The sequence below is a fragment of the Halomonas marinisediminis genome, from assembly GCF_004347715.1.
Classification (GTDB): domain Bacteria; phylum Pseudomonadota; class Gammaproteobacteria; order Pseudomonadales; family Halomonadaceae; genus Halomonas; species Halomonas icarae.
Map to the genome: position 1 here is coordinate 113,320 of NZ_SLTR01000001.1, position 55,668 is coordinate 168,987.

A 55,668-nucleotide genomic window follows, 5' to 3' on the forward strand; every position below is an offset into this window, starting at 1 on the left:
TCACACCTCGATGAGGAGCGCGACGGCAAGGCCTCGATTCGCAGTCGCATGCTGGATGCCGCCCGGGCCTCGGGTATCCGTGTGCTGGGCCCCGAATGCATGGGCCTGATCGTTCCCGGCCGCCGGCTCAATGCCTCCTACGCCAGCCAGACCATCAAGCGGGGCAAGGTCGCTTACCTGGGGCAGTCGGGTATGCTGGGCACGGCGATGATCGACTGGGCGGCGGGGCGGGGGGTAGGCTTTTCTCACCTGATCACCCTGGGGGACAGCGTCGATGTGCTGCTTCCCGACCTGCTCGATTACATCAACCAGTATTCGCCCAGCCAGGCCATCCTGCTGCATCTCGAGAAGGTGATGGATGCCCAGCACTTCATGACGGCGCTGCGCGATGCGTCGCGCAATCGCCTGGTGCTGGCCATCAAGAGTGGGCGCACCCGCCAGTCCGACCTTACGGAGCTGCCGCCGACCCCGGGAATCGCCAACCGCGACCAGATCTTCGATGCCGCCTTCTCGCGTGCCGGTGTGGTAAGGGTCCATGACTCCGACGAGCTGTTCGACGCCCTGATGACCCTGTCACGGATGAAGCCTCTGCGCGGAGATCGCCTGGCGATCGTCTCGAACGGTCTGGGGCCGGCGATGCTGGCCATCGACAAGCTGATCACTGCCGGTGGCAAGCTGGCAGACTTCACCGAGGAGACGCGTCGAACCCTGCGCAGCGGTGACATGGATATCAGCAAGCCCGGAGAGAACCCCGTCGACCTGGGGGGCAACGCCACCCCGGAGATGATGGTGGATGCCCTGGAAGTGGTGGCGGGAGACCCCAACGTCGATGCGGTGCTGGTGGTACATGCCCCCACTCGACTGGCGCCTTCCAAGATCACCGCCCAGGCGCTGGTGGCCAATCGCAAACGCTTTCGACGTAACCTCTTGACCAGCTTCATGGGGCTGGAGGAGGCCTTTTCCGCCCGGCACGAGTGTAATCTGGCGGGCATTCCGACCTATGTCTCTCCCGAGCAGGCGATCAAGGCCTTCATGCATATGGTGAACTACCAGCGTGTGCAGTCGCTGCTGCAGGAGACGCCACCCAGCCTGCCATTCTCCACGAATCGTGAGATTCGGGTGCGGTGCCGCAAGCTGATCGACTCGGTCAAGGTCGAAGGGCGCGAGACCCTGACCCATTCCGAGGCCGCTCGGGTGCTCGAGGCCTACGGCATTCCGGTGGCGCCAAGCCGTTATGTCACGACGGCCGAAGAGGGCGCCCTGGCAGCACAAGCCTTCGGTGGCAGCTTGGCGTTGAAGGTGGTTCACGAGGGCAACTGTCGGCCATTCCGGTACCGCAAGCACCCACACCGCCTCTCGGCGGGGCTGCTTCAGGACCTGAAGACGCCGCAGCAGGTCGCAGAGGGCATCGAGCTGCTGCGAGAAAAGGTCGCCGAGAACTATCCCGCCTTCGAGGTCCGCGAGTACTGCCTGCAGCCGATGCAACGGGGCAAGCACTCCATGCAGGTGTGTGCGGGAATTACCCGCGACCCGGTATTTGGTCCCGTGGTGGTATTCGGGATCGGCGGTTACAAGGTCAACATCCTGGCCGACCGCCAGGTCGCCCTGCCGCCGCTCAATATGCGGCTGGCCGAGGATCTGGTGGAGCACACCCATGTCGCACGTCTGATCCACGAGCACTCGAGCGACCCCGAGCGTGATATCGATCAGCTATGCCAGCTACTGGTCAAGTTGTCGCAGATGGCCACCGACCTTCTCGAGCTGCGGGGGCTGGAGATCAATCCGCTGCTGCTCAATCGAGATGGCGTGGTCGCGGTAGACTTCGCCATGGACCTGGGGCGTCCGGCACGCTTCGCGATCATGCCCTATCCCGAGGAGCTGAGAGAGTGGACCACGCTGAACAATGGTTGGGAAGTTGAGGTCCGCCCGATCCGGGCAGAGGATGCCCCGCTGATTACCAGCTTCCATGACAAGCTCTCGGAAGAGAGCATTCGATTCCGTTACTTCCATAACAAGGCCGATCTGACCCAGCGCGACCTGTCGATGCTCTCGCATATCAACTACGACCGACAGATGGCCTTTATTGCCGAGCACCTGCTGGAAGATGGTCGCAAGGAGATGCTGGGCGTGGTCAGGGTATGGAACGACCCCGACAACATTCGTACCGAGTTTTCCGTCATCATCCGCGATGATCTACAGGGCTTGGGGATCGGCAGCCTGCTGATGAACAAGATGATCAACTACTGCAGGAGTGTTGGCACGTTGGAGATGATCGGCAAGATCATGGTCGACAACCACCCCATGCGGGCGCTGATGAAGCACCTGGGCTTCAAGCAGCGCTACAACATGGAGGAGCAGGTAGTGGATGCCGTGCTGCGCCTCAACGAGCCCGAAAGCGAATGGCAACGCCACCGCCTGGAGAGCCCGCTGGACTGACCACCAGGGAATGCACCCAGGCAATCCGGGACACTCCCCGGTGTTGGGGGCTGTCCCGGTAGGTGCTGACTCGAGAGGGGCTGTCTCGAAAGGTCTGTCTTGAAAGGTCTGTCTTGAAAGGTCTATCTTGAAAGGGGCTAGGGCGCCAGCCGGAAGTGGTGCCAGCCATCCTCACGCTGCTCATAACGGATGCGATCATGCAGACGGCTGGGCTGACCCTGCCAGAACTCGATCATTTCGGGAATGACGCGGTAGCCGCCCCAGTGGACCGGGCGATGAATCTCCTGCCCCTCGTAGGCCTGCTCGAACCGGCTCTTGCGCTCCTCGATCCAGCCACGGTCGGGAATCACCACGCTCTGGGTCGCGATCCAGGCACCCAGCTGGCTGGCCCGCGGGCGGCTGGCGAAGTACTCATCGGACTCCTGTTCGCTGACCTGCTCGACGCTCCCTTCGATACGCACCTGGCGAGACAGCGATGGCCACCAGAAGGTCAGGGCGGCCCGCGGCACATTGGTCAGCTCGCTGCCCTTGTGGCTGTGGTAGTTGGTGTAGAACACGAAGCCGTTGTCATCGAGCCCCTTGAGCAGCACTACGCGTGCATGGGGGCGTCCCTGGCTGTCCACCGTGGCCAGCGTCATGGCATTGCCATCGAGGCCTTCACTCTCCAGCGCCAGGGTCAACCACTCCTCGAAGAGTGGCATGGGGTCATCGGTCGCCTGTGACTCGTCGAGCTGCCCCCCTTCATAGTCGCGGCGGATGTCGGAAATGTTGCGTGTCATCGTGGTTATCTCTCCTGGAAACTGATGTGCATGGTCGCCGCTTCGCTGGCGTAGCTCAACCGTTGATTTTGATCGTAGTCAGGATTCCTGGCACTTGGTATGGGCAAAGAGAGTGGCGCTCCTATACCACCCAGCCAAGCTGCACCATCGCCATATAGCCCCCGGTGCCACCGATGATCGACAGCAGCGCGTTGCGCCGCCACAGATGCAGCAGGGCGACGATCAGCGAGGCGATGATCATCGGCCAACCGTTGGCGCCGGCATTGAGGTGGCCGTCGAGCAGGGGACGGAAGTCCCGCAAGGCATAGATCACCAGGATCATCATCACCGTGGGTGGCAGGTAGCGTCCAAGGTGCAGGATAAGGGGATGGTCAGCATGTCGCGCGAGAGCCACGAATGGGGTGACCCGGGTGGCGAAGGTCGCCAACGCACAGACGATGATAAATATCAGCAAGGCTGAGGTGCTCATGTGCGAGTCTCCCGGTGGCGGTCGAGTGAGTAGTGAAACAGCAGGATCAGGCTGGCCGCACCGATAGCGCTCAACAGCAGATGGCGATCAGGCACCAGCCATATCCCGACGAGCCCGGTCAGCAGGGCGATGGCAAAGGGTAGCCAGCGACGCAGCCGGCGTGCCTGCTCGAGGGTGAGCACGATAAACAGCGCCGTCAGGGCAAACTCGATCCCCTGACTGTTGAAGGTCAACGTGGTGCCTGCCAGGACCCCGAGAATGGAGCCGAGCACCCACCAGATCTGATTGAGCAGACTGATGCGAAAGGCCAGGAGATGGTCATTGCCGTGTACGTTAGGCAGGGTGGTGATCAACGAATAGGTCTCGTCGGTCAGGGCAAAGATCATGTAGGGCTTGCGCCAGCCCGCACCCTGAAAGCGCTTGAGCAGCGATAGCCCATAGAAGAGGTGGCGGGAGTTGAGCATCAACGTGGCCACTGCCAGCTCCACCAGCCCGGCACCGGCGGCGAGGAGTGCCACGGCGAGAAACTGACCTGCGCCGGCATAGATGATCAGTGACATCAGTACCGCCGCCCACCAGGGTACGCCGACCTCCACGGCCAGGATGCCATAGGCGGCGCCCAGTGGCAGGTAGCCGAACATGACCGGCAGTGTGAGCTTCCCGGCTTCCTTCCAGGCGTGGGCTGGCGACACGGTGATAAACTCCCTTGCTGCTGATGGATGAGGGTAAGTGATGCCAGCTATATTAAGGTAGATCCACCGGCTTGGCAGCTTTTGACAAGAAATTCGACTTATATTGGCAAGGAGGCGAGATGACGCGACTGATGGTCTGGGATATTCCCGTACGGCTCTTCCATTGGTCTCTGGTGGCCCTGGTGGGACTATCCTTCTACACCATGAAGACGGAAGGGGCGCCCTTCGTCTTTCCCATCGAGATTCATGCTCGGGCGGGCTATCTGCTGGTGGGGCTTCTGCTGTTTCGTTGGCTCTGGGGCCTGTTGGGCAGTCCCCATGCGCGATTTACAAGTTTTCTATACCCGCCGGGCCGCATGATCGACTATGGTCGTCGGCTGCTGCGTGGCACGGCACCTCGCTATGCCGGTCACAACCCGCTGGGGGGCGCCATGGTGCTGTTCATGCTGGTATCGCTGACATTTCAGGCGGCAAGTGGTCTATTTCTGACCGACGACATCTTCTTCGATGCCCCCCTCCACGGCTGGGCAAGCAACGAGATCGTCAAGATCCTCGCCTCGCTTCACTCCCTGAATGCCGACCTGCTGGTGGTGTTGATCGCCGCGCATCTAATAGCGCTGCTGTTCCATTGTCTCAAGGGTGAGCGGCTGGTGAGCGCCATGATCACCGGCCGCAAGGCGCTCGATGATTGCCCGGAGGATGAGCCGGTGGGGGGACCAAAGCCCAGGGTCGCGTCTCTCTCCCTGGTGCTGGTGGTGCTCGCGCTCTCTTCCTTGCCCGTTATCTGGCTCTGGAACGCGTGATCGGCGGTGTTCTGTAAAAGCCACGGGGCGGTCATCGGGCCGCCCCGTGGTTTACGATCTACATTCGTTATCTCAAACGGCAGGGGGCTCACTCGGCGCGGTAGTCGTCGTGGCAGCCCTTGCAGCTCTTGCCGACGGCACCGACCTGGGCGCGCAGGGCGCTGAACGCCTCACCATCCTTCACCATCTGGGCCAGGGTGGCAGCTTCCTGCTCGAAGGTCTTCTGACGCTCCTCAAAGCCTGCCCAGTCGTCGCCAATCTTGGCCAGAGCGCCGGTCTCGACACCGTGGCCGTCACCCCTCAGGGTGCCTTCCATGAAGCCTTCCCAGGGCAGGTGAGCAACGGCGGCCAGGTTGTTCGCACGCGTGGCAAACGCCTCCTCGTCGTACTCCATATCGCCCTTGGCCATGGCGCCCATGGGCCCCATCTGCCAGCCCATCACGCTGAGGGCGGATTGGCGATAGTGGATGGCGTCTTCGGGCTCGGCGGCCTGAGCGACGATTGGCAGCGCCAGGGTAGCCGATAGGCCAAGGGCGATCAGCGGGCGAAACGTTACGGTCATCACGAGCTCCTTTCGATCTTTTCGATTCGTTTTCTAATGCTGGCTGTGTGTCAGTCGACTGGCTCGACAGGCACCACCCTCACAAGGCTAGCATGGAAGAGAGTCAGCTGCCGGGGCTGGTGGCACGCAGCTGACGGCTGCGAAAGCGCGCATAGCCGGTGCACCCGGTGAACAGCGCCAGGGAGACGAGCGCCTCCAGTGAGCCGCGTAGCCCCTGGCCTGGAAGCGTGGCGACCATGACTCCCTGGGCAAAGTAGAGCAGGCTGACGAAGGCCAGCCAGGCATGACCACGGGGGCGCCTGCCGATCAAGGATGGCAGGAAGAGTATCAGGGGGAGCACGAAGGCAACGATAGGCACCAGCGGACCGCTGTCGCCATCGATCTGCAGGCCGCGGTAGACCATCAGTGCCACCAGCAGGGTGTAGCTGCCCAGCACCAGTCGACGCATCCTGGCGGTCAACAGATCGAGGCCCTTGGCATTTTCCAGGCGTTCCAATGCGGCCCTCATGAGCGCTTCTCCTGCAGAGGGGCCAATGCCAGGGCGAGGCGTGCCAGCCGGCGCCCCTGGGCCTGGGCCAGGGCGCGCTCATGATCATCGAGGGGCTGGTCACTGCGTTTGCCGGCGAGGTGGCTGGCTCCATAGGGTGTTCCGCCGCGGGTCGTCTCCATCAGTTCGGTCTCGCTATAGGGCAGTCCAGCATAGACCATGCCGTGGTGAAGCAGGGGCACCAGCATCGTCAGCAAGGTCGTTTCCTGGCCCCCGTGCAGGCTCGAGGTCGAGGTGAAGGCGGTCGCCGGCTTGTCGATCAGGGCGCCGCCTAGCCATAGCTCGCTGGTGCCATCGAGGAAGTGCTTGAGGGGGGCCGCCATATTGCCGAAGCGTGTGGGGCTGCCGATGGCCAGGCCAGCACAGTGGCGCAGGTCGTCCAGAGAGGCGTAGACCGCCCCTTCGGCGGGAATCTCGGGATCCACCGCCTCACAGGTGGGGGATACCGGTGGCACGGTGCGCAGTCGCGCCTCGATGCCGCGCAGGGACTCCACGCCGGCGGCGAGGCGCTCGGCCATGGCCCGGGTGGCACCATGGCGGGAGTAGTAGAGAATCAGCACATAGGGCAGGGAGGCGCTCATCGGGACTCCTGAGGCTCGGGGAAAGGGGGGAAGTATCAATCGAGCAGGGCGAGAATGTCCTCGGGTGGGCGCCCGATGATGGCACGCTTACCATCGTCGGCAATCGGTCGTTCCATAAGCCGCGGATGCGCCATGATTGCCTGAACCACCTGCTCCGGGTCACGGGCGTCGGCGGCCAGCTTCTGCCACTCGCTCTCCTTGGTGCGCACCAGGCGCTCGACACCGCCCTCCAGGCGCTCGATCAGCGCGCGCAGCTCGGCGTCACTCAGCGGCTCGTCAAGATAGCGGCGAATCGCTACCGGGGCACCCTTTTCTTCAAGCAGGGCGAGAGCCTGACGTGATTTCGAGCAGCGAGGATTATGCATCAGGGTAATCTTGGTCATGGACTCTCCGCGGACGTGGTGGCCAATTGCCGGCGACTCGCGGCATTGTAGCAAGTGCCGCGCTGTGTCTCACGGGGAGGACGTCCGTGCCTCATCCGGCAGGCGTCGATAGACCCAGGCCTCGCTGCCGTCGGCGAGCGTGTGGCGCACCCGCTCGTAGCGAATGCCCAGGCGCTCATAGCGGTCGAGCCGGGCAAGTTCTTCGGCATCGACGATCAACACCTCCCCCGGCACGCGCTCACCGGGGGCCGGCTCCAGATCGAGTCCGGTCCGGCGCCAGCCCTCGAGGCTGGCTGGACGGGTCTCGACCTCATCACCGATCACGATCCAACGCACCACGGGCACGCGCAGGGTGCCGTAGACATACACCGCATGGGGCCCCTCGGCGATGGGCTCGAGGTGCGCGGGGCGTTCATAGAGGAAGGGGCTGAGCAGGGTCAGCCATAACCAGCCTCCCACCATGAGTGGGAGGCCGAGGAGGGTCGTGGTCAGCAGAACGCGAGGGCGCATGGGCGGATACGATACCCATGATGACAGGTGACAGACAACGGGGGTCAGGCAAAGGCGGTCTGTGGGCGTTCGTCGCGCTCAAGCTCAAGAGCCTGCCCGCGTAGGCGAAACAGCGGTTCGGGCTGATCCACCCCGGGCTGATAGGCGCGGCTGAAGACCTGCAGATTGCGCAGGGCATCTTCCAGCCACTGGTCTTCACGCAGCGAGAAGCCATCGAATCCGCAACGGCGCATGTAGAAGAGCTGGTCGACCAGCACATCGCCGATGGCGCGTATCTCGCCGTGATAGCCATGGCGTTCACGCAGCAGGCGAGCCAGGCTGTAGCCCCGCCCGTCGGTGAACTTGGGGAAGTCGATGGCCACCAGGGGAGCCTCGGCGAGGCGGGCGGTCAGGGGCTGGTCGAGCTCGGTATCGGCTGCCAGCCAGGGGGCACGCAGGTCGCAAGGCTCCTCCTCGAGCCACTGGGTCAGGGGCACGATGCAGGGCGTATCGGTCGTCGCCTGGCCCTCGCGGACCAGCTGCCAGCCATCGCTGGCCGGCTGGTCTCGGAAGAGATAGGGGCGCCGGGTGGCAGGCAGGGGGGCGGTGTGGGGGGCATGATCAGGCATAGACACGCTCCTTGAAGGGTTTGAGTCCGATACGACGGTAGGTGTCGAGGAAGGTCTCGTCATCGTTGCGCTCACCGACATAGACCTTGAGCAGGGTGTCGATGACATCGGGTACCGCGTCGCGGCTGAAGGAGGGGCCTAGGATCTTGCCCAGCGATGCCGCATTTCCCTGGGTGCCGCCCAGCGAGATCTGGTACCACTCCTCGCCCTTCTTGTCGACGCCGAGGATGCCGATATGACCGACATGGTGATGACCGCAGGCGTTCATGCACCCGGAGATATTGAGGTCGAGCGGCCCCAGGTCATAGAGAAAATCCAGGTCCTCGAAGCGCTCCTGAATGGCCTGGGCCACCGGGATCGACTTGGCGTTGGCCAGGGCGCAGTAGTCTCCTCCGGGGCAGCAGATCAAGTCCGCCAGTGTGCCCACCGTGGGGTTGGCCATGCCGAGGGTTTCCAGCTCGCGCCATAGCGCTTCCAGGCGATCCATGGGCACGTCGGTAAGCACCAGGTTCTGTTCATGGGTGACGCGTATCTCGCCGAAGCTGTATTCGTCGGCGAGGTCTGCCACCTGATGCATCTGCTTCCAGGTGACGTCGCCAGGGGAGTGCTCGCGCCGTTTCAGGGAGAGGGTTACCGCCTTGTAACCGGAGATCTTGTGGGCGTGAACATTGTTGGTCATGAAGCGGCCGAAGGCGCGCTCCCTGCTGCGTAAGGCCTCTACCTCGTCAATGGCCTTCGCCGAGACGGGGCGGCGCTCGGGATCCTCGAAATGCGAGGCCATCCGCTCGAGGCTCTCCCGGGTGAGGGTCTGGGGACCATCCTTCAGGTGCGCCCACTCCTCGTCGACACGCCGTCGGAACTCCTCGACGCCGAGTGCCTTGACCAGAATCTTGATGCGCGCCTTGAACTTGTTGTCACGGCGACCAAACAGGTTATAGACCCGGACCAGTGCCTCGAGATAGGTCAGCAAGTGTTGCCAGGGGAGATCGTCACGGACCACCTCGCCGATCATCGGCGTGCGGCCCAGGCCACCGCCGGCCAGCACCCTGACTCGCACCTCACCCTGGGCATCTCGCCACAGCCGCAGGCCGACATCGTGAACCTGAATCGCGGCGCGGTCCTCGCGGGCACCGGTCACGGCGATCTTGAACTTGCGCGGCAGATAGGCGAATTCCGGGTGGAAGGTGGACCACTGGCGAATCAGCTCGCACCAGGGCCTCGGGTCGACCTCCTCATCCTCGGCCACCCCCGCGAACTGATCGGTAGTGGTGTTGCGGATATCATTGCCGCTGGTCTGAATGGCATGCATCTGCACGCTGGCAAGCTCCGCCAGCATGTCCGGCACGCTCTCCAATCTGGGCCAGTTGAGCTGCAGGTTGGTACGGGTGGTGAAGTGGCCATAGCCGCGGTCGTAGTCACGCGCCAGATCGCCCAGCTTGCGCAGCTGATAGGAAGCGAGCATGCCGTAGGGGATGGCGATGCGCAGCATGGGGGCATAGCGCTGGATATACAGGCCGTTCTGCACACGCAGCGGCAGGAACTCCTCTTCGCTCAGGCGCCCGGCCAGGTAACGCTCCATCTGGTCGCGAAACTGGGCCACGCGTTCGTTAACGAGAGTCTGGTCGTGGGAATCGTAGCGGTACATTCAGCCATCCTGCAGCGATGAAAGTGGCAGTGCATGGGCTGTACGATACGCGCACCCTCTTATTGTTTAAAAGAATAAAAAGGCATAGTTTTTATACTTAAAGTAATTAGACCCGCCCTCGAAACGTCCTGGGCGCCCCCTCATACCACGAGTCGCTGCCAGCGTCGGCGCTGCCAGATTCCCGCAAACCACAGGGAGTTCAGGGAACGATAGACGAGCTGTACCCACCAGATGCCGACCAGCCCCTGCTCGAGCCAGACGCCTACCAGCCAGGCCAGCGGAAGGAAAAGCAGCCACTGCAGCGACAGGGTCGTGGTCATCACCGTGCGATTGGCACCGGCCCCGAGCAGTGCCTGGGCAAGAACCAGTGCCGCGGCATCGAGCACGATCATCAGCGCCGTCAGCCGCAGCGGCAGGCGCGCCAGCTCGATCAGGGCTGGATCGTGCAGAAACAGGCCCAGGACGGCGTCGGGCAATAGCACCATGGGCAGCGCGATAAGGGCCAGGCACAGCCAGGCGAGGTACACCACCTCCCAGCCCCAACGGTGGGCATCGGCCAGCTCATCGCGTCCGAGCGCCTGGCCTACCAGGCTCATGGCCGCCATGCCCAGGCCTACGCCGGGCAGGATCATCAGCAGCGAGAGATTGACCAGCACATGCCCCACCGCGACGCTGGCGGTGTTGACCTGCCCCAGAATCCAGAACAGTACCGCGTAGCCGGCCGCAAACCACAGCTGCTGGAAGGAGTGAGGCCCGGCCAGGCGCAGGGTGGTCAGCAGGGTGAGACGGTGCGGTAGTGCCGCCAGCAGGCCACCGGGCCTGGCATGACGCAGGCTGGCAAAGGCCCAGATCACCGCTCCGACGAACAGCGAGAGGGTGGTGCCGGCCCCTGCGCCCGCAGCGCCCATGGCCGGCAGTCCCAGGTATCCGAAGATCAGTCCCAGGCTCGCGACCACGTTGATGGCGTGCATCACCAGAATGATGCGCAGGTAGAGGCCGGTCCGCTGAATGCCGTTCCAGTAGCCGCGAAAGCAGAAGATCATGGCCACGGCGGCAAGCGACAGGACGCGCCAGCGGAAATAGGCCACCGCCTCGGCATTGACCGTGGGATCCTGATTGATCAGCGCCATCAGCGTCGGCGCCTGCCACAGGCAGAGCAGGGTGATCGGCAGTGAGAGCACGGTGGCGATCAGCAGGCCGGCATTGAGCGGCATGGCGAGTCGTGTCCAGGCCTGCTCACCATGGCGTCGTGCGGTCTGGGCCTGCACCCCGGAGGAGAGTCCGAATACCAGGGCGGTGACCATGAACATCACATAGCCGCCGATCCCCACCCCCGCCAGCGGGACTTCGCCTAGCGAGCCGACCATGGCGGCATCGATCAGATTGATCAGGCTCTGGGAGAGCATGCCGGCGATGATCGGCAGTGAGAGGCGCAGGATGGTGCGACGACGTGTGGCGTGAAGCAGCATGGTGATCCGCAATAGAGGAGGAGGTGGGCCGCCTGGCTGGCGACCCACCGTGAATCAGGCGGGGTCGTAGGAGAGCACCGGCATGAGCCAGCGCTCCATCTCCTCGACTCCCATGCCCTTGCGGCTGGCCAGGCTCTCCACCTGTTCACGGGTAATCTTGCCGGTGGAGAAGTATTTCGACTGCGGATGCGAGAAGTACCATCCCGCCACGGCGGCGGCGGGCCACATGGCGAAGTTCTCGGTCAGGGTGAGGCCGGACTGCTCGGTGGCGTCGAGCAGCCTGAACAGGATTGGCTTCTCGGTATGGTCGGGGCACGCCGGATAGCCTGGTGCCGGGCGGATGCCCTGATACTTTTCGGCGATAAGGGCCTCGTTGTCCAGCGCCTCATCGGGTACATAGCCCCAGAACTCCTTGCGCACCCGTTCATGCAGGCGTTCGGCGAAGGCCTCGGCCAGACGGTCGGTAAGCGACTGCACCAGAATGGCATTGTAGTCATCACCGGCCGCCTTGTACTGCTCGGCGAGCTCCTCGACACCGTGGCCCGTGGTCACGGCGAAGCCGCCGATCCAGTCCGCTTTGCCACTCGGCTCTCCCTTGTCGTCGTAACGGGGCGCCACGAAGTCGGCCAGGCTATAGCACACACCGTCGCGGTTCTTGGTGGTCTGCTGGCGGATATGGTGAAGCCGTTCGATCACCTCGCTGCGGGAGTCGTCGGCATACACCTCGATGATATCGTCGTCGACACTGTTGGCGGGCCAGATACCGATCACGCCCCGCGCTGTTACCAGCTTTTCGTCGATCAGCTTGCGCAGCATGGCCTGGGCATCGCGGAACAGGCTGCGAGCCGCCTCGCCGACCTTGGCGTCGTCGAGAATCTTCGGGTACTTGCCGACTAGCTGCCAGCTCATGAAGAAGGGAGTCCAGTCGATCCGCTCGACCAGTTCATCGAGATCATAGCCATCGAAGGTCAGTGTGCCGGTCATGGCCGGCTGTGGCGGGGTGTAGCGGCTCCAGTCGGTCTTGAACTTGCGCTGACGAGCCTGCTCATAGGTCAGGTCTGCCCCCTTGGGGCGTCGCTTGGCGTTACGTTCGCGCACGCTCTCGTATTCGCTCTGGATCTCGGCAATGTATCCGGGCTTCATTTCCGGAGAGAGCAGCCTGGAGGCGACGCCCACCGCGCGGGAGGCGTCCGGCACGTAGATCACCGGGTGCTCGTAGCCGGGATCCACCTTGACCGCGGTATGTGCCTTGGATGTCGTGGCGCCACCGATCAGCAACGGTAGTTCAAAGCCCTGGCGCTGCATCTCCTTGGCCACGCCGACCATCTCATCCAGCGACGGCGTGATCAGGCCCGAAAGGCCGATGATGTCGGCGTTTTCCTCCCGAGCCGTCTGCAGGATCTTCTCCGCCGGCACCATCACCCCCAGGTCGACGACGTCGTAGTTGTTGCACTGCAGGACGACGCCGACGATATTCTTGCCGATGTCGTGAACATCGCCCTTGACGGTCGCCATGACGATCTTGCCCTTGGCCTGGGTCGTTTCGTCCTTTTCCGCCTCGATATAGGGCAGCAGGTGCGCCACCGCCTGCTTCATCACTCGAGCGGACTTGACCACCTGGGGGAGGAACATCTTGCCGGCGCCGAACAGGTCACCGACCACGTTCATGCCATCCATCAACGGTCCCTCGATGACCTCGATAGGGCGGTCGAACTGTAGGCGCGCCTCTTCGGTGTCCTCGATGATATAGGCGGTCACCCCCTTGACCAGCGCATGCTCGATGCGCTTGGCGACCTCCCAGCCACGCCACTCCAGGTCTTCCTTCTTGTCCGCGCCACTACCGCCGCCCTTGTACTTCTCGGCCAGGTCGAGCAGTCGCTCGGTCGCATCGTCGCGCCGGTTGAGCACCACATCCTCTACCGCATCGCGCAGTTCGGCATCCAGGTCATCGTATACCCCCAGCTGACCGGCATTGACGATGCCCATGGAGAGCCCGGCGCGAATGGCGTGATAGAGGAATACCGAGTGGATCGCCTCGCGCACCACGTTGTTGCCGCGAAAGGAGAACGAGACATTGGAGACGCCGCCGGAAACCTGGGCGTGGGGCAGGTGCGTGCGGATCCATTCGGTCGCCTGGATGAAGTCGACGGCGTAGTTGTTGTGCTCCTCGATCCCGGTAGCGATGGCGAAGATGTTGGGGTCAAAGATGATGTCTTCGGGAGGAAAGCCGATCTCATCGACCAGCAGGCGATAGGCGCGTTCGCTGATCTCGGTCTTGCGCGCAAAGGTGTCGGCCTGGCCGGCCTCGTCAAAGGCCATGACGACCACGGCGGCGCCATGGCGGCGGCAGACGGTGGCGTGCCGGCGAAACTCCTCTTCCCCCTCCTTGAGCGATATGGAGTTGACGATCGCCTTGCCCTGGATGCACTTGAGACCGGCCTCGATGATCTCCCACTTGGAGGAGTCGATCATGATCGGCACCCGGGAGATATCCGGCTCGCCGGCGATCAGGTTCAGGAAGCGGACCATGGCCTCCTGGGAGTCCAGCATCCCCTCGTCCATGTTGATGTCGATGACCTGGGCGCCGTTCTCCACCTGCTCCAGGGCGACCTCGAGAGCGGTGGTGTAGTCCTCCTCCTTGATCAGGCGCTTGAAGCGCGCCGAGCCGGTCACGTTGGTGCGCTCGCCGACGTTGACGAACAGCGAGTCGGGTCCGATGTTGAAGGGTTCGAGGCCGGAGAGACGGCAATTCTTGGGGATGTCCGGCAGGTGCCGCGGCGTCATGCCCTGAATGGCGTGATGGATGGCGGCGATATGCTCGGGAGTGGAGCCACAGCAGCCACCGATGATATTGACCAGGCCGCTGGCGGCAAACTCCGCCACGATGGCCGCCATCTCTTCGGGAGACTGATCATATTCGCCGAACTCATTGGGCAGGCCGGCATTGGGGTGGGCCGAGACGTAGGTGTCGGCCTTGCTCGACAGCTCCTCGACGTAGGGACGCAGCTCCGCGGCGCCAAGCGCACAGTTGAGGCCCACCGAAAGTGGCTTGGCGTGGCGCACCGAGTTCCAGAAGGCCTCGGTGGTCTGCCCCGAGAGGGTGCGGCCAGAAGCATCGGTGATGGTACCGGAGATCATCACCGGCAGACGCTCGCCGCGTGACTCGAAGAGCTCTTCCAGGGCGTAGATCGCCGCCTTGGCATTGAGGGTGTCGAAGATGGTCTCGATCATGATCAGATCGGCACCACCCTCGATCAGCGACTCGGCGGCTTCGAGGTAGTTCTTGCGCAACTCATCGAAGGTGACATTTCGCTTGGCTGGATCGTTGACGTCCGGGGAGAGTGAGGCCGTTCGCGAGGTGGGGCCAAGTACGCCGGCGACATATCGGGGCGTTCCGGTCTCGGCAGTCACCGCATCGCAGACCTCGCGCGCCAGTCGCGCCGCCTCACGGTTGATCTCGGGGACCTGCGCCTCCATGCCATAGTCCGCCTGAGACAGGCGAGTGCTGTTGAAGGTGTTGGTCTCGACGATGTCGGCGCCGGCCTCGAGATACTCGCGGTGGATGCGCGACACCAGCTCCGGGCAGGTCAGTACCAGGAGATCATTGTTGCCCTTGAGATCCGAGGGCCAGTCGGTAAAGCGTGCCCCGCGGAAGTCATCCTCGGAGAGGCCGGCGTTCTGGAGCATGGTGCCCATGCCTCCATCGAGCATCAGGATGCGCTCGGCGAGACATTCGATCAGGGTGGTGGTTTGGGCAGTGGGAGCGGCGGCCATGGTGGGAATCTGTCTCCAGCGAAGGTGTCCGATATTCATGACCGCCGTTGTGCCTCGGGGCATCTTCTACGTCGCGGCCTCTGTCAAGCCGGTCATGGTAGCAAACTGCTCGCCGTGGGGGCAGGTGAGTGTTTAAAAACCCACCAATTCACTCGGGATTGTTTCGCCGCGTTCCGTGTCTTACCATTAGCGTCATCACTTTTACCCGGTACGCGGCGATTTCGCCGCTGCCGCGCACCGACAGCGGGAAATAGCATGAGCGAACCGATCCAGATTACCGATAGTGCCCAGGACTACCTCGCCGAGCTGCTCGAGAAGCAGAACGTCGAAGGGATCGCGGTACGCATCTTCATCACCCAGCCAGGCACTCCCTATGCCGAAACCTGCCTGGCCTACTGCCGCCCCGGCGAAGAGGAACCCACCGACGAGAAGCTGGAGCTGCCCAAGCTGGGTGTCTTCCTGGACAAGAACAGCCTGCCGTTCCTCGAGGAGGCGGTCGTCGATTTCAATGCCGATCGCATGGGGGGACAGCTGACCATCAAGGCGCCCAACGCCAAGATGCCCAAGGTCAATGCCGATAGCCCCCTCGCCGATCGCGTCAACTACGTGCTCTACAGCGAGATCAACCCCGGTCTGGCGGCCCATGGCGGGGAGATCAAGCTGGTCGAACTGACCGACGAGAACGTGGCGATACTGGCCTTCGGTGGTGGCTGCCAGGGCTGTGCCGCGGTTGACCTGACGCTCAAGGACGGTGTCGAGCGCACTCTGCTGGAGCGTATTCCGGAGCTGGGTGGCATCCGTGACGTGACCGACCATAGCGACACCACCAACGCCTACTACCGCTAAGCTGCCCCCGAACCCAGCAGGGCTCGTACCAACGGCTCGACCGGCAGGGCTATCTGGCGCCACACGTTGGGCTCCGCCTTTAGGCGGGGCTCTTCTTTTTTTCATGGCTTATGGTCAGCGAAGACTGCCTCAGAGACGGTGGTCAGACGGATCGCCTTGCCTATTATCACCGGCCGACTTATTTGAGTCGCTCGCCTCTTCCGAGGCCCCCTTCGGCGCCTGCCACAGGCAACGATAGAGCTGTTGCTCCAGGCTTCTCACGCGCTCTACCTGTTCCTCCAGATGTCGCTTCTGCTCGTCGATGCGTGCCTGCAGCAGTGACTGCTCATGCTGGCGAATCTCGGCCAGCGCCTCCGCCTGGCGGCGGGCCCAGTCCACCTCGCGATGGTGCTTCTCCTCATTGGCAAGCCTCGCGCGCAACTCCTGCAGCTGCGACTCCTGACGCTCGAGGCGCCTCTCCAGCTGTTCCTCTCTTCCGGCCGCCGCCTTCTCACTGGCCAGTCGCTCCTGGCGTGCCTGGTCGAGCAGGGTCATCAGGCGTGTCTCGGCGCTTTCGTGGCGTTGCTCCTCCTGTGTCAGCTTCTCGCGGTGCGCCTCCTCACATGCCTGCATGGCCTGCTGATGCTCCTGCGCCATTCGGCTAGCCTCGTCTCGATGACGCTGCAGCAGCGACTCCGCTTCGGCCAGACGCGTGGAGACACGGTTCTCGGCTGCCTTCAGCGTCTCACACTGCGCCTGGCTCGTTGCCAGCTCCGCACTGAGCGCCTCCAGGCGCTGCTCGGTGCCGGACAGGTGGCTGGCCAGGGCCGCTTCACGCTGCCTGGCATCGTCCGCCTGTCGGCGAGCGTCGGCCACCGACTCCTGCGCCTCCTCCACCTTGCGATCCGCCTCTTCGCGATAGTGGCGTAGCGCCTCGTTGGCGCTCTCCTGGGCCTGGCGCCAGAGCCCCTCGGCCAGCTCTTGAAGAGCGGCCGGCATGCCGCGGGGTGGAGGAACGTCGCGGTTCTCCTCGCGCTGCTGTCGCCAGTTCCGCAGATGATCGCTGATCGTCGTAAAGCTGCCGGTTCCCAGTATCTCGCGAATCTTCTGCACGCTGGGGGCATCGCCTCGAGACAGCAGCTCGTCGATGGCCCGTTGTACGTCTTCGTAGGTCACGCCGATGCGCGCCATGAGGCTCTCCTTGTGCCACCTCTTGGATCGATATGCGGCGCAGCATAGCGGTATTCAGAAGAGAATGGAAGATAATTACATTATACGTAATACGTAAAATACGTTACGATAAAAATAAAAAAGCAAGATTACGCGCCTTATCTTGATTTTTATTATCAGTCCACGGGAAACTGGCCGGCAGGAGCAAGGAGAGGGGTTGATGGGGCGCCAGACAAATGAAGTTGTGTTCGAGGAGTCGCCGCGGCTACCAGCCATGGCGGAGCGGGGCGGCTATATCGCCGCGCGCAGCGATGCCGAGGCAGTGGGCGAATGGTTGGCGGAGTACCGCGCCAGCCCCAGGACGCAGCGCGCCTATCGTCGCGAGGCCGAGCGGCTGCTGTTATGGCTCGCCGAACGGACCATGACCCTCGACCAGGTGCGACGAGACCATTTGGAGGCCTTCGAGGCCTTCCTCGCCGATCCCCAGCCGAGATCGCGCTGGGTCGGGCCACCGCGTTCACGTCACGCCGAGGAGTGGCGACCCTTCCGCGGAGCGCTCTCGCCGGCCAGCCGTCGCCAGAGCCTGGTGATCCTGCAGGGCATGTATGCCTGGCTGGTGGAGGCGGGGTGGGTGAGCCACAACCCCTTCCGACTGATGCGCGACAAGCGACGGCGACTCGATAACCGCCTGGCCGGTATCGAGCGTTATCTAGAGACGCCGCTGTGGGAGTGGTTCTGGGGCTGGTTGAACGGCGCGAACAGGTCGAAGGCGGAGGAGGGGGCGTCATCGCGCGAGCGCTACGAGGAGGCCCGCCGACGCTTTGTCTTCGGCTTCGCCTACCTGCTGGCACCGCGTATCGCCGAGATGAGTGCCGCCCGAATGGGGGATTTCCAGCGGCGCGAGGGGCGCTGGTGGTGGAGCGTGATAGGCAAGGGGGGCAAGTTCGCCAGCATTCCCGTGCCACCCGACATGCTCTTGCTGTTGAAGGAGTGGCGAGCGGTTCTGGGCCTGAGTCCGGAGCCCCAGCCGGATGAGGCGACGCCACTGCTGCGCGCCCTGGATGGCAGGCGAGGCATCGGCGACAACCGCCTCTATCGGCTGATCAGGCAGGCCTTTACTCAGGCCGCAGACGACCTGGAGGTAATGCAGGGGGAGGGCGCCCGCGACTGGGCGCTACGCCTGCGCCAGGCCACACCCCACTGGCTGCGCCATACGGCGCTGACCCATCAGGCTCAGGCCGGGGTCGAGCTGCGCTACCTGGCGGCCACGGCGCGGCACTCGCGACTGGACACCACCGCCCGCTATCTGCACGCCGAAGACGAGGCCTGGCACCGGCAGCAGGCTCGCCACGGGCTCGGCGGGAGAGAAGAGGGTCGGGCCGAGGCGGACGGCGTGGGGGAGGAGCCGGTATAATCACTCCATTCACCAACAGGAGGCTCCATGACGATTGACGCAACCGCCGAGCAGGCCCAACAGGAACTGATCGAGGAGTTTGAGCTGTTCGATAACTGGATGGATCGCTACCAGTACATCATCGATATGGGCAAGTCGCTGCCGGAGTTTCCCGAGGAGTGGAAGCGTGACGAGCTCAAGATTCAGGGTTGCCAGTCCAATGTCTGGATGCGCCACGAGTGTCGAGAAGGTGTTCTGCACTTCGACGCCATCTCCGATGCCGCCATCGTCTCCGGGCTGATCGCCGTGCTGTTGCGCATCTACAACGACCGGCCCGCCGCAGAGATCCGCGATACCTCACCACACTTTCTCGGTGACCTGGGGCTCGACAAGCACCTGTCGCCCACGCGCAGCAATGGCCTCAACGCCATGCTCAAGCGTATCTACGAGGTGGCGGAGCAGGATACCGCCTGAGCCCCGACCGGCTCAGGAGGTTGGGCCGTCACGCTCCGCGGGGAGGTCCGACGTGCGGGGACGGAAGTTCTCGTCGAGCTCGGGATCCTCGCGGCACAGTGTCTCGCTGGGGCCGCCCGGCACCGGGTCGATGCCGCCTTCACAGCCAGGATGGCAGCGGGCGATGCGACGAGCGGCCAGCAGCCCGCCTTCGAAGGGGCCATGCACGCGAATCGCCTCCTCGGCATAGCGGGAACAGCTGGGCCAGTAGCGACAGCGCGGCCCGAGCAGGGGGCTCAGGGTTACCTGATAGAGCCTGACCAGCCCGATCATCAGCCAGGCCGTGGCCTGGCGAAGGCCTCGTGCCAGCTTGGCCAGGCAGGGCATCAGGGCTTTCCGTAGAGCGCGGTGGGATCGATCAGCGGGGCAGTGGTGATGCGTGCCGACTCCTTCTCGAGCGCTACATAGAAGCAGCTGCGGCGTCCACTGTGACAGGCGGGGCCCGTCTGGTTCACCTGCAGCAGCAGGGTGTCTCCGTCACAGTCGAGCGCGGCTCCCCTGAGGTGCTGCTGCTGGCCGGAGCTCTCGCCTTTACGCCACAGCTTGCCACGTGAGCGCGACCAGTAGCAGACCCGTCCGGTGCGCAGGGTCTCCATGAGCGCCTCCCGGTTCATCCAGGCCATCATCAACACCTCGCCGCTATCGTGCTGCTGGGCGATGGCGGGAATCAGACCATCGTCGTTGAACCCGATGGATTCGAGCACAGGGACGAGATCGTGTTGGCTGTCGGCGGGCGCCTGCTCGAGCGCCTTGAAGATATCGGACATCTCAATTCTCCGCAGAAAGGGTCAACCGTCGGTATCGCCGCAGGCATCGCAGCGTCCCAGCAATTCGATCGTCTGACGCTCGACCCGGAAGCCCAGCTGCTGGGCGCAGTCGGCGAGCTGGGCATTGACATCTTCCAGGTGCAGTTCCTCGACTCGCCCGCAGAGGCGGCAGATCAGCAGCTGGAAGCCGTGAGAATGCTCCGGGCAGGGACAGGCAACATAGGCGTTGAGCGACTCGATACGGTGCACCAGGCCCTGATCGATCAGAAACTCCAGGGCACGGTATACCGTGGGTGGCCGAGCCGAGGCATGCTCGTCGGCCAGGCGGTCGAGCAGGTCATAGGCCTTTAGGGCACCGGACGCCTCGGCAATCATCTCGAGCACGCGGCGTCGTATCGGCGTAAAGCGCGCCCCGCGCTGCTGGCACTGCCGCTCCGCCTGGAGCAACAGGTTTCGGGAATCAGTCATGGCACCCGTCGGCTGTCGAAGTTGGCGACATTCTACGCGGGTGGGCGAGGGCGGGCCAGCGTGCCTCAGGCTCCGGCGGTGGCTTCAAGCTCGCTTCGACGGGCGAAATGGTGGCGCGCAAAGTCCACCCGTGCCTGGGCAGCCACTCCCTCCGGCTGCTTCTCGACCAGATCGAGGCGACGCCTCAATCCTTCGCCGTTGGCCATCTGGATCGCCAGCCCGGGCCTGGCGTTGAGCTCCAGCAGCATGGGGCCCTGATCGCGATCGAGCACCATGTCAGTGCCCAGATAGCCGAGCCCGGTCATCTCATAGCAGCCGGCGGCCAGCAGCAGCAGGGTAGGCCAGTCGGGGATGGTCAGGCTGGCCAGTTCATGGCCGGTATCGGGGTGGTCATGACGCGTGCGATCGAACTGAACTCCCCGGATGGCGGTGCCGGAGGCAATATCCAGTCCCACGCCGACGGCGCCCTGATGCAGGTTGGCCTTGCCATCCGAGGCCGCGGTGGAGAGGCGCATCATCGCCATGACCGGGTAGCCCTTGAACACGATGACTCGGATATCCGGCACCCCCTCGTAGGTGTACTCGGAGAGGCCCTCATCGAAGTTGATCAGTGCTTCGATCAGCGCCACATCAGGAGCTCCCCCCAGTGAGTAGAGCCCGGAGAGGATATTGGAGACGTGACGCTCGATATCCGATAGGCTCATGCGAACACCGCTGGGCTTGATGTAGTCGTTACCTTCGACACGCTCCACCACCAGGATGCCCTTGCCGCCGCTGCCCTTGGCGGGCTTGATCACGAACCCCTGGTGTCCGGCAAGCAGCTCACCGATATGCTTGACGCCGAACTGGGTGGTAACGGTGCCAATCAGTGCCGGTGTGGTGATGCCAAAGCGCTCGGCGAGCAGCTTGGTCTGCAGCTTGTCATCCACCAGCGGATAGAGACGGCGATTGTTATAGCGTCCGATATAGCGAATGTTGCGGCGATTCATGCCGATGATGCCCTTGGCACGCAACTTGCCAGGCGTCGTCCATTCTCGCATGGCTCAATCCTCGGTGACCGGCTTGAAGCGACGCAGCTCCAGCAGGCGATAGCCGGTGTAGTTGCCGATCATCAGGATCAACGCCATCAGAATCAGCTGAATCCCCAGGAAGTTGAAGGTGATATGGCGTACCCAGGGGTTGTTCATGGCCAGATATGCCAGCACCGCGGTGAACAGGCTGCCACCGCCCTGGATCAAGACCTCCTTAGGACCTTCCTCCTCCCAGAGGATCGACATCCGCTCGATGGTCCAGGAGAGGATAATCATCGGGAAGAAGGTGATGGTCAGGCCGGCATTAAGCCCGAAGCGGTAGGCGAGCACCGAAAACACCGAAATGATGCCGATCACCGTGATGATCACCGCCGTCACTCGCGCCACCAGCAACAGATTGAGGTGCGACAGGTAGCTGCGAATCACCAGGCCGACGGCGACCACCAGCAAGAAGCCGATCAGACCGGTGGCCAGGCTTGTCTGGATAAAGGCCAGAGCGATCAGTACCGGCATAAAGGTGCCTGAGGTCTTGATGCCTACCAGGATGCGCAGTACCACCACTACCAGCGCGCCGATAGGAATCAACAGGATCGTCTGGAACAGTGCCTGCTCCTCGAGCGGCAGGCTGTGAATGGAGAAATTGAGCAGGGTATCCTCGGCCAGCTGGTTGCGAACCGCCGCGGCCGCCGGCTGGTTGCGAGCCAGCATCGAGAAAGTGACCCTTGAGTTGCTGCCCCCCTGAACCTCGAGCACGGCCTGACCGCTGCCTTCCCAGATCAACAGGTTGTCGGGGCGTCCCTGGGCACCGGTGGCCGGATCGAAGAGTGCCCAGTGCTGACCGTCAAACACCTGGACCCAGCTGGTGAGCGACTGGCGCCGCCGACCGTCCTCGAGCATTAGTCCGCTCACCTCTCTGGCCGGGACGCCGGCCTGGTTGAGCAGCCGAACGAGCAGGGGCGTGCGCTCGAACTGGGTCAGCAACAGCCGTGCATTCTCGCCCTGACGCTCCTCATTGAAGTCGTGAAGCAGCTCACGGGCGAAGGTGAAAGGATCCGCACTGCGGCCCCAGGCACGTTCGATCATCTGGGTGGCCGCCGTATCATAGGGTCGCTCCCAGACGATATCGCGGCGAAGCGGTGGGGTGTCCAGGCGAGGAGGGCGGCTGTCCGGTGCCACCAGCACCTGGGCGGTGTAGTAGAGCTGCTGGGAGCCAGTGGCTTCACGGATCGACCACTGGGCCCGCCTGCCGCCATTCTCTTCCACGAAGGAGAGGCCGTAGCCGGGCGAGGCCGTATGCTCGGTAAGCAGGCGAAAGCCCTCCTGAGTCGAGGGGAGCGCCATGTCCACCAGTACCGGATCACCCAGTGCCGTGAAATTGACCTGGGCCTCCACCTCCCATACCTGGCGCTGTTCTCCCGGTGTCCAGGGCACCTCGAGCTGATAGTGACGATGCAGGGTCATGGCGGTGCCGGCCAGGAACAGCACGCCAACCAGCAGATAGAAAGGCAGTCTTGACATGGGGCTTCCTTGGCAGAGAGCGACTAATGCGCGGCTCAGTGCGTTTCGTTGTCGAGGTCGGCATCATTCTCATGGCGTTCGGCTTCCGCTGCGGGACGCCCGCCGGGAAATTCGGGCCGCGGGTGAAGGTACCTCTCGGCCACATCGATGACGGCGATATCGAGCAGGAAGCGCCTGCCCAGCAGGGCCGGAAAATCGAGATGGGTACGATCACTCAGCGTGAATTCTACCGGCTCCTGAATCGGCCCCAGGGTCATCATCAGGGTCACCACCGGGCGCGACTCTTCACCAGTTGCCTGGATGATGCGCACGCGACGCTCGATAGGGGCTTCGATCCATTCATCCCGCACCGCCTCGACGACGACGTCGTCCTCCGCCAGTCCCAGCTTGAAGCGGACCCAGTTTTCGCCGTCACGTTCGAAACGGGTGATCTCGCGGGCGGAGAGCGACGAGGTACTGGCGCCGGTATCGATACGCGCCTTGAGGTAGGTGCCGACATCGGGCAGCCCGATCCATTCGCTGCTACCCAGGACCGCCTTGTTGCCGATCCCCAGTTCATCGGCCGCGCACTCGCGCCTGACAATCACTGGTTCGGACTCGTCCTCAGCGATTTGGTCCAGGCGCGTGTTTGTGCTGCGCAACAGCGAACCCACCTCGCGCATATCGCCGATCAGCAGATCCTGGCGGCTCGCAACAGACGATAGTTCAGCATCAATCCGGGTGTTGTCGCAGCTGGCAAGCAGCGTCGCTTCCAGCGCATTCATGCGCTGGTGAAAGTCGGTCGAGGACAGGACGGGCGGTGGCGTCGGCTTTTCCGTCAGCGCGACACAACCGGAAAGCGCGATGGCAGACGCTGCGAGCGTCGCACTCAGCAGAGGATGGAGCATGGGGAAGGGCACTTCCTTTGGATAGTCTGGCGATGATAAGGAGTCGCCGAGGATCTTGTCCAACTCGGAGACGCCTCACCAGGCCGAAGCACATGAGTTTCAGGAGGCTTTGGGGAGTTTTGCATCATCAAATTTAACATAATATACATTATGCGAATTACGGCATTGCCGCTGCCGATGGCTTCTCATCCCAACACATAACGGGCCCCGACGATGCTTGTCGGGGCCCGTTACACAACTTGCGGCAGCGTTTATGACTCAGCGCCGCCGATTACTCGGCCGGTGCGTAGGAGCCATCTTCCCGGTGGACTTCGTTGCCGGTTAGCCCAGGGGTAAAGACGCAGGCCAGATGCATGGTCTTGGTAGCACGCAGCAGGTGTTCGTCGTGCTGGTCGAGGATATAGATGTCGCCCGGCTTGATCGGCCAGATCTTGCCGTCGGCCAGGGTCTCCACCTCGCCTTCACCTTCGATGCAGTAGACCGCTTCGAAGTGGTGCTTGTAGTGGATATGGGTCTCGGTGCCTTCGTATATGCGGGTGATGTGGAACGAGCAGTTGCCGCCATCGTCGGCCAGTGACAGCCGGGTGCTGTCCCAGTTGCCGTTCTCCGCCTTGACCAGGCGATCCGTCTTGCGGCACTCCTCGAGATTACGAACGATCATGGGTTCTCTCCTTGAATGTTGCCTTGAATGTTGCTACTTGGCATGGGTTGTTTTCCGCTCTTGGGGAAACGATAGACTATTCATAAAGTGAGCCAACATTGCGGCTCTCTCGTACCATACTAATCGCGCTCTCAGCTTAGCGCCTGTTTGGCGCTTTGCTCGAGAATATCCAGACCCTTCTGCAGGTCCTCATCGGAAATCGTCAGCGGGCAAAGGCACTTGACCACCTCGCCGTCCTGGCCGCTGGTCTCGATGACGAGCCCGTTCTCGAACGCCTGGTGGGTGATCTTGTCGGCGATCTCGCCACTGCCCACATCGATGCCACGCATCAGACCACGCCCTCGTTCGGAGGCCTCGATGCCTTGTTCGCTTATCCAGGCGGCAATCTTGGCGAAACGCTCGGAGACGACCTCTCCCTTGCGCTGTACCTCCTTAGCGAAACTGTCATCGGTCCAGTAGTTCTCGATCGCGGCGGCGGCCGTGGTGAATGCCAGCGCGAAGCCTCGGAAGGTACCGTTGTACTGTCCCGGCTTCCAGACATCCAGCTCGGGGCGCATCAGGACCTGGGAGAACGGCAGGCCAAGCCCGGAGAGCGATTTGGAGTTGGTCACGATATCCGGCACGACATCGGCGTGCTCGAAGCTGAAGAACTTGCCGGTACGTCCGCAGCCCGCCTGGATGTCGTCGACAATCAGCAGGATGTCATGGGCACGGCAGATCTGTTCGAGACGCTTGAGCCAGTCGAGGCCACAGGCATTGATACCGCCCTCCCCCTGCACGGTCTCGACAATGACCCCGGCCGGCACATCGAGGCCACCGGACTTGTCGCTCAGCAGCTTCTCGAAGTAGTCCAGGGTGTCGGTGCCATCGCCCAGGTAACCGTCATAGGGCATGAAGGAGCCTCCCACCGTGGGGACGCCACCGGTGGCCTCACGGAACTTGCGGTTACCGGTGGTGGCGAGTGCCCCCATGGTCACGCCGTGAAAGCCGTTGGTGAAGGTCACGATGTTGTGACGCTGCTTGGCGTTGCGTGCCAGGCGAATGGCCGCCTCGACGGCGTTGGTGCCGGTGGGCCCGGGGAACTGCACCTTGTAGTCGAGGCCTCGCGGCTTGAGGATGATCTCATCGAGAGCCTGGAGATAACGGCGCTTGGCGGCGGTGAAGAAGTCCAGACCGTGGATGATATTGTCTTCGGCCAGATAGTCGAGCAGGGCCTGCTTGATCTTGGGGTTGTTGTGCCCGTAGTTCAGGGTGCCGGCACCGGCCAGAAAGTCGATGTACTCGCGACCCTCCTCGTCGGTCAGGCGGGCGTTCTTCGCCTTGGTGAAGACTACCGGGAAGGAGCGCGAGTAGGTACGAACGTCAGATTCCATGCGTTCGAGGATCTGGGTCTGCATCGTAGACCTCCTGTGTAGCGGAATGATGGAGTGTGACAAGGCGCGAGGCGCAAGCGCGTCCTCGCGGTCAAGCGGAAAAGAGACGAGCGTCAGAGTCGGTCTGTCTGAAAGGGGCCGATCCGGACCAGGTTCTCGGGATCGTGTTCGCCACCAAGCTGGTCGGTGGAGAAGTATTCGCGGCTGTTCAGCGGCACCTGCCAACGATCGGCCAGGCGGCGAAACAGCCCCCAGGAGGCCTGGTTGTCGGGAGTAATGGTCGTCTCGAGGTGGTGGACCTCGGCAAGTTCGGGTCGGCTCATGATCGCCTCGACCAGACGCCGGGCCAGGCCGGTGCCACGTGCCTTCTCACCGACGGCGACCTGCCAGAGGAAATAGGTATCCGGGGCGTTGCTCTTCACATATCCCGAAACGAAACCGACGACCTCGCCCTCCTCGTCCGTGGCCACCGCGCAGGTGTCACGAAACTGTGTAGCCAGCAGCAGATAGGCGTAGGCAGAGTTGACGTCGAGGGGCGGGCAGGATTTGACCAGTTCATAGATTCCCCAGCCATCATCGGGGTTGGGCTTGCGGATAAACAGGTCACTGGCATCAGCGTCGACCACTTCGTCGGCGACGGTGGGACGTGCAAGGTCGGCTGAAGGTGTGAAGGGCTCGGTCAATGTCATCATTGGCGGTGTTCGCTTCGGCGATGTCGGCAGGAAGTATACCAAGCGTTCGGCAAATCTCAAATTTGCGATTATTTTACAGGGCGGTATCCATAATAAAAAATTATGCGAGTCGGTGCAGGAGCCTGGATCGATAACTGGATAGAACGCTCTATCGACGCCTGGAAAGGCTCCCCATCTAGGCTTATCACAATCACCAGCCAATGGGTTTCACGTGGTCTCTCTTCCAGTGGTGGCCAGTTCCAGTAGCCGTGATATCGATCGACCGCCCTGCCCATTCTCCCAGTCTAGACCAGCCTGACGGCACCGGCCTCAACGAAAAGGGCCGCCCGAAGGCGGCCCTGGTTAACCGGTTTAGCGCCGTGTCGGCGTGCGCATGGTGACGAACTCCTCGGCGCCGGTAGGGTGAATGCCCACGGTGGCGTCGAACTCGGCCTTGGTCAGTCCCGCCTTGACGGCGATGGCGATGCCCTGAATCACTTCGCCGGCCTCCTCGCCCACCATGTGCGCACCGACCACCACGTCGCTGGCATCGTCGATGATCAGCTTCATCAGGCAGCGCTCGCTGCTGCCCGAGAGGGTGTGCTTCATGGGGCGGAAGTTGGCGGTGTAGACGCGAATCTGGCCACACTGCTCGCGGGCCTGCTCCTCGGAGAGGCCGACGGTACCGATATTGGGGTGACAGAATACCGCCGTGGGGATGTGGCGGTAGTCCAGTGGTGCGGCAGGTGGAGTCTCCTCGAAGTGGCAGCGCACCAGATGCATCGCCTCGGCGAGCGCCACCGGCGTCAGCTCCGGCCCACCCGTCACATCGCCCAGGGCGAGTATCGAGGAGACCGACGTCTCGAATCGCTCGTTGACCCGGATATGGCCGCTGTCATCCAGCGCCACCCCCAGGGTATCCAGCCCCAGTCCTTCCAGGTGTGGTCGCCGTCCGGTAGCGGCGAGCACCGCATCCACTTCCAGGATCTGGTCATCGGTCAGGGTGACCCGCAGGCCCTCCTCGCTCTTGTCGATTCGCTCGATATTGGTCTCGAAATGAAGCTGAACGCCCCGCTCGGCCATCTGATCACGGGTGAACTCGCGCACCTCCTGGTCGAAGCCACGCAGGAATAGCTCTCCTCGATAGATCAGGTGAGTCTCGCTGCCCAGGCCATTGAAGATACTGGCGAACTCTACCGCGATATAGCCGCCTCCCAGCACCAGAAAGCGCTTCGGAAACTCTGCCAGGTCGAAGATATCGTTCGAGTTGAGCGCCAGGTCGCTACCGGGGAACTCAGGAACCCAGGGCCAGCCGCCCACGGCGACCAGAATCTTCTCGGCGCTGTAGATCTCATCACCCACTGCCACATGGTGGGCGTCGAGCACCCGAGCACGGCCGTTGATAAGGCTCACTCCCGCCCCGTCGAGCAGCCGGGCATAGATGCCGTTCAGGCGCTTGATCTCGCCGACCTTGTTATCCCGTAGCGTCGGCCAGTCGAAGCGTGGTGGTTCGGGCAGGTGCCAACCGAAGCCCCCTGCATCCTCGAAGGCGTCATGGAAGTGAGCGGCATAGGAGTAAAGCTTCTTGGGCACACAGCCCACATTGACGCAGGTGCCGCCGAGGTAGCGGTCCTCCGCGACGGCGACCCGGGCGCCGGCGGCGGCCGCGGTACGCGCCGCCCGCACACCGCCGGAGCCGGCGCCGATCACGAAGAGGTCCCAGTCATGGGTGGTGGAATCGAGTTCGGACACGATGCTGCTCCCTGTCGTGGGCACTGGGCCCTGGATTCAAGGCGCCGATGATAGCAGCGATGGGCGCGTGACGGCATGGCGCGAACGCCTGGATGACCGCCCCGTTTTATTGTTGACCGCCATGCCGGGGAGGAGTAAAAAAACGCCACCCTACGACGCCCACTTGCCTTGAGGTCATCTCATGAGAAAGGAAATTGAGTCCCTACTGGAGAACAACCGTGCCTGGGCCGACAAGGTCAACCGGAATGACCCCGATTTCTTTACCCGGTTATCGAACCAGCAGAACCCCGACTACCTCTGGATCGGCTGCTCGGACAGTCGCGTCCCCGCCAACCAGATCATCAATCTGCCTCCCGGTGAGGTCTTCGTCCACCGCAACGTCGCCAACCTGATCCACCATAACGATCTCAATGCGTTGTCGGTGCTGCAGTATGCGGTCGATGTCCTTCAGGTGCGCCATATCATGGTCGTGGGACACTACGGCTGTGGGGGTATCCGTGCGGCCATCGAGGGCGGCGACAATGGCATGGTCGACAACTGGCTGCACTCGGTGCGTGAGCTCTATTATCAGCACCGTGACGAGCTGGAGCCGCTCTCGCCGGATGAGCGGGTGAACCGCATGTGCGAGCTCAACGCCTGCTCTCAGGTGCAGCGCCTGAGTCGTACCAAGATCATCCAGCATGCCTGGCAGCGTGGACAGCAGATCTGGATTCACGGCTGGGTCTATGGGCTGTCCGACGGTCGGGTCAAGGATCTCGACTGCACCATCGCCGGCCTGGAAGAGGCGGCCGACCTCTATCGGATTCAGAGTGCCACCCCGGTGGACTGATTCCCGAACGGATGTCTGAACTGGGACTCTGAACTGGTCAGTGCCGTTGCCAGGAGGCGGCGGCACCCATGCTCTACTTTCGTATAAGACAAGAGTGGTCAATTCATCCAGCGCATGACGCCACTCGGAATTTCGATTGTACCCCACCCTGTCGGGTCTCTATGTTGAGGTGTGCAACAGCCGTGTGCGGTGATCGCGCACCAACAACAATCCTTGTAAAGGGAACCCGACATGATGTTCAAGCGCACCCTTCTGGCTGCCGTCGTTGGCGCCACCATGACCGGCGCCGCCATGTTGCCCGCCGTTGCCAGCGCCGAGACCACTCTGCGCATGGCCTATGATGCGGACCCGGTCTCGCTGGATATTCACGAGCAGCTCTCCGGTGGCATCCTGCAACTCTCGCACATGACACACGACCCGCTGGTTCGCTGGACCAAGGATCTCGAGTTCGAGCCACGCCTGGCCACGGAGTGGGAGCAGGTGGACGACACCACCATGCGCATGACCCTGCGTGACGGGGTCGAGTTCCACAGCGGCAACGCCTTCTCCGCCGAGGATGTGGTGTGGACCGTGGAGCGTCTCAAGCGGAGCCCCGATTTCAAGGCGATCTTCACTCCCATCGAGAGTGTCACTGCCATCGACGAGACCACCGTCGAATTCAAGACCGCCGAGCCTTACCCGCTGCTGCTCAATCTCGCCACCTACATCTTCCCGATGGATAGCGAGTTCTACTCCGGTAACGATGACGATGGCGACCCCAAGGACGAGATCGTCAAGAACGGCAACTCCTTCGCCTCCTCGAACCTTTCCGGTACCGGGCCCTACACGGTCGTCGAGCATCGCAAGGGCACCCGCATGGAGTTCGCACGTAACCCCAACTACTGGGATAGCGAGTCACCGGGCAATGTCGATACCATCGTGCTGACCCCGATCAGCGAAAACGCGACCCGTGTGGCCGCCCTGCTCTCCGGTGACGTCGACTTCATTGCCCCCGTACCGCCCAATGATCTCGAGCGCGTGCGCCAGAGCGAGGACGTCCAGCTGGTCACCCTCTCCGGCACCCGTATCATCTTCTTCCATATGAATCAGGAGCGTGTCGAGGCCTTCAAGGATCCGAAGGTTCGTCAGGCCTTTGCCTATGCCGTCAACCAGGACGCCATCGCCGACCGCTTGATGAAGGGCTTTGCCACCCCCGCGGCCCAGTTTTCCCCCGAGGGGTATGCCGGCCATATCGACTCGCTGGAGCGTCGCTACGACCTTGAGAAGGCCAAGGCCCTGATGGAGGAGGCCGGCTACGCCGATGGCTTCGAGATCACCATGATGGCGCCCAACAACCGCTATGTGAACGATGCCAAGATCGCCCAGGCCGTGGCCACCATGCTGGCGCGCATCAATGTCGACGTGGACCTCAAGACCCTGCCCAAGGCGCAGTACTGGGGCGAGTTTGATGACCGCGCCGCCGATATGATGATGATTGGCTGGCATGCCGATACCGAGGACAGCGCCAACTTCCATGAGTACCTGACCGCCTGTCCGGATGCCGACACCGGTGCCGGCCAGTACAACGCCGGCAACTACTGCAACCCGGAGCTCGACAAGCTGGTGGCCGAGGCCAATCTCGAGGTCGACCTCGAGAAGCGCGCCGAGATGCTGAAACAGGTCGAGCAGACCCTCTACGACGAGGCCGCCGTCGTGCCCCTGCACTGGCAGGATCTGGCCTGGGCCTCGGCAGCCAACGTGGATATCGAGCCGGTGCTCAACGTGATGAACTTCCCCTACCTCGGGGACCTGGTCATCAACGAGGACGAGTGATCCTGATGCCGGCCCGGCGGGCCGGCATCACCCCCAGTCACTCCCCCAACCAACGAGCAACGGCCATCGCCCGCGAATCCGTTGCTGCCTGTATGCCCACAGGACACCTTCATGATCGCCTTTCTGATCAAGCGCCTCTTCCATGCGCTGCTGGTGATGTTCGTCATCAGCCTTATCGCCTTCTCGATTCAGGACAACCTCGGCGACCCCATTCAGCAGATGGTCGGCCAGTCGGTGCCCGAGAGCGAGCGCGAGATCCTGCGCGAGGAGCTGGGGCTCAATGACCCCTTCCTGGTCCAGTACCTGCGCTTTGCGAGGAATGCCGTTCAGCTGGACTTCGGCTACTCCTACATCTTCAACGAGCCGACCACCGACGTGGTACTGCGCCACCTGCCCGCTACGCTGGAGCTGGTGGCGGCGACCACGCTGCTGATCGTGCTGCTGTCGGTCCCCATCGGGGTCTACAGCGCCATCAAACCGCGCGCCTGGCTGTCGCGATTCTTCATGGGGGCCTCGATCGTCGGCATCTCCATACCGGTCTTTCTCACCGCCATCGTGCTGATTCAGCTGTTCTCCATCGGCGTCAGCTGGTCCCCCTTCCCCGGGGAGACGGGCTGGGGCAGCTGGCTCAACGGTCTGGTCTCCACCGAGGGGGGGATGCCCGCCTACGGCCGTGGTGACCCTGTGCATGTCGTCGGCACCTGGTACACCAACTTCGCCTCTACCGAGGGCCTCGTCTATCTGGTGCTGCCGTCCATCTCGCTGGCATCGATCATGCTGCCGCTGTTTATTCGTCTGATTCGTGCCGAGATGCTCGAGGTCCTGCAGTCGGAGTACGTGAAGTTCGCCCGGGCCAAGGGGATCAGCCTGCGGCGCATCTACTTCCTGCATGCGCTCAAGAACACCATGCTGCCGGTGATCACCGTAGGCGGCGTACAGATCGGCACCCTGGTGGCCTACACCATCCTGACCGAGACCGTGTTCCAGTGGCCCGGCATGGGGCTGATGTTCCTCAATGCCATCAACCGCTCTGATATCCCGCTGATCATCACCTACCTGATGATCGTGGGCTTGATCTTCGTGATCACCAATACGCTGGTCGACCTGATCTATGGCCTGGTCAACCCCACCGTCAAGCTCACAGGGAAGCCCGCATGACCACCCAGACCTCCCCCGTGCAAGCCCCACCCCTGCCAAGCCGCTGGGAGCGCCTGCGCGACTCCTACCTGCTCTACAGCTTCAAGCGCGATCCGATCGCCCAAGTCAGCCTGCTGGTCTTCATCGTCTTCGTGGCCTGTGCGGTGCTGGCGCCGTGGCTGGCGCCGATGAACCCCTATGATCTGGCCCAGATCGATATCCTGGCCTCGGAGCTGCCGCCCTTCTGGATCGATGGCAGTGACCCCGCCTATGTGATGGGTACTGATGCCCAGGGGCGCGACCTGCTCTCCACCATCCTGTACGGCGCCCGGGTGTCGCTGATCATCGGTTTCGGTGCCGTGGCGCTACAGGCCCTGCTGGGTGTGGTGTTCGGCCTGCTGGCCGGCTACCTGGGCGGGCGGATCGATGCCTTTCTGATGCGGCTGGCCGATATCCAGCTCTCCTTCTCCACGCTGATGGTGGCCATCGTGGTGGGTGCCCTGGTCAAGGCAATCTTCGGCGGTGCCACCTTCAGCACCTACGCCGTCCCCTTGCTGGTATTGATCATCGGCTTGGCCGAATGGCCGCAGTATGCCCGCACCGTCCGCGCCTCGGTGCTCGCCGAGAAGGGCAAGGAGTACGTGGACGCCGCACGCACCATGGGACTGCCCAGCCGACGCATCATGTTCCGCCATATTTTGCCCAACACCCTGTCACCGATTTTCGTCATCTCCACGGTACAGGTGGCCAACGCCATCATCTCCGAGGCCGCCCTCTCCTTTCTGGGGCTTGGCATGCCGGAGACCCACCCGTCGCTGGGTTCGCTGATCAAGTCGGGCTTCGATTACATCCAGTCGGGCTCCTGGTGGATCACCCTGATTCCGGGTGCCGTGCTGGTTGTCCTGGTACTGGTGATCAACCTGCTCGGCGACTGGCTGCGCGACGTGCTCAACCCTCGCCTCTACAAGGGCTGATGACGCCTACGGAGTTTCCATGTCACTTCTCGAAGTCAACCAACTCGACGTGCGCTTTGCCCTGCGTCGGGGCGATGTCAAGGCCCTGCGCGACGTCAGCTTCACACTCGATCGTGGCGAGCGGCTGGGTATCGTCGGTGAATCCGGCGCCGGCAAGTCGGTGGCGGCATTCAGCCTGCTTAACCTGATCGCCAAGCCCGGTTATATCGCCGGCGGCAGCATTCGTTTCGACGGCCAGGAGCTGATCGGGATGCGCGACCGCCATCTGCGCCAGATCCGCGGCAACCGCATCTCGATGATCTTCCAGGATCCGATGATGACGCTCAATCCGGTGCTCTCGATCGGCGAGCAGATGGTCGAGTGTCTCAAGGCGCATCGTCGCATCGGGCGTCGCGAGGCGCGGGCCATCGCCCTGCGCAAGCTCGAACAGGTACATATCCCTTCGCCCGAGGCGCGCCTGGATCAGTACCCCCATGAGCTCTCGGGTGGCATGCGACAGAGGGTGATCATCGCCATCGCCCTGTTGCTTGACCCGGATATCATCATTGCCGACGAGCCCACCACGGCGCTGGACGTGACCATCCAGGCCGAGATCATGGACCTGCTGCTTTCGCTGTGCGAAAAGCACAATGTCGGTCTGATCCTGATCACCCACGACCTTGGCGTGGTCAGCCAGGTGACCCAGCGCATGCTGGTGATGTACGCCGGACGCGTGATCGAGCAGGGGCCGACACGCGAGATCATCAACGATCCCCAACACCCCTATACCCAGGGGCTGATGAATGCCCTGCCCCAGATGGCCACACCGGGCAGCCGCCTGAACCAGATCCCCGGCAGCATGCCGTCACTCGACAACCTGCCCAGCGGCTGCGCCTTTCATCCCCGCTGCGGCTTCACGCAACGTCCGGATGGCAGCGAGCGCACGGCCTGCCGCAGCGAGGTGCCCGGATTCGTCGCCTCCGGCAACTGCCAGGCGGCCTGTCATATGGTGGCCGAGATGCAGGACCAGGAGCGCATTCCGGCACAGGAGACGTCTCGATGACCGATACCCTATCCAGCCCCCGTCCGGAGGCGAGTCACTCCCGCGCCGACAGCGCGCAGCCACTGCTCGAGATTCGTGGCCTGGAGAAGCGCTTCTCGCTCTCCGGCGACTTCCTCGAGCAGCTCAAGTTCAAGGGTGGCAGGCTCGTGCGCGAGCAGGAGCATGTCCACGCCATCAACGGCGTCGACCTGGAGATCCAGCGCGGCGAGGCCCTCTGCGTGGTCGGCGAGTCGGGCTGTGGCAAGTCCACGGTGGCACGTACCGTGATGGGGCTGCTGCACCCCTCGGCGGGTGAGATCCGCTATGCCGGCGAGCGCATCGACGACCTCTCGACCCAGGCGCTGATGCCCTATCGGCGGCGCATGCAGATGATCTTCCAGAACCCCTATGCGTCGCTCAATCCGCGCATGACCATCCAGCAGACCCTGGAGGAGCCGATTCGGCTGCACCACCCCGACTGGAGCCGCCAGCGGGTCCGCGACCAGGTCGACGAGGTCATGGCATCGGTGGGCATCGCCGCGGACTGGGGCAAGCGCTACGGCCATGAATTCTCCGGGGGGCAGCGTCAACGCATCGCCATCGCCCGGGCCCTGGCGGTGGATCCCGAGTTTATCGTCGCCGATGAGCCAATCTCCGCCCTCGACGTCTCCATCCAGGCCCAGGTGCTCAACCTGCTGATGGATGCGCGGCGAGACCGCAACCTCACCTACCTGTTCATTACCCATGATCTCGCCGTGGTCGAACATTTCGGCACTCGAGTGGCGGTAATGTATCTGGGCCGTGTGTGTGAAGTGGCCCCGACGGCGACGCTGTTTGCCACGCCGCGCCACCCCTATACCCAGGCGCTGATGTCGGCGATTCCCCGCCTGGAGGATGAGCGACCGCAGCATATCCGTCTGGAGGGCGAGGTGCCCACCCCGGTACATCTGCCCTCGGGGTGCGTCTTCCACGCCCGCTGTCCGCACGCCAATGCGCGCTGTCGTCAGGAGATTCCCAGGCTGATCGCCCGCGACGACGGCAGCCAGGTCGCCTGTCATGGGGTCGAGGAGGGTCGAATCGACTGAGCCCCCGGGGCATCTGGCATAATGCCCTTTTGGCTCGTCGACGGGAGATGACATGGAGCTGCGCTGGCTCGAGGACTTCATGGCGCTGGCGCGAACGCGACACTTCTCGCGGGCCGCCGAGCAGCAGAACGTCACCCAACCGACGTTCTCCCGCCGTATCAAGCTGCTCGAGGAGGAGATGGGCACCGTGCTGGTCAACCGCCAGACGCTGCCCCTCTCCCTGACCCCGGCCGGTGAGGAGTTCCTGGCACTATGCCATGATGTCACCCAGCGAATGGCCGAAAGCCGGCGGCGGCTGGCTCATCTCGCCGACCAGCACGCCGGGCGCATTCGCCTGGCGGCCCCCCAGAGCCTGTTGAGCCACTTTCTGCCTGCCTGGCTTGGCCGGTGGTCGACGCCCCCACCCATTGTGCCCGACCTGCGCGCCACCGGGTGGCTGGTCGATGACTTCTTCCGGGCCCTGGCCCAGGATGAGTGCGACCTGGTGTTGTGCTACTGGCCGTGCTCGCCGTGTGGCATCGAGCCGGATACCCAGGACTATCTCTCCTGGCGGCTCGCCGGCGAGAAAATGGTTCCGCTCTCTCTCCCGGAGCCGGACGGAGTGCCACGCTTCTCCCTGGAGGGGGCCGCGAGCCTGCCGCTGATCGCCTATCACCCCCGCGGGCTGACCGATGCCGCGATCCGTACCCATCTCGCCCGGCTCGACGACACTCCCGACTTCCGCATCCTCAACGAGAGCATCCAGAGCAGCAATATCCGTGAGCTGGTCTCCCTGGGCTACGGCCTGGGCTGGCTACCCGAATCCAGCGTACGGGATGCACTGGCCCAGGGGACCCTGGTGCCGGCGGGCGGTGAACGCTGGCAGGTACCCATGGACATCGTGCTGTTTCGTCGTGCCGACAACCAGCAACCCACGGTGGCAGCCTTGTGGGATGCGCTCGTCTCTGTGGGTCAACTCGATAATGGCCAACCCGATTAGCCAGCCCCGCAAACCAGCCCGATTGAACGGCATGTCTGATCCGGGCTCCCTGGCGCAAGCCACTTCAGGCGATGGGGCAGCTGACCCCGGTGCCGCGGAGTCCGCAGTAGCCGTCGGGGTGCTTATGCAGGTACTGCTGATGATCCTCCTCGGCATAATAGAAGGCCGTGAGGGGGGCAATCTCGGTGGTGATGTTCCCTCCACCGGCCCGCGAAAGCGCCTGCTGGTAGGCATCGCGTGTCTGCAGCGCAAGCGCCTGCTGTGACTCGTCGGTCGTCAGGATCACAGAGCGATACTGGGATCCGATATCGTTGCCCTGGCGATTCCCCTGGGTAGGATCATGGGCCTCCCAGAACCGTTGCAGCAGCTGTTCGAGACGGATCTCGGCCGGGTCGAAGATGACCCGAACCACCTCCGCATGGCCGGTTTTCCCACTGCAACACTCCGCGTAGGTAGGGTTGGGCGTTACGCCGCCGGCATAGCCCACGGCGGTAACGTAGACACCGTGCAGCTGCCAGAACAGCCGCTCGGCTCCCCAGAAGCAGCCCAGACCCAGCACGATCTCCTGCAGCCGGTCGGGAAACGGTGGCAGCATGGAGCGGCCGTTGACCGCGTGCACGCCGCTGATGGCGAGTGGTGTATCGCGACCGGGCAGAGCCCGGGAGGGATCCAGTGTCATGGTACGTCTCTCCTAGTTGTCATCGAGAATTCTTGGGTTGCCGGAACGGCTGAAGGTGTAGATCAGATCCACCGCCTGGCTCGTACCGGAGACCGCCTCCAGGTAGAGGCTGCGCCAGATGTTGTAGCGCAGGGTAAGTTCGGCGATCGGCGAGAAGACCCCGACACCGTAGCGCACCTCGAGATCGTCGGTCAGCTGGCCACTGAGAGTCACCTGGCTATCTTCACCGCTGCCCGCCGTATCCAGGGTCAGGTCCGAGACACCGAAGGCCTTGCCGATGCCGCCCACCGCGCCACCGGCCTGCCCCACGGCGAGCCCCACCAGTGCCGAGGTCAGCGCCCCATCGGTGTCGCTATCGTTGGGCGCCCGTCCACGTAACAGATAAGAGAGTGCGCTCGCCTCGTCCATGGAGGGCTCCGAGAATACCGCGAGCTGGGGCGATGCGGCGCTACCGGTCACGCGCAGGCCGGCGACCACCCCATCCCGGGTCGCATCCGGATTGCGAACCGCCTCGAAGTTGAGCAGTGGCTGCCCGGGCGGGCCGCTGAACAGCAGTTGGCCCTCGCGGATCAGCAGGTCCTGCCCATAGGCACGGAAGCGGCCATCCACCAGGTTGACATCGCCGAAGAGCTGTACCGGCCCGTCCTGCTGACGCACCTCCAGGGTGCCGGACAAACCGGACTCGAGTCCATAGGCGGAGAGCTTCATATCCGGCCCCAGACGCAGATCGATCTGCACATCCAGGGCCATGCCGGCAGCGGCCATGGCCTCGGCGGTATCTTCTCCAGTGGCGGCCTCCGCCGCGGGGCTCGAAGCTTCACGTCGCGCCCGCTCTTCGTCCTCGCGCGTAATGATCACCTCGTCGGGACTTGGGGCGACCGCCGAGGGGGGCAGCTTGCCGACCTCCAGGCGAGCCCAGGGCACCTGGACGTCACCACGCACCTGCAGCAAGGTTGGGCGAGCTCGGATCTCCAGGTCGGGTGCGATGCGCAACTGTCCGAACTCGGGTAGCACCGCCAGTACCGGCTGGTCGACGCCGCGTAGCGACAGATCGGCGCGCCACTTCTCCGGCGATGGCCAGGCGGCATTGCCGTCGATATTCAGGCGCCCCTCCTTGGCGGCAATGTAGCCGTCGATGGTGGCTGCCGTGCCGTTGAGGTCGATGCCAAGCTCACCATCGTGCACCTCCACCGGCACATCGGCCCCGCTGGCCTTCAGGCCGGCCAGGGCGATGCGCCCGCGCATCTCGGGCGCCTCGAGCCGGCCGGCGAGGTCGATATTACCGGTAAGCCTTCCCTCCAGGGTCTCCATGCCGGTAACGAGATCACGATAGGGCGACAGACGCAGCTCATCGACAGAGAGCCGGCCCGTGAGGCGCCCTTCGTCGACAGGGTCATCGACCCGTGCCGTCAGTGCCAGCCCACCGGCCTGGGCGAGAGTGAGCTCGAGGGCCAGTTCGGCGGCCTGGTCATCGGCACTGATTTCGCCTTCGAGCCGTGCCTCCGGCAGAGACCAGGGCTGGCCGTAGGCGTCCTGGCCGTCGAGTGCCAGTCGGCTCTGCAGGCTGCCTTCCGCCCGCCAGCTGCCATCGGCGCCCCAGCTCGCATCGAGATCCAGCTCGGTATTGCCCTGGGCCGCCCAGCCCTGTGGCAGGAAGGGGTCGAGGAGTGCCATGGGTACCTCAGCGAGTCTGAGGCGCAGTTCGCCACCCTCTGGAGAGGTTTCCAGCGGCTCCACCAGGCACAGGCTGCCGCCCTGTTGCCGAACCAGGCAGAAGGGCTGTACGCGGGCGCTCCCCTGATCGAGGTTGGCGGCGAACCCCGTGGGGTCGGCAAGGCGCAGGTCACCCTGCTCGGCATCGACCTCGAGTCGGGACAGCTGTCCCGCGTAGCGGCCTCGATCCTGGTCGAGTCCGGCCGCCAAGGCTAGTGATGCCCGTGACAGCGGCATGCCGGCGGGCGCCGAGGCCTCCAGGGTCAGGCGGTGCTCGGAGAGCCGGCCATCCAGGGCCAGCACGGCCTCGTCGAGACGCTGACCACCGGCCTCGAGGCCGGCAAGCTCCAGCGTTGCCTCCATGGCGGGGTCCTCGAGGCCGCTGACCCGGCCGGCCAGCCTGAGCTCAACGAGTCGGTTCTCGGCAAAGGCCAGTGACTCGCCAACGAGGTTCAGATCGAGGCTGGGTGACTCAAGGCTGCCGGCGGCCTCGAGACCACCGCTGATGCGGCCCGACAGCGCATCATGCAGGCTTGCCAGGTTCGGCATGTCGACCTCGCCGGAGAGGTCAATATCAGACTCGCTGACCCGCCCCGCCAGCTGCAGGCGGTTCTCGCCCTGACGAAAATTCAGGCTCTCGATGTTCCAGCGCATTTCGCTGTCGCCAGCGAGTTCGGCACGCAGGGCCAGGTTTCGCTCCTGCAACTCACCGTCGATGGTCAGCTCGGGAACCGCCAGCGTCCAGCCGGCATCTCCCTGGCGAAAACGCACTGCCACGTCGCCATCGAGTCGACCGGACAGCCCCTCCACAAAGGGCTTCGGGTCGACATTGTCCAGGCGAGCGCGAGCATCGACAGCGATGCCGTTGTCCCAGTCGATCCGCCCGCGGCTGATCACGGAGGCACCGTTCATGGCAAGCGACAGCGGCTTCCAGGCGAAATGTGTCAGATTGCCGCTGCCGGTCAGGGCGAGGCGGGTGAAGGGTAGCTGGGGCCCTTTGGCATCGAGTGAGGCGGCGAGGCGGTAGTCCACCAGGCTGCCCTCCAGGCGCAGAACCAGGTCCTCGACCAGCCAGGGCTCGACGGCAACCTCCACGCCGTCGGCGTTGGTGGTGGTCTGTTGACCGGGTAGTGGCCACTGCAGCAGATCGCTGGCCAGGCTGGCGGTAAGCGGCAGCGTGGGGTCGAGGAGATCGGCCCGGGCATCCAGCTTGAGGTCAAGCGGGCCACTCAGCTCGAGGCGCATCAGCAGGTCGGCAAGCGTGCCGTCCAGGCCCAGTTCGATACGCTGCCCGGCAAGCCCCGGCATCAACTCCGGTAGCCACAGGGCGCTCTCGAGTCGGAGCTCGAGCGGGTAGTCATCGGTCAGCGCGATGGCGGCCTCGAGGCTGGCGTCGCCATCGGGTGTCGAGACCTCCAGCGGGCGCACCTCCACCGAGTGCCCCTCCGCGAACAGCGAGAGGGCCAGGCGCTCGACCCCATACTCCACGGCGCCCTCCACCGCGCTGTCCTCCACCAGCAGCTCGGGCACCTCCACCCTCAGCGGCAGAGTGATCTCGGGCAGCGCGCGGCGTGGCTGCTCCTCCAGGACCGCGGCCGACATGCCTTCCGCCGACGCGGCCACCTCATCGGGCAGCGGTGAGCGCACGGCGATGGCCGCATCGATGGCGGTGGCCGTGAGGCGAGGTCCGTCCCGCTCCCCCCCGGCCAGTGCCAGCTGTGCCCCCGGCGTCAACGGCAGGCGCAGTCGGGTGCCGGAGAGACGCGTCGGCATCAGCCTGAGCGTATCGCCTTCGGCCACGGCCGCGGTGCTGAAGTGATCCCAGCTCAAGCGCGTGCCATCGGCCAGCAGCACCTCGACGTCCTCGAGATAGAGCCGCCTGAGCTCGATGGGGAACGGCAGCGCGATGGCGGCGAGGGGGTCGCCGGCGGGAGATGGCGGCGGCTCGTCGGTGGGCTCGCTATCACCCAGACGCAGCCGCGCGCCCTCGACACCGAGCACCTCCAGGCAGAGTCGACCGGACAGCACGCACTCCTCCGACCAGGCGAGCTCGAAGTGATCCAAGGAGAGGCTGGCTGGCCCGGCCTGCATGGCGAAGCCGTCGAGCTGCAGCCGGTCGAGGGGTGCCCCCTCATAGGCATCCACCTGGAGCAGCCCCATACGCTCGCCCTGGTCGAGCAGCAGCCCGAATCCCCATGGCGAGAGCCCCAGCCCCAGGAGCAGCATTACCAGACCAAGAAGCCACAGGGGCAATAGGATCAGTAAACGAAACAGCGACCAGAGCAGACTCAGAACTCTGGACCGATGGCGAAGTGTAGGCGCCACGAATTGTCCTCGTCGTCGAAGGGGTGAGCGATATCCAGGCGAATCGGTCCGACCGGTGATATCCAGCGCACGCCTAGACCGGCGCCGGTCTTGAGATCGTCGGGGCCCCACTCCTCGAAGGCGTCACCGGTATCGACGAAGGCCGCGCCCCACCAGTCGCCGGTCACGCGGCGCTGCCACTCCAGGCTATAGGTCAGCAGCTGCTGACCGCCGGTGAGCTTGCCCTCGTCATCGCGGGGCGAGAGGCTCTCGTAGCCGTAGCCACGCACGCTGTTGTCGCCACCCGCGAAGAAGCGCAACGAAGGGGGAATCAGCGAGAAGTCGCTGGTTTCGATCGCTCCCAGACCGAGTCCGGTCACCACACGGTTATCGGCACCGATCTTGCGGATCCAGCGTGACTCTCCGGTCACGCGTACGAAGTCGGCGTCGGAACCCCACAGACCGTCGGAGACCTCCAGACTTAGCCGTTGGCGGTCGCCCCAGCTGGGAAAGGTGGGATTGCGAGTACGGGTACGCGACCAGCGTATCCCCGGGTAGAGCAGCAATACCTGCTCGTTATCGTTACCCTGGGTGAAGTCCTCGTAGGTGGTACGCACATAGAGATGCTGGATCCAGCCGTTCTCGAACTCCCAGCGTCGCGCCCCCTCCAGGGTTGCCTCCAGGGAGCGCGTATCATCGGTGTCCTTGTGGCTGAGCCCATACTGGAATCGGTAGCTGTCGCGCAGAGGGTTATCGAGCGGCAGTGTATAGACACCCCCGAAGCGCTGCTGGGGCGCCGATAGATAGAGGTCATGATCCAGCCCGTGGCCATAGCGATTGATCCACGGCTGATCCCACGAGAAGCGCAGGCGAGGCCCGACATCGGTGGCATAGCCGACCCCGACCTCGAAACGGTGACGGTCGGCCGGGGCCACCTTGACATCGATGGGGACAGAGGGACGCTCTTCCTGACGCGCGGCCAGCGCCGTCACGCCCTCCAGACCTGCCGCCGATACATGCGTTGTCGTGTCATAGCGGGCTCCATAGCGGGTTCCCCCCTCGCTGGCCACCGCCTCGGCCCAACCCGCCCTCTCCTCCTCGAGCGCCAGAGAGCTACTCTCCAGCCGCGGTCTCACGGTGACGGAGCGGAACCACTCGGTCTGGCCGAGCCGTTGGTTGAACGTGGCCAGCTCACCGGCCAGGTAGGGGGCTCCCGGGGTGAAGGGAAGCAGCCGGCGTAGTCGGTCTGGCTCGATATGGCTACCGCTGATGCTGACATTGCCGAAACGGTAGCGTGGACCACTATCCAGGGTCAGGTAGAGGCGAGCGCTTTCGTCGAAGGGGCGTACCTCCATGCGACGATCGCTATAGCGCCACTCGAAGTAACCGCGTTCCAGAGAGAGGTTGGCCAGACGGCCACGCAGGCTGTCATAAGGGGCATGCACCAGGGGGTCCCCGACGGCCAGAGGAAAGTCATCGATGGCTTTCTGAAAGGGAGGGTCCTCCCGGGCATCCCCCTCGAGTCGGAAGTCGAGGGTCTCGATGCGTACTCTTGGGCCCGGGTCGATGGTCAGCTCGACATACTCGGGCGGCTCTCCTTCGGCCAGGCGAGCCTCGATCTTCGGCTCGTAATAGCCGTAGGCGCGCATCGCCTCGGCGGCACGTCGCCGCGACTCCCCCTCCAGCCGTGTTCGGCTGTACTGGCTCTCGTCCAGCCCATCCAGGTAATGACGAATGTTAGCCGCCGGGTCACCCTTGAGCCCCTCGACCCGCGCCTCGATGGCCAGCACCGTCGAGGCAGGCAGCAGGCCTAGCATCAGCGTCGCCGCGATCAGGCGTAGCACCAACCGATTCTCCATATCCTTACGCCTTGTCGTTTGCGACTCCCGGGGATGCGACGGTATCAGCCTCACGGCCGCAGTGCCTCGAGTCGGGCGCTGAGGGCTAGCTGGCTGCGCCGCATTTCGCCAATATCGGTCTCCAGCGCAGCCAGGCGTGATCGCAGGGCATCCTGTTGTTGTTGCCTATCTTCCCGCGCCTCGCCGGCACCTTCAAGCGCATCCGCCAGTGTTGCCACGCGCGCCTGCAACGTCTCGAGGCGAGCAAGCTGTGCTTCCTGGGCGGCGGCGAGACGGCTTTCGGCTGCCTCCCGCTCTTCACGCGCCCTGTTGAGGTCGGCAGCATCGACAATTCGGCCCTGGAGCTCGGCGAGCCGCTGGACGCTGGCATCGTGGCTCTCACTGACCAGGTCCAGGCGCTCGGCCAGTGCACGGCGCCCCTGTTCTCCGGCACGCTCCAGGGCATCGAGCGACTCCTGAAAGGCCGAAAGCAGCGCCTCTCGGTTAGCGGCGGCCTCCCCCATGCGTGTCAGCCGTGTTCTCTGCTCCTCGACGAGAGCCTCCAGCCGCTCGAGTCCCGCTGCAATATCCTCCTCGACCACGTCGAAATGCCGCTCATGGGTCTCATCCTGGCGTGTCAGGGCCTCGACACGCTCCTTCAGACGATCGATGCCATCACCCTCACCGATGGTGGTATCGAAGCGAGCGTGGATGTTGGAGAGCTCACCGCTCAGTCGGGTGTTCTGGGATACCAGGCGCTGGCGCTCCTGCCAGCCGAACCAGCCCATGACGACCAGGGCGCCGGCGAGGATCAGAACCAGCAACCACAGCGGCCATATCCGCGGCGGCTCGGGCCAGCGCGGGCGGTATGGCGCCAGGCTGGCCTCGGGATCCGGGACGATCGGTCCGGTGTAGCGGCGCGGTTCCGGACGCTCTGCCATGCTCTACTCCTTGTGTGGCTGGGGCGGATGCCTGTGTGTAGGGCAGCTGGTATCATGCCGCGAGGTCCGGAGGCATCGCCCATGGGTCGGCGATAGTGTAAAGGGTTTATGCTCGTCGGCACACGGGGCGGCGCCAACGCAGCACCTGTCACCGCCTTCGTCGCCCAAGGAAGCCCGATGCCTTTCGAACTGCCTGCTCTACCCTATGACACCAAGGCCCTGGCACCTCACCTCTCCCGTGAGACGGTTATCCAGCGTCACAGTCAGACCCAGCGCGCCTGCGTGGCCCGACTCAACCAGCTGGTGGAGGGCACGCCCTGGGCGAACGCCTCGCTGGAGGCCATTCTGCTTGGCGCCGAGGGTGAGCTCGCCAGGCAGGCAGCCCAGGCCTGGGCCTTTATTTTCCATTGGCACTCCCTGTCGCCGCAGGGTGGCGCACCCGATGATGCCCTCGGCCAGGCCATCGCGGCACGTTGGGTTGATATCGCCGGCTTGCGCCAGGCCATTGCCACCGCCGCCAGCGATGCGTCCCCCGGTGGTTGGGTATGGCTGGTACGCGATGCCCAGGGACTCGAGGTGATGGCCGGCGACGTACACGATCTGCCCTTGAGCCGTGGCCTGACGCCCCTGCTGGTCCACCATCTGACCGGCGGCCAGGATACCGACACCGCGGCAGGCCTCGACGCCTTCTGGGCACTGGCCAACTGGCGCTTCGCTGCCGCCAATTTCTCAGGCCTGAGCGCCCCCGCTGCCTGCTGACTGTCTCAGGAGGCGGGGCGGCGAACCATTGATGGCTGGCTCAGGGATCGGCGCGGCGACCGATGCCTCGGTAGTGAAGGCCCTGGGCGGCGACCCATGCCGGGTCATAGATATTGCGGCCATCGAGGACCAGGCGCTCCTCCAGCAGGTCGGCCAGTCGACGCCAGTCCGGGTTCCAGTAGGCCTTCCACTCGGTGACCAGCATCAGGGCGTCGGCTCCATGACACGCTTCCAGCGGGTCCCCCTCCATGCTCTCCAGCAGCGGGTGATCGCCGACCTCCTGTCGCAGCGCCGGCAGGGCCGCCGGATCATGCAGACGCACGCGCACCCCCTGCGCCCATAGCGCCCGCAGCAGGCTCAGCACCGGGGCGTGATCGATACGCGCGGTACCGGGCTTGAAGGCCGCCCCCCAGATGGCCACGCAACGCCCCTCCAGTCGGCCGTGGAAGTGAGCCCACAGCTTGCGGAACAGCGTCTCCTTCTTGTGCTCGTTGATATCGAGCACCTGCTCGAGCAGCGCCGAACGTCGCCCGCTGGCGGACTGCACATCGGCCAGGCGCATCAGGTCACGGGAGAAGTTGGGCCCACCGAAGCCACACCCCGGGTAGAGGTACTCGTAGCCGATGCGTGAGTCGGACCCCATACCCTGGCGCACGAACTCGACATCGACACCCAGGCTGTCGGCCAGGCCCGCCACCTCGTTCATGTAGCTGATGCGAGTGGCCAGCATGCCGTTGATCGCCAGCTTGGTCAGCTCGGCGGCACGCCTGGGCATGCGTTGAACCACCTCCTGGCGGCGGTTGAAGGCACGCAGCAGCTCGCGTACGCGGGCCTCGGCACCATCATCATCACAGCCCAGCAGCCAGCGACTGGGGCGGGTAAAGGTCTCCCAGGCGCGCCCCTCCTCGATCATGTCCGACAGCGCCACGGCGTGGCTGCCAGCCCCCATACGCCCCTCCAGGTGTTCGGTCTCGCCGACCGGGAAGGTCGAGTGGTTGACCAGCAACCGCTGCTGGTTGCCGACGCCATCGAGCGCCATGAAGAGAGTGTCGAGCTCGCCGCGCTGCTCCGGGGAGAGGGATAGCCAGATTACCTCCTGAGGGCGTTGCAGCGCCTCTTCGGCACTCTCCGCCAGGCGCAGGCTGCCGTCGGCCAGCCCGCTCTCGAGCTGGTCGAGCAGCCGCGGCTCGCCGACCAGCCAGTCGGCACGGCGCAGCGTTGACCAGGGCTGGTCGACATGCGGTAGCCAGGTGACTCGGTGGCCTACCCAGCTGAGGGCAGCGGCGGCGGTCGCAGCGGATAGCTCACTACCGTGAACCAGCACGCGCATGGCTCAGGCCTCCCCGGCGTAGCGGTCGAGCAGCTCGCGGAAGCCCTCCCCGAAGCGGGCATGGCGGCGGCCATAGGCGAGCGTGGCCTCGAGATAACCGAGCTGGTGGCCGCAGTCGAAGGTCTTGCCCCGCATTCGGTAGGCATCGACCCCCTCATCGGCACGCAGTGACTCGATGGCGTCGGTGAGCTGGATCTCTCCTCCGGCGCCGGGCGGGGTATCGGCAAGCCGTGCGAAGATGCTGCCCGGCAGCACATAGCGACCGATCACGGCCAGGTTCGAGGGGGCCTCCTCCACCGGCGGCTTCTCCACCACGCCGACCAGGGGGCTCGACGCTCCCGGCGCGGGGGCCTCCCCACCGGTATCGACGATGCCATACTTGTGAGTCATCTCGTGAGGAACCTCCTCGACCATCAGCTGGGCATGGCCGCGGCACTCGAAGGCCTCCAGCATGCCGGCGAGATCGTTGTGCTCCAGTCCCTCGTCGTCTACCAGCACGTCGGGCAGGAGCACGGCGAAGGGAGCGTCATCACCGATCACCGGTCGGGCGCAGAGCACCGCATGCCCCAGACCCAGCGGTTCCGGCTGGCGCACAGCGATGATATTCACGTCGTCGGGGAGAATCGCGTTGAGCTCCTCGAGCAGCTCATGCTTGCCCTTGGCCTCGAGACTCGTCTCCAGCTCGAAGTGCTTGTCGAAGTGGTTCTCGATCGCCCCCTTGCTGGCATGGGTCACCAGCACGATATCGCGGATACCGGCGTCGACGGCCTCCTGGACCACATACTGGATCACCGGACGGTCGACGATGGTGATCATCTCCTTGGGAATCGCCTTGGAGGCGGGCAGGCAACGGGTGCCGAAACCGGCTACGGGAAGCACAGCCTTGCGGATCATGGGGCAGTCCTTGTCGAGGGTCGCGATGTGGCGTTCGCTGCGGCGCCGCGCCATGGGGAAGTCGCCGCCGGGAACGGGTAGAATGACGCTCATGATACCGGACTCGTCGCAGCCTGCCACCGCTGCGATACCGACCACACCCTTATCAACCTGGAGAGAGCGAATGGGTGCAACGCAGTCGAAAGCGGAGAACATGGATCCCGGCGAGATCGCCAAGTTCGAGGCCCTGGCGGAGCGCTGGTGGGATAGCACCGGAGAGTTCAAGCCGTTGCACGACATCAATCCGCTGCGCCTGGACTTCATCGATGCCCGCGCCGGTCTGGCCGGGCGACGGGTACTGGATGTGGGCTGCGGCGGGGGCATCCTCAGCGAGGGAATGGCCCACCGCGGCGCGGATGTCATCGGCATCGACCTGGGTGAGGCGCCGCTGGGCGTGGCTCGGCTTCACGCCGAAGAGCAGGGGCTTGAGATCAACTATCGGCGGGTCAGCGTCGAGGCCCTGGCCGAGGAGGCGCCGGCAAGCTTCGATGTGGTGACCTGCCTGGAGATGCTCGAGCACGTGCCGGACCCCAGCTCCGTGGTGCGCGCCTGTGCGACCCTGGTCAAGCCCGGCGGGCAGGTGTTCTTCTCGACGCTCAACCGCAACCCCAAGGCGCTCGCCCTGGCCGTGGTCGGAGCGGAGTATGTGCTGCGCATGCTGCCCCGGGGCACGCATGACTATGCCAAGTTCATTCGTCCCGCCGAACTGGCCCGCTGGTGTCGGCAGGCGGGGCTTGAGGTCCGCGAGCAGAGCGGGCTGATCTATAACCCGCTGAGCCGCCGTTATCGTCTGCACCCGACCGATGTCTCGGTCAACTATCTGATGCACTGCCGTCGCGAGGAAACATGATGTCGATCTCTCGTCCGGCCGCCCTGCTCTTCGATCTCGACGGCACCCTGGTGGATACCGCACCGGATCTGGCGCGGGCCACCAATGCCCTGCGGGCACATCATGGCCTCGATGCCCTGCCCTACCCGGTCATCCGTGCCCAGGTCTCCAACGGTGGCAGCGCCCTGGTCGAGCTCGCCCTGGGGCTGGCCCGGGAGGCGCCGGGACACGATGAAGCACGCAGCTTCCTGCTCGCCGCCTACGGCGAGGCCGTGGCTGCCGAGAGCCGGGTCTTTGCGCCGCTGGCCCCGCTGCTCACCGCCTGGGAGGCCGAAGGGGCGCCGTGGGGCATCGTCACCAACAAGCCGCGTGCCTATGCCGCCCCCCTGGTGGAGAGCCTGGCACTGACGCCGGGATCTCTGCTGTGTGCCGATGACCTGCCGGTCAAGAAGCCCGACCCGGCGCCATTGCTGGAGGCGGCGCGCCACCTGGATACGCCTCCGTCACGCTGCTGGTACATCGGTGACCATCTGCGGGACATGCAGGCGGCCAGGGCCGCCGGCATGACCGCTGTGGCAGTAGGCTGGGGGTATATCGAGGAGGGTGACGACTATCGTCGCTGGCCGGCCGACCTCTGGTTTGAGACCGGCCAGGAGCTGGTGGCGGCGCTGAGTTGAGCCCTCGATAGTGACGATATGTACGGGACGAGGAGCAAGAGTGGCTGAGGCAGCGACCAGGGATGGCGCCTCAGCCCCCTCCCCCCCACCCTGCAAGGGTTGTCGCTGCACATTGTCGCGTGTGACACCAGTCGTGCGCGATTCGTGGGACTAAGCCTTTGGTGGCTGGGCGTCGAATTTTTCGCCGTTATGCCCACGGCTATCCGGCCCAATCAACCATAGATAGGTAGGCATGATCTCCTCCGGGGTGCGCAGGGTGTCAGGGTCCTCCCCCGGATAGGCACTACGGCGCATCTGGGTACGCGTCGCGCCGGGGTTGAGGCTATTGACCCGCACCGAGCCCAGGTGCTCCAGCTCATCGGCAAGCACCTCCACGAAGCCTTCGGTGGCAAACTTGGAGACCGCATAGGCGCCCCAGTAGGCACGCCCCTTCCTGCCCACGCTGGAGGAGGTAAAGATCACCGAGGCATCCGCAGAGCTCTTGAGCAGGGGCAGCAGCGCCTGGGTCATTGCGATCGGTCCGTTGATGTTGACCTGCATGACCTGATCCCAGAGCTGGGGATTATACTGCTCGAAGGGCGTGATGCGACCGAGCAGCCCGGCATTGTGAAGGATCCCGTCCAGGCGACCGAACTCCTTGTCCAGCGTGTCGGCCATATCCTGGTAGTCCTTGAGGCTGGCACCCTCGAAGTTCAGCGGAAAGATCGCCGGCTGCGGGCCACCGGCGGCCTCGATCTCGTCGTAGACCGCCTCCAGCTTGGCGATGGTGCGTCCCAGCAGAATGACCGTCGCGCCGTGTCGGGCATAGGTCAGCGCCGCGGTTCGGCCGATGCCATCACCGGCACCGGTCACCAGAATAACGCGGTCATTCAGCAGCCCATTCGGTGCCTGATAGTCGATCTTGCAGATGGTCATGGAGTCTCCTCGATGAGTCAGTTACCGGACTGCCGCAGGAAGTCGTCGGCCAGCCCCGCCGCGGTGCTCTCGGGGTGCGCCTCACGGACCCGTTCGAGCAGCTCCCGGCTGGCATCCGGCTGGCCCATGCGGGCCTTGAGCAGCCCCAGCTTGTAGAGGGCGTCGGGCACCTTGTTGCTCTCCGGAAAGTCGTCAAGAACGGTGCGAAAGGCGGCCTCGGCGGGCTCCAGGCGGCCCTCTGCGGCGTGTAGCTCACCCAGCCAATAGTGGGCATTGGGGGTCAGGCGACTCTCGGGGTAACTGCCGACAAAGCTATCGAAGGCGGCGATGGCCCTGTCGAACTCCCGCGCCTGTACGCTGGAGAAGGCCTTCTGGTAGGCCGCCTGGACATCGGAGTCCTCGGCATTCGGTGACGCCGTGCCGGTCTCCGCGTCTCGCCTTTCTGACTCGCTGTTGGGTCGCTCGTCATGCGCTTCGTCACGGGTTTCCTCATCCGGCGATGACCGACTCATGCCGGCCGATACCGAAGACAGCCGGTCCTCCAGATCCATATACTGCTGGCGGGTCTGGCCGCGAAGCTGCTCGAGCTGATGGCGCAACTCCTCGACCTGGCCACGCAGTCGGCGAAGCTCTTCCTGGTGCTCCTGCACCTGGTTGAAGATCACCAGGCTGCCACCCGCGGGCTCACGGGTATCCGTCTGCTGGTAAAACGTGCTGGTTTGCGCGGTCAGGTCCTCGACCACTGGCTGCTGAGCCAGTGCGGGAACCCCTACGGAGAGCGGGAGCACCAGGGCTCCCGCACCGCACAGCCTCTTCAGACCGTGTTCCATCTGTGTCTCCCTCGTGTCGAAGTGTTGCCTCAGTAGGCGAACACTACGCGACGGTTCTGGGCGAAGGCCTGTTCATTCTGGCCACGCGCAGCGGGGCGCTCCTCGCCGTAGCTGACGACCTCGACCTGGGAGGGAGAAACGCCCTGCACGGAGAGAAACTTCTCCACGGAGCGAGCGCGTCGCTCACCCAGCGCCATGTTGTACTCGCGAGTCCCGCGCTCGTCGGTGTGCCCCTGGAGCACCACGCGGACATTGCCATTCTCGCGCAAATAGCGGGCATTGGCGGCCAGGACCGGTTCGAACTCGCTGCGGATGCGGTCGCTGTCGAACTCGAAATAGACCGTACGCTGCTGCGGAATGCGTCCATCCGCCTGCTGCCCGGCCGCACCCGACGTGCCGCCGTAACCGGAGCCACTGGTGCGGCCATCACTCACGCCACTACTGCTGACGCCGCTACCATCGCGGGTTTCGTCCATGGCGCCATCCTGGGTACCGCCGGTGCTGGAGCAGCCGGCCACCAGGGCCAGCGACAGGGCTACCGCCAGGGAACGGGCATAAGGCTTGAATTGCATCGTTTCATACTCCTGAAGGATCAGTTCATGAAAGGTGACCACGCGGGCTCGCGCACATCACCTTGAGCGGAGGGCAGTCGGAAGGAGGCACGGCCATCCGCGGTGACTGCCCCCAGCACCCCGCTGTTACCCTGCTGGGTGGCGAAGATTACCATGGTCCCGTTGGGCGCAACACTGGGCGACTCGTCCCAGCGAGAGTCGCTGAGCGTCACCAGGCGACCGCTCCCCAGGTCCTGGCGAGCGACCTGGTAACCGTTGCTGGAACGGTGGATCAGGAACAGCGCCTCGCCGTCCGGCGAGAAGCGTCCTCGGGCATTGTAGTTGCCGGTGAAGGTGAGGCGCTTCTGCTCCCCGCTGGCCAGGTCATGGCGATAGAGCTGGGGGCCGCCGCTGCGGTCGGAGGTAAATACCAGGCTGCGTCCGTCCGGTCCCCAGGAGGGCTCGGTATCGATGGCCGAGTCATTGGTGATGCGCTGCAGGCTGCGCGAGCCGATGTCCATCACATAGATCTCCGGCTGGCCATCCTTGGAGAGCGACATCGCCAGTCGGCGGCCGTCGGGTGACCAGGCCGGCGCCCCATTGATACCGGTGAAGGAGCTGATACGCGCCCGCTTACCGGTTTCAATGTCTTGCACATAGATCGCCGACCGCTCGGTCTCGAAGGAGACATAGGCCAGCTTGCGGCCATCCGGTGACCAGGCCGGCGACAGGATCGGTTGCGGGGAACTCAGCACCTGCTGGCTGTTGTGTCCATCGGCATCGGCCACATAGAGCGCGAACTGCATATTGTCACCGACTCCCTGGGAGGTGACATAGGCAATGCGGGTGGAAAAGGCGCCACGAATCCCGGTGATCGCCTCGAATATCTGGTCGCTGATATGGTGGCCGGCGCCGCGCAGTTCACCCGCGCTGGCGGTGACCACCTCACCGAGCATGCGCTTCTCGCCACTGACATCCATCAGCTCGAAGCGCAGCCGATAGCCCTCGCCCTCCTGCGTGGCGCTGCCCACCACTAAGTAGCGAACATCCAATGCCTTCCAGTTACCGTATCGCACCTCATCGGCACTGGCCGGCTGATCCATCATCTGACGACGCGGCAGCGGGTCGAAGTAACCGCTGCGCTCGAGATCATCATGAACCACCCGAGCGACATCCTCGGGCAGCCCTTCGGTGCCCGCGAAGGGGACCACGGCAATGGGTGTGGCACTCTCGTTGCCCCGTGTGATCTCGATGGTCAGGTCGGCCTGGGCAAGCTGACTCACCATCAGCAGGGCGGCGGTCAGCCATGCAGTCATCAAGGATTTCATCAGCGTACGTCTCCCGGTCTGAAGCGCAGATTGAATTGACGGTAATCGCGTTGCACGCCGGCTGGCAACTGTCGCAGTTCGGCGAATGGCGCGGCGGCCTCGACGGCCTGCACGGCGGATCGATCGAAGGCACTATCCCCACTGGAGCGGGAGATCTCGGCGACAAACAGCTCCCCGGAGGGTCCCAGTCGCACCGAGATCTCGGCCGTTGCTCCCGAGGAGACATTGGGCGGAATGCGCCAGGCCTGCTCCACGGCCCGGCGTACCAGGGCAATAAAGTCGTTGGCGGCCTGCTGTCCCTGTTGCGCATTGGCGACACGTTCGTCTGCCCCCTCGATCAACCGCTGCATCTCGGCCTCGGCCTGCTCACGAGCCAGACGGGCCTGTTCTTCGGCCTCGCGCTGTCGGGCGGCCTCCTCCTCACGGCGGCGCTGCTCCTCGGCTTCCCGCTCACGCTGGGCCTGCTCCTCGGCTTCCCGTTCACGCCGGGCCTGCTCTTCCGCCTCACGCTGGCGCTGCTCCTCGGCCTCGCGCTGTCGGGCGGCCTCCTCCTCGCGGCGGCGTTGCTCCTCGGCTTCGCGCTCGCGCCGGGCCTGTTCTTCCGCCTCTCGCTGACGCTGCTCCTCCGCTTCCCGTTCACGTCGGGCCTGCTCCTCGGCCTCGCGCTGTTGGGCGGCCTCCTCCTCACGATGGCGCTGTGCCTCGGCTTCGCGCTCGCGTTGTGCCTCTGCCTCGGCGTCACGCTGCTGCTGGAGACGGCGCGTCTCGGCTTCCGCCTCCTCGGCACGCCGTACCGCTTCGGCTTCGGCGGCCTGGCGCGCGGCTTCACGCGCCTGCTCCTCGGCGGCCTGGTCGGACTGGCGCTGTGCCTCCTGGGTGGCTGCCTCTTCCGCCGCCTGGCGTTGCTCCTCCTGGGCGGCCGCCTCTTCCGCCGCCTGTCTGGCCAGGGCACGCTGACGCGCCTCTTCGGCACGCTGGGCCTGGTCGGTGACCGTCTCGGTACTGACCAGGGTCGCCTGAACAATGGACGAGGGGCTGGGCTCATGTTCCCTGGTCGGCAGGCTGATCACACTCACCAGCAACACCAGCACATGCAGCCCCACCGCCAGCAGCGTCGGTATGCCATAGCCTACTCGAGCCTGTCGTCTGGCCATGGTGAGCTTACTCCCCCCCACTCGGCGGCTCGGAGATCAGGCCGACACTACCGACGCCGGCGGTCTGCAGCGTGCCCATCAGGGTCACCACCTGGCCATAGGAGACGTTGCGATCACCGCGCACCATCACCGGGGTGCCGGGCTTGCGTTCAAGCAGGATGATCACGCGATCGGCCAGCTCCTCGAGAGGCATGGCGGTCTCGTCACCACCGATGGAGAGATAGTGCTGCCCCTCGCGATCCACCGACACGATGATGGGGTCACTATCTTCCGGAGGATCGATGGGCTCCGAGGTCACCTGAGGCAGGTCGACATCCACCCCCTGAGTCAGCATCGGCGCGGTGATCATGAAGATGACCAGCAACACCAGCATGACGTCGATAAAGGGAACCACATTGATCTCGGCGAGGGGCTTGCGGGCTCCCCCGCGATGAAAGGGTCCATGCATGACGTGACTCCCTCAGGCGCCGCCGGCGTCGGACCGACCCTGCAAGTTGCGGTGCAGGATGGAGTGGAACTCCTCGGCGAAATCCTCGTACTTGCCGAGCAGTCGACCCGATTCGGCGGAGAGCCGGTTGTAGAAGACCACCGCCGGGATGGCGGCAAACAGGCCCATGGCGGTGGCTATCAGCGCTTCGGCAATCCAGGGGGCGACGGTGGAGAGAGTCGCCTGTTGGGTCATGGAGAGCGACTGGAAGGAGCCCATGATGCCCCATACCGTGCCGAACAGGCCGATATAGGGGCTGGCCGAGGCCACGGTGGCGAGGAACACCAGGTGCAGGTTGAGTCGCTCCTCCTCCCGGGACCAGGCCACGCGCATGCTGCGTTGGACGCCGTCGAGGATCGCCTGGGGGCTTCGCGTCTTGGGCATCAGGCGGTTGAACTCGCGAAAGCCGGCTCGAAAGATATGCTCGGCCCCTTGGGTCTCCTGCTCCGGGGGCACCTCGCGATAGAGCTCGTTGAGGTCAACTCCGGACCAGAAGCGATCCTCGAAGCCACGATGGGCCTTGCGGGCGCGTCGCATCATGAAGGTGCGCTGGAAGATCACGACCCACGACAGGATCGAGCCCACCGTAAGCAGCAGCATGACCAGCTGCACCACGGTGCTGGCGTTCATGATCAAATGGGGAATGGACATGGCGTCGTTCACGGGAATCCTCGTCAGGCTTGGGATTGAGCAGTGGTGGGATGCAGCAGCTCGGCGAGCGGGGCCGGCCAGGGTGTCGGCCTGTGTCGGCTGGCATCGATACAGGCGATGTCGACCCGGGCTTCGCACAGAGGTTCCCCGTGGCGGGTCACCTGCTGCTCGAACTGCAGCCGAACACGCCCAGCGCTCAGCACATCGGCACTCACCTCGAGGGCGTCATCCAGTCTGGCAGACGAGAGGTAGCGGCACTCGAGACGGTGGACCACCAGCTGCACGCCGCTCTCGAACAGCTCGCGCTGGGTGATGCCCCGGGCGCGCAGCCACTCGCTGCGCGCCCGCTCCATGTACTTGAGGTAATTGACGTAGTAGACGATACCGCCGGCATCGGTATCCTCGATATAGACCCTTACCGGGAAGCGAAACCCGCTCATGGCCGCGTCTCCCCCGCCGCATCCTCGGCACTCGCCGAAGGGGCCAGGCCGAAATGCTGCCAGGCCTGACGGGTAACGACGCGGCCTCGGGCGGTGCGCATCATCAGCCCCTGCTGGATCAGGTAGGGCTCGATCACGTCCTCGATGGTGTCTCGCTCCTCGCCGATGGCAGCGGCCAGGGAGTCCACCCCCACCGGCCCCCCATCGAACTTCTCGATCATCGCGACCAGCAGGCGGCGATCCATATGGTCGAGGCCATGCTGGTCCACGTGAAGCATGTCCAGGGCACGATCGGCGATGGCGGCATCGATATGGCCATTGCCGCGAACCTCGGCATAGTCACGCACTCGACGCAGCAGCCGATTGGCGATACGCGGCGTGCCGCGGGAACGACGTGCCACCTCGAGGGCACCCTCCGGATCGGCATCGACCCCCATCAGACGAGCCGAGCGGGCCACGATCTCGGAGAGTTCCTCGACGGCATAGAACTCAAGCCGCTGAACGATGCCAAAGCGGTCGCGCAGCGGTGAGGTGAGAAGCCCCGCTCGGGTGGTGGCGCCAACCAGGGTGAAGGGAGGCAGGTCGAGCTTGATGGAGCGCGCCGCCGGCCCCTCTCCGATCACGATATCGAGCTGGAAGTCCTCCATGGCGGGATAGAGAATCTCTTCCACCACCGCCGAGAGGCGATGGATCTCGTCGATAAACAACACATCACCGGGCTCGAGGTTGGTGAGCATGGCGGCAAGGTCGCCTGCGCGCTCCAGCACCGGTCCGGAGGTCGACTTGAGCCCGACCCCCATCTCTTCGGCGATGATATTGGCCAGCGTCGTCTTGCCGAGCCCCGGGGGGCCGAAGATCAGGGTATGGTCGAGACTCTCGCTGCGCCCGCGAGCCGCTCCGATAAAGATATCGAGCTGTTCGCGTACCCGGGGCTGACCGATGTAGTCGGTCAGCCGCTTGGGGCGGATGGCGCGGTCGACGGGCTCTTCTCCTTCGCGGACGTCGGCGGCGATCAGGCGGTCGCTCTCCAGCATGACGCTACCCCGCCATCCGGCGGCTGAGGGCCGCCTTGATCATGGCTTCGGTGGAGGGCTCGCCCTCCAGGCCGGCGAGCATCCTGGACGCCTCGGTCGGCTTGTAGCCGAGGGTGACCAGCGCCGCTTCGGCGTCGGCCAGCGTGTCCCT

General features: G+C 64.3%; 54 protein-coding genes (2 of these 54 cut by a window edge). 15 read left to right on the forward strand and 39 right to left on the reverse strand.

The genetic code is table 11. The annotated features are described in order from the left end of the window. Positions 1-2,436, forward strand: the 3' portion of a protein-coding gene (locus E0702_RS00555; RefSeq protein WP_132041017.1) for a bifunctional acetate--CoA ligase family protein/GNAT family N-acetyltransferase. It extends 312 nt beyond the left edge of the window; 2,436 of the gene's 2,748 nt are visible here — the last part of the coding sequence; its start codon lies beyond the left edge, outside the window; its stop codon occupies positions 2,434-2,436. 137 nt (positions 2,437-2,573) lie between these two features. Here the strand turns inward: E0702_RS00555 and pdxH are convergent, their stop codons facing one another. The 3 genes from pdxH to E0702_RS00570 all read right to left on the reverse strand — a co-directional run bounded on the left by pdxH (position 2,574) and on the right by E0702_RS00570 (position 4,376). Next, positions 2,574-3,215 carry a pyridoxamine 5'-phosphate oxidase gene (gene pdxH / locus E0702_RS00560; RefSeq protein WP_132041018.1) on the reverse strand — a complete coding sequence of 214 codons (642 nt, stop codon included), beginning with the start codon at positions 3,213-3,215 and terminating at the stop codon, positions 2,574-2,576. A gap of 121 nt (positions 3,216-3,336) precedes the next feature. Further along, entirely contained in the window at positions 3,337-3,684 is a 348-nt protein-coding gene (locus E0702_RS00565; protein ID WP_132041019.1) for a branched-chain amino acid transporter permease, read from the reverse strand. Beyond that, complete coding sequence (locus E0702_RS00570) at positions 3,681-4,376, reverse strand: AzlC family ABC transporter permease (RefSeq protein ID WP_240721627.1); 696 nt, start codon at positions 4,374-4,376, stop codon at positions 3,681-3,683. The genes E0702_RS00565 and E0702_RS00570 overlap by 4 nt, the downstream gene beginning before the upstream one ends. Before the next feature lie 119 nt (positions 4,377-4,495). On the opposite strand from E0702_RS00570, the gene E0702_RS00575 reads away from it, so the two are divergent. After that, positions 4,496-5,179, forward strand: coding sequence for a cytochrome b/b6 domain-containing protein (locus E0702_RS00575; RefSeq protein ID WP_132041020.1), 684 nt, complete (start codon positions 4,496-4,498; stop codon positions 5,177-5,179). Between the two features lie 88 nt (positions 5,180-5,267). Here E0702_RS00575 and E0702_RS00580 read toward each other — a convergent pair whose 3' ends face one another. The 9 genes from E0702_RS00580 to metH all read right to left on the reverse strand — a co-directional run bounded on the left by E0702_RS00580 (position 5,268) and on the right by metH (position 15,258). Next, complete coding sequence (locus E0702_RS00580) at positions 5,268-5,741, reverse strand: c-type cytochrome (protein ID WP_132041021.1); 474 nt, start codon at positions 5,739-5,741, stop codon at positions 5,268-5,270. A gap of 103 nt (positions 5,742-5,844) precedes the next feature. Further along, a complete protein-coding gene (locus E0702_RS00585; protein WP_132041022.1) occupies positions 5,845-6,249 on the reverse strand; it encodes a DUF2069 domain-containing protein in 405 nt (134 codons plus the stop codon). After that, the gene (gene wrbA / locus E0702_RS00590; protein WP_132041023.1) at positions 6,246-6,869 is read right to left on the reverse strand and encodes an NAD(P)H:quinone oxidoreductase; all 624 of its coding nucleotides are present in this window, start codon (positions 6,867-6,869) and stop codon (positions 6,246-6,248) included. Before wrbA ends, E0702_RS00585 begins: the two co-directional genes overlap by 4 nt. Before the next feature lie 35 nt (positions 6,870-6,904). Next, positions 6,905-7,252 carry an arsenate reductase (glutaredoxin) gene (gene arsC / locus E0702_RS00595; RefSeq protein ID WP_132041024.1) on the reverse strand — a complete coding sequence of 116 codons (348 nt, stop codon included), beginning with the start codon at positions 7,250-7,252 and terminating at the stop codon, positions 6,905-6,907. 69 nt (positions 7,253-7,321) lie between these two features. Beyond that, complete coding sequence (locus E0702_RS00600; RefSeq protein WP_132041025.1) at positions 7,322-7,762, reverse strand: gamma-glutamylcyclotransferase family protein; 441 nt, start codon at positions 7,760-7,762, stop codon at positions 7,322-7,324. Between the two features lie 44 nt (positions 7,763-7,806). Beyond that, positions 7,807-8,370 (reverse strand): DUF934 domain-containing protein, encoded by a 564-nt coding sequence (locus E0702_RS00605; protein ID WP_132041026.1) that lies wholly within the window; start codon positions 8,368-8,370, stop codon positions 7,807-7,809. After that, the gene (locus E0702_RS00610; protein ID WP_132041027.1) at positions 8,363-10,015 is read right to left on the reverse strand and encodes a nitrite/sulfite reductase; all 1,653 of its coding nucleotides are present in this window, start codon (positions 10,013-10,015) and stop codon (positions 8,363-8,365) included. The genes E0702_RS00605 and E0702_RS00610 overlap by 8 nt, the downstream gene beginning before the upstream one ends. Positions 10,016-10,155: 140 nt before the next feature. Continuing rightward, on the reverse strand, positions 10,156-11,484 hold the full coding sequence (locus E0702_RS00615; RefSeq protein ID WP_132041028.1) for an MATE family efflux transporter: 1,329 nt from the start codon (positions 11,482-11,484) through the stop codon (positions 10,156-10,158). A 54-nt stretch (positions 11,485-11,538) separates the two neighbouring features. Beyond that, complete coding sequence (gene metH / locus E0702_RS00620) at positions 11,539-15,258, reverse strand: methionine synthase (RefSeq protein ID WP_132041029.1); 3,720 nt, start codon at positions 15,256-15,258, stop codon at positions 11,539-11,541. Between the two features lie 255 nt (positions 15,259-15,513). Here metH and nfuA point away from each other — a divergent pair, with 255 nt between their 5' ends. After that, positions 15,514-16,104: a Fe-S biogenesis protein NfuA gene (gene nfuA, locus E0702_RS00625; protein WP_132041030.1), complete on the forward strand. Its 591-nt coding sequence runs from the start codon at positions 15,514-15,516 to the stop codon at positions 16,102-16,104. A gap of 129 nt (positions 16,105-16,233) precedes the next feature. Here the strand turns inward: nfuA and E0702_RS00630 are convergent, their stop codons facing one another. Next, positions 16,234-17,274 (reverse strand): DNA-binding protein, encoded by a 1,041-nt coding sequence (locus tag E0702_RS00630; protein ID WP_132041031.1) that lies wholly within the window; start codon positions 17,272-17,274, stop codon positions 16,234-16,236. A gap of 199 nt (positions 17,275-17,473) precedes the next feature. Between E0702_RS00630 and E0702_RS00635 the strand changes: the two genes are divergently transcribed. Both E0702_RS00635 and E0702_RS00640 read left to right on the forward strand, forming a co-directional pair. After that, positions 17,474-18,667, forward strand: a complete 1,194-nt coding sequence (locus tag E0702_RS00635) for a tyrosine-type recombinase/integrase (RefSeq protein WP_132041032.1) — start codon at positions 17,474-17,476, stop codon at positions 18,665-18,667. Positions 18,668-18,694: 27 nt separating this feature from the next. After that, positions 18,695-19,120 carry a SufE family protein gene (locus E0702_RS00640; protein ID WP_132041033.1) on the forward strand — a complete coding sequence of 142 codons (426 nt, stop codon included), beginning with the start codon at positions 18,695-18,697 and terminating at the stop codon, positions 19,118-19,120. Positions 19,121-19,132: 12 nt separating this feature from the next. Here the strand turns inward: E0702_RS00640 and yidD are convergent, their stop codons facing one another. The 10 genes from yidD to gorA form a co-directional block, all read right to left on the reverse strand. Beyond that, positions 19,133-19,486, reverse strand: a complete 354-nt coding sequence (gene yidD, locus E0702_RS00645) for a membrane protein insertion efficiency factor YidD (RefSeq protein ID WP_132041034.1) — start codon at positions 19,484-19,486, stop codon at positions 19,133-19,135. Next, positions 19,486-19,926: a phosphoribosyl-AMP cyclohydrolase gene (gene hisI, locus E0702_RS00650; RefSeq protein WP_132041035.1), complete on the reverse strand. Its 441-nt coding sequence runs from the start codon at positions 19,924-19,926 to the stop codon at positions 19,486-19,488. The genes yidD and hisI overlap by 1 nt, the downstream gene beginning before the upstream one ends. A 21-nt stretch (positions 19,927-19,947) precedes the next feature. Continuing rightward, positions 19,948-20,394, reverse strand: coding sequence for a transcriptional repressor (locus tag E0702_RS00655; RefSeq protein WP_132041036.1), 447 nt, complete (start codon positions 20,392-20,394; stop codon positions 19,948-19,950). Positions 20,395-20,459: 65 nt separating this feature from the next. Continuing rightward, complete coding sequence (locus E0702_RS00660; protein ID WP_132041037.1) at positions 20,460-21,434, reverse strand: alpha-L-glutamate ligase-like protein; 975 nt, start codon at positions 21,432-21,434, stop codon at positions 20,460-20,462. A 3-nt stretch (positions 21,435-21,437) separates the two neighbouring features. Beyond that, complete coding sequence (locus E0702_RS00665) at positions 21,438-22,943, reverse strand: UUP1 family membrane protein (protein ID WP_132041038.1); 1,506 nt, start codon at positions 22,941-22,943, stop codon at positions 21,438-21,440. Between the two features lie 35 nt (positions 22,944-22,978). Next, the gene (locus E0702_RS00670) at positions 22,979-23,893 is read right to left on the reverse strand and encodes an ATP-dependent zinc protease family protein (RefSeq protein ID WP_240721628.1); all 915 of its coding nucleotides are present in this window, start codon (positions 23,891-23,893) and stop codon (positions 22,979-22,981) included. A gap of 208 nt (positions 23,894-24,101) precedes the next feature. Continuing rightward, on the reverse strand, positions 24,102-24,491 hold the full coding sequence (locus E0702_RS00675) for an ectoine synthase (RefSeq protein ID WP_132041039.1): 390 nt from the start codon (positions 24,489-24,491) through the stop codon (positions 24,102-24,104). Positions 24,492-24,622: 131 nt separating this feature from the next. After that, positions 24,623-25,888, reverse strand: a complete 1,266-nt coding sequence (gene ectB, locus E0702_RS00680) for a diaminobutyrate--2-oxoglutarate transaminase (RefSeq protein ID WP_132041040.1) — start codon at positions 25,886-25,888, stop codon at positions 24,623-24,625. An 89-nt stretch (positions 25,889-25,977) separates the two neighbouring features. Beyond that, a complete protein-coding gene (gene ectA / locus E0702_RS00685; protein ID WP_132041041.1) occupies positions 25,978-26,556 on the reverse strand; it encodes a diaminobutyrate acetyltransferase in 579 nt (192 codons plus the stop codon). A gap of 351 nt (positions 26,557-26,907) precedes the next feature. Beyond that, positions 26,908-28,287 (reverse strand): glutathione-disulfide reductase, encoded by a 1,380-nt coding sequence (gene gorA / locus E0702_RS00690; RefSeq protein ID WP_132041042.1) that lies wholly within the window; start codon positions 28,285-28,287, stop codon positions 26,908-26,910. A 181-nt stretch (positions 28,288-28,468) separates the two neighbouring features. Here gorA and can point away from each other — a divergent pair, with 181 nt between their 5' ends. The 7 genes from can to E0702_RS00725 all read left to right on the forward strand — a co-directional run bounded on the left by can (position 28,469) and on the right by E0702_RS00725 (position 36,124). Next, positions 28,469-29,116, forward strand: a complete 648-nt coding sequence (gene can / locus E0702_RS00695; RefSeq protein WP_132041043.1) for a carbonate dehydratase — start codon at positions 28,469-28,471, stop codon at positions 29,114-29,116. Between the two features lie 231 nt (positions 29,117-29,347). After that, a complete protein-coding gene (locus tag E0702_RS00700; RefSeq protein WP_132041044.1) occupies positions 29,348-30,928 on the forward strand; it encodes an ABC transporter substrate-binding protein in 1,581 nt (526 codons plus the stop codon). Positions 30,929-31,039: 111 nt separating this feature from the next. Continuing rightward, a complete protein-coding gene (locus E0702_RS00705; protein WP_132041045.1) occupies positions 31,040-32,086 on the forward strand; it encodes an ABC transporter permease in 1,047 nt (348 codons plus the stop codon). After that, complete coding sequence (locus tag E0702_RS00710; protein WP_132041046.1) at positions 32,083-33,039, forward strand: ABC transporter permease; 957 nt, start codon at positions 32,083-32,085, stop codon at positions 33,037-33,039. Before E0702_RS00705 ends, E0702_RS00710 begins: the two co-directional genes overlap by 4 nt. Positions 33,040-33,058: 19 nt before the next feature. After that, a complete protein-coding gene (locus E0702_RS00715; RefSeq protein ID WP_132041047.1) occupies positions 33,059-34,081 on the forward strand; it encodes an ABC transporter ATP-binding protein in 1,023 nt (340 codons plus the stop codon). Then, entirely contained in the window at positions 34,078-35,145 is a 1,068-nt protein-coding gene (locus tag E0702_RS00720; RefSeq protein WP_132041048.1) for an ABC transporter ATP-binding protein, read from the forward strand. Before E0702_RS00715 ends, E0702_RS00720 begins: the two co-directional genes overlap by 4 nt. Positions 35,146-35,197: 52 nt before the next feature. Next, positions 35,198-36,124, forward strand: coding sequence for a LysR family transcriptional regulator (locus E0702_RS00725; protein ID WP_132041049.1), 927 nt, complete (start codon positions 35,198-35,200; stop codon positions 36,122-36,124). Between the two features lie 64 nt (positions 36,125-36,188). Here the strand turns inward: E0702_RS00725 and msrA are convergent, their stop codons facing one another. From msrA to E0702_RS00745, 4 genes are read right to left on the reverse strand one after another with little or no spacing between them, the layout of a single operon-like run. After that, complete coding sequence (gene msrA, locus E0702_RS00730; RefSeq protein WP_132041050.1) at positions 36,189-36,803, reverse strand: peptide-methionine (S)-S-oxide reductase MsrA; 615 nt, start codon at positions 36,801-36,803, stop codon at positions 36,189-36,191. A gap of 12 nt (positions 36,804-36,815) precedes the next feature. Continuing rightward, positions 36,816-40,841, reverse strand: a complete 4,026-nt coding sequence (gene tamB / locus E0702_RS00735) for an autotransporter assembly complex protein TamB (RefSeq protein ID WP_240721629.1) — start codon at positions 40,839-40,841, stop codon at positions 36,816-36,818. Further along, positions 40,805-42,679, reverse strand: a complete 1,875-nt coding sequence (tamA, locus tag E0702_RS00740) for an autotransporter assembly complex protein TamA (protein WP_132041051.1) — start codon at positions 42,677-42,679, stop codon at positions 40,805-40,807. Before tamA ends, tamB begins: the two co-directional genes overlap by 37 nt. A gap of 50 nt (positions 42,680-42,729) precedes the next feature. Next, on the reverse strand, positions 42,730-43,599 hold the full coding sequence (locus E0702_RS00745) for a hypothetical protein (RefSeq protein ID WP_132041052.1): 870 nt from the start codon (positions 43,597-43,599) through the stop codon (positions 42,730-42,732). Between the two features lie 177 nt (positions 43,600-43,776). Here E0702_RS00745 and E0702_RS00750 point away from each other — a divergent pair, with 177 nt between their 5' ends. After that, on the forward strand, positions 43,777-44,358 hold the full coding sequence (locus E0702_RS00750) for a Fe-Mn family superoxide dismutase (protein ID WP_165927456.1): 582 nt from the start codon (positions 43,777-43,779) through the stop codon (positions 44,356-44,358). Positions 44,359-44,398: 40 nt separating this feature from the next. On the opposite strand, the gene E0702_RS00755 is transcribed toward E0702_RS00750, so the two are convergent. Together E0702_RS00755 and galU are read right to left on the reverse strand one after the other, a co-directional pair. Beyond that, entirely contained in the window at positions 44,399-45,688 is a 1,290-nt protein-coding gene (locus E0702_RS00755) for a nucleotide sugar dehydrogenase (RefSeq protein WP_132041054.1), read from the reverse strand. Positions 45,689-45,691: 3 nt separating this feature from the next. Beyond that, positions 45,692-46,582: a UTP--glucose-1-phosphate uridylyltransferase GalU gene (gene galU / locus E0702_RS00760; RefSeq protein ID WP_132041254.1), complete on the reverse strand. Its 891-nt coding sequence runs from the start codon at positions 46,580-46,582 to the stop codon at positions 45,692-45,694. Positions 46,583-46,745: 163 nt separating this feature from the next. Between galU and ubiG the strand changes: the two genes are divergently transcribed. Beyond that, entirely contained in the window at positions 46,746-47,471 is a 726-nt protein-coding gene (ubiG, locus tag E0702_RS00765; RefSeq protein ID WP_132041055.1) for a bifunctional 2-polyprenyl-6-hydroxyphenol methylase/3-demethylubiquinol 3-O-methyltransferase UbiG, read from the forward strand. Further along, the gene (locus E0702_RS00770; protein ID WP_132041255.1) at positions 47,471-48,127 is read left to right on the forward strand and encodes an HAD-IA family hydrolase; all 657 of its coding nucleotides are present in this window, start codon (positions 47,471-47,473) and stop codon (positions 48,125-48,127) included. Before ubiG ends, E0702_RS00770 begins: the two co-directional genes overlap by 1 nt. A gap of 150 nt (positions 48,128-48,277) precedes the next feature. On the opposite strand, the gene E0702_RS00775 is transcribed toward E0702_RS00770, so the two are convergent. The 10 genes in view from E0702_RS00775 to ruvA are tightly spaced (at most 29 nt apart) and all read right to left on the reverse strand, a layout consistent with a single transcriptional unit that may run on beyond the window. Continuing rightward, positions 48,278-49,042, reverse strand: a complete 765-nt coding sequence (locus E0702_RS00775) for a YciK family oxidoreductase (RefSeq protein ID WP_132041056.1) — start codon at positions 49,040-49,042, stop codon at positions 48,278-48,280. Between the two features lie 17 nt (positions 49,043-49,059). Then, complete coding sequence (gene ybgF, locus E0702_RS00780) at positions 49,060-49,872, reverse strand: tol-pal system protein YbgF (RefSeq protein ID WP_132041057.1); 813 nt, start codon at positions 49,870-49,872, stop codon at positions 49,060-49,062. A 29-nt stretch (positions 49,873-49,901) separates the two neighbouring features. Beyond that, positions 49,902-50,444, reverse strand: coding sequence for a peptidoglycan-associated lipoprotein Pal (gene pal / locus E0702_RS00785; protein ID WP_132041058.1), 543 nt, complete (start codon positions 50,442-50,444; stop codon positions 49,902-49,904). Positions 50,445-50,464: 20 nt separating this feature from the next. Beyond that, on the reverse strand, positions 50,465-51,751 hold the full coding sequence (gene tolB / locus E0702_RS00790; protein ID WP_132041059.1) for a Tol-Pal system beta propeller repeat protein TolB: 1,287 nt from the start codon (positions 51,749-51,751) through the stop codon (positions 50,465-50,467). Continuing rightward, complete coding sequence (gene tolA, locus E0702_RS00795) at positions 51,751-52,905, reverse strand: cell envelope integrity protein TolA (protein ID WP_132041060.1); 1,155 nt, start codon at positions 52,903-52,905, stop codon at positions 51,751-51,753. The genes tolB and tolA overlap by 1 nt, the downstream gene beginning before the upstream one ends. A 7-nt stretch (positions 52,906-52,912) precedes the next feature. Next, entirely contained in the window at positions 52,913-53,353 is a 441-nt protein-coding gene (gene tolR, locus E0702_RS00800) for a protein TolR (RefSeq protein ID WP_132041061.1), read from the reverse strand. Positions 53,354-53,365: 12 nt separating this feature from the next. Continuing rightward, positions 53,366-54,055 (reverse strand): protein TolQ, encoded by a 690-nt coding sequence (gene tolQ / locus E0702_RS00805; protein ID WP_132041062.1) that lies wholly within the window; start codon positions 54,053-54,055, stop codon positions 53,366-53,368. A gap of 11 nt (positions 54,056-54,066) precedes the next feature. Continuing rightward, positions 54,067-54,483 carry a tol-pal system-associated acyl-CoA thioesterase gene (gene ybgC, locus E0702_RS00810; RefSeq protein ID WP_132041063.1) on the reverse strand — a complete coding sequence of 139 codons (417 nt, stop codon included), beginning with the start codon at positions 54,481-54,483 and terminating at the stop codon, positions 54,067-54,069. After that, positions 54,480-55,517 (reverse strand): Holliday junction branch migration DNA helicase RuvB, encoded by a 1,038-nt coding sequence (ruvB, locus tag E0702_RS00815; protein WP_132041064.1) that lies wholly within the window; start codon positions 55,515-55,517, stop codon positions 54,480-54,482. Before ruvB ends, ybgC begins: the two co-directional genes overlap by 4 nt. Before the next feature lie 4 nt (positions 55,518-55,521). Then, positions 55,522-55,668, reverse strand: partial view of a Holliday junction branch migration protein RuvA gene (gene ruvA / locus E0702_RS00820; RefSeq protein ID WP_132041065.1) — the 3' end only. It continues 465 nt past the right edge of the window; 147 of the gene's 612 nt are visible here — the last part of the coding sequence; its start codon lies off the right edge, out of view; its stop codon occupies positions 55,522-55,524.

What these genes read in the sequence shown, in the direction of transcription:
- nfuA (WP_132041030.1), top strand. Translation starts at nt 15,514, where the DNA reads ATGAGCGAACCGATCCAGATTACCGATAGTGCCCAGGACTACCTCGCC.
- E0702_RS00640 (WP_132041033.1), top strand. Translation starts at nt 18,695, where the DNA reads ATGACGATTGACGCAACCGCCGAGCAGGCCCAACAGGAACTGATCGAG.
- E0702_RS00600 (WP_132041025.1), bottom strand. Translation starts at nt 7,762, where the DNA reads ATGCGCCCTCGCGTTCTGCTGACCACGACCCTCCTCGGCCTCCCACTC.
- tolA (WP_132041060.1), bottom strand. Translation starts at nt 52,905, where the DNA reads ATGGCCAGACGACAGGCTCGAGTAGGCTATGGCATACCGACGCTGCTG.
- hisI (WP_132041035.1), bottom strand. Translation starts at nt 19,926, where the DNA reads ATGTCCGATATCTTCAAGGCGCTCGAGCAGGCGCCCGCCGACAGCCAA.
- can (WP_132041043.1), top strand. Translation starts at nt 28,469, where the DNA reads ATGAGAAAGGAAATTGAGTCCCTACTGGAGAACAACCGTGCCTGGGCC.
- ubiG (WP_132041055.1), top strand. Translation starts at nt 46,746, where the DNA reads ATGGGTGCAACGCAGTCGAAAGCGGAGAACATGGATCCCGGCGAGATC.
- ybgC (WP_132041063.1), bottom strand. Translation starts at nt 54,483, where the DNA reads ATGAGCGGGTTTCGCTTCCCGGTAAGGGTCTATATCGAGGATACCGAT.
- E0702_RS00660 (WP_132041037.1), bottom strand. Translation starts at nt 21,434, where the DNA reads ATGCGAGAATGGACGACGCCTGGCAAGTTGCGTGCCAAGGGCATCATC.
- E0702_RS00635 (WP_132041032.1), top strand. Translation starts at nt 17,474, where the DNA reads ATGGGGCGCCAGACAAATGAAGTTGTGTTCGAGGAGTCGCCGCGGCTA.
- pdxH (WP_132041018.1), bottom strand. Translation starts at nt 3,215, where the DNA reads ATGACACGCAACATTTCCGACATCCGCCGCGACTATGAAGGGGGGCAG.
- E0702_RS00725 (WP_132041049.1), top strand. Translation starts at nt 35,198, where the DNA reads ATGGAGCTGCGCTGGCTCGAGGACTTCATGGCGCTGGCGCGAACGCGA.
- E0702_RS00580 (WP_132041021.1), bottom strand. Translation starts at nt 5,741, where the DNA reads ATGACCGTAACGTTTCGCCCGCTGATCGCCCTTGGCCTATCGGCTACC.
- E0702_RS00615 (WP_132041028.1), bottom strand. Translation starts at nt 11,484, where the DNA reads ATGCTGCTTCACGCCACACGTCGTCGCACCATCCTGCGCCTCTCACTG.
- E0702_RS00745 (WP_132041052.1), bottom strand. Translation starts at nt 43,599, where the DNA reads ATGGCAGAGCGTCCGGAACCGCGCCGCTACACCGGACCGATCGTCCCG.
- pal (WP_132041058.1), bottom strand. Translation starts at nt 50,444, where the DNA reads ATGCAATTCAAGCCTTATGCCCGTTCCCTGGCGGTAGCCCTGTCGCTG.
- ruvB (WP_132041064.1), bottom strand. Translation starts at nt 55,517, where the DNA reads ATGCTGGAGAGCGACCGCCTGATCGCCGCCGACGTCCGCGAAGGAGAA.
- E0702_RS00720 (WP_132041048.1), top strand. Translation starts at nt 34,078, where the DNA reads ATGACCGATACCCTATCCAGCCCCCGTCCGGAGGCGAGTCACTCCCGC.
- msrA (WP_132041050.1), bottom strand. Translation starts at nt 36,803, where the DNA reads ATGACACTGGATCCCTCCCGGGCTCTGCCCGGTCGCGATACACCACTC.
- E0702_RS00705 (WP_132041045.1), top strand. Translation starts at nt 31,040, where the DNA reads ATGATCGCCTTTCTGATCAAGCGCCTCTTCCATGCGCTGCTGGTGATG.
- ybgF (WP_132041057.1), bottom strand. Translation starts at nt 49,872, where the DNA reads ATGGAACACGGTCTGAAGAGGCTGTGCGGTGCGGGAGCCCTGGTGCTC.
- E0702_RS00665 (WP_132041038.1), bottom strand. Translation starts at nt 22,943, where the DNA reads ATGTCAAGACTGCCTTTCTATCTGCTGGTTGGCGTGCTGTTCCTGGCC.
- galU (WP_132041254.1), bottom strand. Translation starts at nt 46,582, where the DNA reads ATGATCCGCAAGGCTGTGCTTCCCGTAGCCGGTTTCGGCACCCGTTGC.
- E0702_RS00675 (WP_132041039.1), bottom strand. Translation starts at nt 24,491, where the DNA reads ATGATCGTTCGTAATCTCGAGGAGTGCCGCAAGACGGATCGCCTGGTC.
- E0702_RS00750 (WP_165927456.1), top strand. Translation starts at nt 43,777, where the DNA reads ATGCCTTTCGAACTGCCTGCTCTACCCTATGACACCAAGGCCCTGGCA.
- E0702_RS00565 (WP_132041019.1), bottom strand. Translation starts at nt 3,684, where the DNA reads ATGAGCACCTCAGCCTTGCTGATATTTATCATCGTCTGTGCGTTGGCG.
- E0702_RS00710 (WP_132041046.1), top strand. Translation starts at nt 32,083, where the DNA reads ATGACCACCCAGACCTCCCCCGTGCAAGCCCCACCCCTGCCAAGCCGC.
- tolB (WP_132041059.1), bottom strand. Translation starts at nt 51,751, where the DNA reads ATGAAATCCTTGATGACTGCATGGCTGACCGCCGCCCTGCTGATGGTG.
- E0702_RS00755 (WP_132041054.1), bottom strand. Translation starts at nt 45,688, where the DNA reads ATGCGCGTGCTGGTTCACGGTAGTGAGCTATCCGCTGCGACCGCCGCC.
- wrbA (WP_132041023.1), bottom strand. Translation starts at nt 6,869, where the DNA reads ATGAGCGCCTCCCTGCCCTATGTGCTGATTCTCTACTACTCCCGCCAT.
- metH (WP_132041029.1), bottom strand. Translation starts at nt 15,258, where the DNA reads ATGGCCGCCGCTCCCACTGCCCAAACCACCACCCTGATCGAATGTCTC.
- E0702_RS00585 (WP_132041022.1), bottom strand. Translation starts at nt 6,249, where the DNA reads ATGAGGGCCGCATTGGAACGCCTGGAAAATGCCAAGGGCCTCGATCTG.
- tolR (WP_132041061.1), bottom strand. Translation starts at nt 53,353, where the DNA reads ATGCATGGACCCTTTCATCGCGGGGGAGCCCGCAAGCCCCTCGCCGAG.
- E0702_RS00575 (WP_132041020.1), top strand. Translation starts at nt 4,496, where the DNA reads ATGACGCGACTGATGGTCTGGGATATTCCCGTACGGCTCTTCCATTGG.
- E0702_RS00770 (WP_132041255.1), top strand. Translation starts at nt 47,471, where the DNA reads ATGTCGATCTCTCGTCCGGCCGCCCTGCTCTTCGATCTCGACGGCACC.
- E0702_RS00715 (WP_132041047.1), top strand. Translation starts at nt 33,059, where the DNA reads ATGTCACTTCTCGAAGTCAACCAACTCGACGTGCGCTTTGCCCTGCGT.
- E0702_RS00630 (WP_132041031.1), bottom strand. Translation starts at nt 17,274, where the DNA reads ATGGCGCGCATCGGCGTGACCTACGAAGACGTACAACGGGCCATCGAC.
- E0702_RS00700 (WP_132041044.1), top strand. Translation starts at nt 29,348, where the DNA reads ATGATGTTCAAGCGCACCCTTCTGGCTGCCGTCGTTGGCGCCACCATG.
- yidD (WP_132041034.1), bottom strand. Translation starts at nt 19,486, where the DNA reads ATGCCCTGCCTGGCCAAGCTGGCACGAGGCCTTCGCCAGGCCACGGCC.
- E0702_RS00655 (WP_132041036.1), bottom strand. Translation starts at nt 20,394, where the DNA reads ATGACTGATTCCCGAAACCTGTTGCTCCAGGCGGAGCGGCAGTGCCAG.
- ectB (WP_132041040.1), bottom strand. Translation starts at nt 25,888, where the DNA reads ATGCAGACCCAGATCCTCGAACGCATGGAATCTGACGTTCGTACCTAC.
- E0702_RS00605 (WP_132041026.1), bottom strand. Translation starts at nt 8,370, where the DNA reads ATGCCTGATCATGCCCCCCACACCGCCCCCCTGCCTGCCACCCGGCGC.
- arsC (WP_132041024.1), bottom strand. Translation starts at nt 7,252, where the DNA reads ATGACCAAGATTACCCTGATGCATAATCCTCGCTGCTCGAAATCACGT.
- E0702_RS00775 (WP_132041056.1), bottom strand. Translation starts at nt 49,042, where the DNA reads ATGACCATCTGCAAGATCGACTATCAGGCACCGAATGGGCTGCTGAAT.
- tamA (WP_132041051.1), bottom strand. Translation starts at nt 42,679, where the DNA reads ATGGAGAATCGGTTGGTGCTACGCCTGATCGCGGCGACGCTGATGCTA.
- ectA (WP_132041041.1), bottom strand. Translation starts at nt 26,556, where the DNA reads ATGATGACATTGACCGAGCCCTTCACACCTTCAGCCGACCTTGCACGT.
- E0702_RS00610 (WP_132041027.1), bottom strand. Translation starts at nt 10,015, where the DNA reads ATGTACCGCTACGATTCCCACGACCAGACTCTCGTTAACGAACGCGTG.